56 protein-coding genes and 1 tRNA gene (1 of these 57 cut by a window edge) are annotated in these 56958 nt (G+C 72.4%); 45 read left to right on the top strand and 12 right to left on the bottom strand.

Features of this window, described 5'->3' with window-relative positions; all coding sequences use genetic code 11:
• Window positions 1-866, bottom strand: partial view of an ABC transporter ATP-binding protein gene (locus ABD899_RS04870; RefSeq protein ID WP_345202959.1) — the 5' portion only. It extends 64 nt beyond the left edge of the window; only the first 866 of its 930 coding nucleotides appear in the window; its start codon is at window positions 864-866; its stop codon lies beyond the left edge, outside the window.
• Between the two features lie 132 nt (window positions 867-998).
• Between ABD899_RS04870 and ABD899_RS04865 the strand changes: the two genes are divergently transcribed.
• The 3 genes from ABD899_RS04865 (at window position 999) to ABD899_RS04855 (ending at window position 3901) form a co-directional block, all read left to right on the top strand.
• Window positions 999-2327: a hemolysin family protein gene (locus ABD899_RS04865; protein ID WP_345202957.1), complete on the top strand. Its 1329-nt coding sequence runs from the start codon at window positions 999-1001 to the stop codon at window positions 2325-2327.
• Window positions 2324-3358 carry a hemolysin family protein gene (locus tag ABD899_RS04860; protein WP_345202954.1) on the top strand — a complete coding sequence of 345 codons (1035 nt, stop codon included), beginning with the start codon at window positions 2324-2326 and terminating at the stop codon, window positions 3356-3358. Before ABD899_RS04865 ends, ABD899_RS04860 begins: the two co-directional genes overlap by 4 nt.
• A gap of 81 nt (window positions 3359-3439) precedes the next feature.
• Window positions 3440-3901 (top strand): hypothetical protein, encoded by a 462-nt coding sequence (locus ABD899_RS04855; RefSeq protein WP_345202952.1) that lies wholly within the window; start codon window positions 3440-3442, stop codon window positions 3899-3901.
• 372 nt (window positions 3902-4273) lie between these two features.
• Here ABD899_RS04855 and ABD899_RS04850 read toward each other — a convergent pair whose 3' ends face one another.
• On the bottom strand, window positions 4274-4894 hold the full coding sequence (locus ABD899_RS04850; protein ID WP_345202949.1) for a TetR/AcrR family transcriptional regulator: 621 nt from the start codon (window positions 4892-4894) through the stop codon (window positions 4274-4276).
• A gap of 94 nt (window positions 4895-4988) precedes the next feature.
• On the opposite strand from ABD899_RS04850, the gene ABD899_RS04845 reads away from it, so the two are divergent.
• The 4 genes from ABD899_RS04845 (at window position 4989) to ABD899_RS04830 (ending at window position 8411) form a co-directional block, all read left to right on the top strand.
• Window positions 4989-5876, top strand: a complete 888-nt coding sequence (locus ABD899_RS04845) for an alpha/beta fold hydrolase (protein ID WP_345202947.1) — start codon at window positions 4989-4991, stop codon at window positions 5874-5876.
• A gap of 132 nt (window positions 5877-6008) precedes the next feature.
• Window positions 6009-6545, top strand: coding sequence for a SigE family RNA polymerase sigma factor (locus ABD899_RS04840; protein ID WP_345202944.1), 537 nt, complete (start codon window positions 6009-6011; stop codon window positions 6543-6545).
• Window positions 6542-7459: a hypothetical protein gene (locus ABD899_RS04835; protein WP_345202941.1), complete on the top strand. Its 918-nt coding sequence runs from the start codon at window positions 6542-6544 to the stop codon at window positions 7457-7459. Before ABD899_RS04840 ends, ABD899_RS04835 begins: the two co-directional genes overlap by 4 nt.
• Window positions 7460-8018: 559 nt before the next feature.
• A complete protein-coding gene (locus ABD899_RS04830) occupies window positions 8019-8411 on the top strand; it encodes an SCP2 sterol-binding domain-containing protein (RefSeq protein ID WP_345202939.1) in 393 nt (130 codons plus the stop codon).
• Between the two features lie 249 nt (window positions 8412-8660).
• Here the strand turns inward: ABD899_RS04830 and ABD899_RS04825 are convergent, their stop codons facing one another.
• From ABD899_RS04825 to ABD899_RS04815, 3 genes are all read right to left on the bottom strand, one after another.
• Window positions 8661-9392 (bottom strand): VOC family protein, encoded by a 732-nt coding sequence (locus ABD899_RS04825; RefSeq protein WP_345202937.1) that lies wholly within the window; start codon window positions 9390-9392, stop codon window positions 8661-8663.
• 101 nt (window positions 9393-9493) lie between these two features.
• Window positions 9494-10807, bottom strand: coding sequence for an MFS transporter (locus ABD899_RS04820; RefSeq protein WP_345202934.1), 1314 nt, complete (start codon window positions 10805-10807; stop codon window positions 9494-9496).
• A 90-nt stretch (window positions 10808-10897) separates the two neighbouring features.
• Window positions 10898-11851, bottom strand: a complete 954-nt coding sequence (locus ABD899_RS04815; protein WP_345202931.1) for an NAD(P)/FAD-dependent oxidoreductase — start codon at window positions 11849-11851, stop codon at window positions 10898-10900.
• A 182-nt stretch (window positions 11852-12033) separates the two neighbouring features.
• On the opposite strand from ABD899_RS04815, the gene ABD899_RS04810 reads away from it, so the two are divergent.
• The 7 genes from ABD899_RS04810 to ABD899_RS04780 all read left to right on the top strand — a co-directional run bounded on the left by ABD899_RS04810 (window position 12034) and on the right by ABD899_RS04780 (window position 17762).
• A complete protein-coding gene (locus ABD899_RS04810) occupies window positions 12034-14799 on the top strand; it encodes a winged helix-turn-helix domain-containing protein (protein ID WP_345202929.1) in 2766 nt (921 codons plus the stop codon).
• 167 nt (window positions 14800-14966) lie between these two features.
• Complete coding sequence (locus ABD899_RS04805; RefSeq protein WP_345202927.1) at window positions 14967-15200, top strand: hypothetical protein; 234 nt, start codon at window positions 14967-14969, stop codon at window positions 15198-15200.
• A gap of 44 nt (window positions 15201-15244) precedes the next feature.
• Window positions 15245-15997, top strand: a complete 753-nt coding sequence (locus ABD899_RS04800; RefSeq protein ID WP_345202925.1) for a DUF4386 domain-containing protein — start codon at window positions 15245-15247, stop codon at window positions 15995-15997.
• Window positions 15994-16284: an ATP-binding cassette domain-containing protein gene (locus ABD899_RS04795; protein WP_345202923.1), complete on the top strand. Its 291-nt coding sequence runs from the start codon at window positions 15994-15996 to the stop codon at window positions 16282-16284. Before ABD899_RS04800 ends, ABD899_RS04795 begins: the two co-directional genes overlap by 4 nt.
• Entirely contained in the window at window positions 16233-16568 is a 336-nt protein-coding gene (locus ABD899_RS04790) for a hypothetical protein (protein WP_345203014.1), read from the top strand. Before ABD899_RS04795 ends, ABD899_RS04790 begins: the two co-directional genes overlap by 52 nt.
• Window positions 16565-17389: an ABC transporter permease gene (locus ABD899_RS04785; protein ID WP_345202920.1), complete on the top strand. Its 825-nt coding sequence runs from the start codon at window positions 16565-16567 to the stop codon at window positions 17387-17389. The genes ABD899_RS04790 and ABD899_RS04785 overlap by 4 nt, the downstream gene beginning before the upstream one ends.
• Before the next feature lie 148 nt (window positions 17390-17537).
• Complete coding sequence (locus ABD899_RS04780; protein ID WP_345203011.1) at window positions 17538-17762, top strand: zinc-binding dehydrogenase; 225 nt, start codon at window positions 17538-17540, stop codon at window positions 17760-17762.
• Between the two features lie 85 nt (window positions 17763-17847).
• Here the strand turns inward: ABD899_RS04780 and ABD899_RS04775 are convergent.
• A tRNA-Arg gene (locus ABD899_RS04775) sits at window positions 17848-17922 on the bottom strand.
• Window positions 17923-17997: 75 nt separating this feature from the next.
• Here ABD899_RS04775 and ABD899_RS04770 point away from each other — a divergent pair.
• From ABD899_RS04770 to rho, 7 genes are all read left to right on the top strand, one after another.
• The gene (locus tag ABD899_RS04770) at window positions 17998-18426 is read left to right on the top strand and encodes a response regulator (protein WP_345202917.1); all 429 of its coding nucleotides are present in this window, start codon (window positions 17998-18000) and stop codon (window positions 18424-18426) included.
• Between the two features lie 10 nt (window positions 18427-18436).
• Window positions 18437-20083: an arginine--tRNA ligase gene (locus tag ABD899_RS04765; protein ID WP_345202914.1), complete on the top strand. Its 1647-nt coding sequence runs from the start codon at window positions 18437-18439 to the stop codon at window positions 20081-20083.
• An 11-nt stretch (window positions 20084-20094) separates the two neighbouring features.
• Window positions 20095-21528, top strand: a complete 1434-nt coding sequence (gene lysA / locus ABD899_RS04760) for a diaminopimelate decarboxylase (RefSeq protein ID WP_345202911.1) — start codon at window positions 20095-20097, stop codon at window positions 21526-21528.
• Window positions 21529-21557: 29 nt separating this feature from the next.
• Window positions 21558-22874 carry a homoserine dehydrogenase gene (locus ABD899_RS04755; RefSeq protein WP_345203009.1) on the top strand — a complete coding sequence of 439 codons (1317 nt, stop codon included), beginning with the start codon at window positions 21558-21560 and terminating at the stop codon, window positions 22872-22874.
• A gap of 3 nt (window positions 22875-22877) precedes the next feature.
• Window positions 22878-23981: a threonine synthase gene (thrC, locus tag ABD899_RS04750; protein ID WP_345202909.1), complete on the top strand. Its 1104-nt coding sequence runs from the start codon at window positions 22878-22880 to the stop codon at window positions 23979-23981.
• Window positions 23978-24922 (top strand): homoserine kinase, encoded by a 945-nt coding sequence (thrB, locus tag ABD899_RS04745; RefSeq protein ID WP_345202907.1) that lies wholly within the window; start codon window positions 23978-23980, stop codon window positions 24920-24922. Before thrC ends, thrB begins: the two co-directional genes overlap by 4 nt.
• A gap of 243 nt (window positions 24923-25165) precedes the next feature.
• Window positions 25166-27157: a transcription termination factor Rho gene (gene rho / locus ABD899_RS04740; protein WP_345202905.1), complete on the top strand. Its 1992-nt coding sequence runs from the start codon at window positions 25166-25168 to the stop codon at window positions 27155-27157.
• A gap of 146 nt (window positions 27158-27303) precedes the next feature.
• Here rho and ABD899_RS04735 read toward each other — a convergent pair whose 3' ends face one another.
• Both ABD899_RS04735 and ABD899_RS04730 read right to left on the bottom strand, forming a co-directional pair.
• The gene (locus tag ABD899_RS04735; protein ID WP_345202901.1) at window positions 27304-27795 is read right to left on the bottom strand and encodes a GNAT family N-acetyltransferase; all 492 of its coding nucleotides are present in this window, start codon (window positions 27793-27795) and stop codon (window positions 27304-27306) included.
• On the bottom strand, window positions 27792-28646 hold the full coding sequence (locus ABD899_RS04730; RefSeq protein WP_345202899.1) for an LLM class flavin-dependent oxidoreductase: 855 nt from the start codon (window positions 28644-28646) through the stop codon (window positions 27792-27794). The genes ABD899_RS04735 and ABD899_RS04730 overlap by 4 nt, the downstream gene beginning before the upstream one ends.
• A 405-nt stretch (window positions 28647-29051) precedes the next feature.
• On the opposite strand from ABD899_RS04730, the gene ABD899_RS04725 reads away from it, so the two are divergent.
• The 17 genes from ABD899_RS04725 to ABD899_RS04645 all read left to right on the top strand — a co-directional run bounded on the left by ABD899_RS04725 (window position 29052) and on the right by ABD899_RS04645 (window position 44464).
• Window positions 29052-29873, top strand: a complete 822-nt coding sequence (locus ABD899_RS04725) for a hypothetical protein (protein WP_345202897.1) — start codon at window positions 29052-29054, stop codon at window positions 29871-29873.
• Window positions 29874-30376: 503 nt separating this feature from the next.
• Window positions 30377-30592: a 50S ribosomal protein L31 gene (gene rpmE, locus ABD899_RS04720; RefSeq protein ID WP_345202893.1), complete on the top strand. Its 216-nt coding sequence runs from the start codon at window positions 30377-30379 to the stop codon at window positions 30590-30592.
• A 184-nt stretch (window positions 30593-30776) separates the two neighbouring features.
• A complete protein-coding gene (prfA, locus tag ABD899_RS04715) occupies window positions 30777-31853 on the top strand; it encodes a peptide chain release factor 1 (RefSeq protein ID WP_345202891.1) in 1077 nt (358 codons plus the stop codon).
• Window positions 31850-32731, top strand: a complete 882-nt coding sequence (gene prmC / locus ABD899_RS04710) for a peptide chain release factor N(5)-glutamine methyltransferase (protein WP_345202889.1) — start codon at window positions 31850-31852, stop codon at window positions 32729-32731. The genes prfA and prmC overlap by 4 nt, the downstream gene beginning before the upstream one ends.
• Window positions 32732-32795: 64 nt before the next feature.
• Entirely contained in the window at window positions 32796-33557 is a 762-nt protein-coding gene (locus tag ABD899_RS04705) for an L-threonylcarbamoyladenylate synthase (protein ID WP_345202887.1), read from the top strand.
• Window positions 33550-34842 carry a serine hydroxymethyltransferase gene (locus tag ABD899_RS04700; RefSeq protein ID WP_345202884.1) on the top strand — a complete coding sequence of 431 codons (1293 nt, stop codon included), beginning with the start codon at window positions 33550-33552 and terminating at the stop codon, window positions 34840-34842. The genes ABD899_RS04705 and ABD899_RS04700 overlap by 8 nt, the downstream gene beginning before the upstream one ends.
• An 11-nt stretch (window positions 34843-34853) precedes the next feature.
• Window positions 34854-36236: a sugar transferase gene (locus tag ABD899_RS04695; RefSeq protein WP_345202882.1), complete on the top strand. Its 1383-nt coding sequence runs from the start codon at window positions 34854-34856 to the stop codon at window positions 36234-36236.
• A gap of 140 nt (window positions 36237-36376) precedes the next feature.
• Window positions 36377-36844 (top strand): Cg1360 family ATP-synthase-associated protein, encoded by a 468-nt coding sequence (locus ABD899_RS04690; RefSeq protein WP_345202880.1) that lies wholly within the window; start codon window positions 36377-36379, stop codon window positions 36842-36844.
• Between the two features lie 115 nt (window positions 36845-36959).
• The gene (gene atpB, locus ABD899_RS04685) at window positions 36960-37793 is read left to right on the top strand and encodes a F0F1 ATP synthase subunit A (protein ID WP_345202878.1); all 834 of its coding nucleotides are present in this window, start codon (window positions 36960-36962) and stop codon (window positions 37791-37793) included.
• 80 nt (window positions 37794-37873) lie between these two features.
• A complete protein-coding gene (atpE, locus tag ABD899_RS04680; RefSeq protein ID WP_159900443.1) occupies window positions 37874-38083 on the top strand; it encodes an ATP synthase F0 subunit C in 210 nt (69 codons plus the stop codon).
• A gap of 45 nt (window positions 38084-38128) precedes the next feature.
• On the top strand, window positions 38129-38713 hold the full coding sequence (locus tag ABD899_RS04675) for a F0F1 ATP synthase subunit B (RefSeq protein WP_345202876.1): 585 nt from the start codon (window positions 38129-38131) through the stop codon (window positions 38711-38713).
• Entirely contained in the window at window positions 38713-39528 is an 816-nt protein-coding gene (locus tag ABD899_RS04670; RefSeq protein WP_345202874.1) for a F0F1 ATP synthase subunit delta, read from the top strand. Before ABD899_RS04675 ends, ABD899_RS04670 begins: the two co-directional genes overlap by 1 nt.
• 113 nt (window positions 39529-39641) lie before the next feature.
• A complete protein-coding gene (gene atpA / locus ABD899_RS04665; protein WP_345202871.1) occupies window positions 39642-41288 on the top strand; it encodes a F0F1 ATP synthase subunit alpha in 1647 nt (548 codons plus the stop codon).
• An 82-nt stretch (window positions 41289-41370) separates the two neighbouring features.
• Window positions 41371-42270 carry a F0F1 ATP synthase subunit gamma gene (locus ABD899_RS04660; RefSeq protein ID WP_345202868.1) on the top strand — a complete coding sequence of 300 codons (900 nt, stop codon included), beginning with the start codon at window positions 41371-41373 and terminating at the stop codon, window positions 42268-42270.
• Window positions 42271-42284: 14 nt separating this feature from the next.
• Entirely contained in the window at window positions 42285-43742 is a 1458-nt protein-coding gene (gene atpD, locus ABD899_RS04655) for a F0F1 ATP synthase subunit beta (protein ID WP_345202866.1), read from the top strand.
• A complete protein-coding gene (locus ABD899_RS04650; RefSeq protein WP_345203007.1) occupies window positions 43739-44008 on the top strand; it encodes a F0F1 ATP synthase subunit epsilon in 270 nt (89 codons plus the stop codon). The genes atpD and ABD899_RS04650 overlap by 4 nt, the downstream gene beginning before the upstream one ends.
• Window positions 44009-44032: 24 nt before the next feature.
• Window positions 44033-44464, top strand: coding sequence for a DUF2550 family protein (locus tag ABD899_RS04645; RefSeq protein ID WP_345202863.1), 432 nt, complete (start codon window positions 44033-44035; stop codon window positions 44462-44464).
• Here the strand turns inward: ABD899_RS04645 and ABD899_RS04640 are convergent.
• The gene (locus tag ABD899_RS04640) at window positions 44457-45077 is read right to left on the bottom strand and encodes a cob(I)yrinic acid a,c-diamide adenosyltransferase (protein ID WP_345202861.1); all 621 of its coding nucleotides are present in this window, start codon (window positions 45075-45077) and stop codon (window positions 44457-44459) included. The genes ABD899_RS04645 and ABD899_RS04640 overlap by 8 nt on opposite strands.
• A 149-nt stretch (window positions 45078-45226) precedes the next feature.
• Here ABD899_RS04640 and ABD899_RS04635 point away from each other — a divergent pair, with 149 nt between their 5' ends.
• The 3 genes from ABD899_RS04635 (at window position 45227) to ABD899_RS04625 (ending at window position 48082) form a co-directional block, all read left to right on the top strand.
• Window positions 45227-45601 carry an STAS domain-containing protein gene (locus ABD899_RS04635; protein WP_345202858.1) on the top strand — a complete coding sequence of 125 codons (375 nt, stop codon included), beginning with the start codon at window positions 45227-45229 and terminating at the stop codon, window positions 45599-45601.
• A gap of 144 nt (window positions 45602-45745) precedes the next feature.
• Complete coding sequence (locus tag ABD899_RS04630; protein WP_425474937.1) at window positions 45746-47764, top strand: protein meaA; 2019 nt, start codon at window positions 45746-45748, stop codon at window positions 47762-47764.
• Between the two features lie 15 nt (window positions 47765-47779).
• Window positions 47780-48082, top strand: a complete 303-nt coding sequence (locus tag ABD899_RS04625) for a hypothetical protein (RefSeq protein ID WP_345202854.1) — start codon at window positions 47780-47782, stop codon at window positions 48080-48082.
• Window positions 48083-48112: 30 nt separating this feature from the next.
• On the opposite strand, the gene nucS is transcribed toward ABD899_RS04625, so the two are convergent.
• Window positions 48113-48808 (bottom strand): endonuclease NucS, encoded by a 696-nt coding sequence (gene nucS / locus ABD899_RS04620; protein WP_345202851.1) that lies wholly within the window; start codon window positions 48806-48808, stop codon window positions 48113-48115.
• Between the two features lie 87 nt (window positions 48809-48895).
• Here nucS and ABD899_RS04615 point away from each other — a divergent pair, with 87 nt between their 5' ends.
• The 4 genes from ABD899_RS04615 (at window position 48896) to ABD899_RS04600 (ending at window position 54162) form a co-directional block, all read left to right on the top strand.
• Window positions 48896-49336, top strand: a complete 441-nt coding sequence (locus ABD899_RS04615) for a hypothetical protein (RefSeq protein ID WP_345202849.1) — start codon at window positions 48896-48898, stop codon at window positions 49334-49336.
• 136 nt (window positions 49337-49472) lie between these two features.
• Window positions 49473-51251: a 3-hydroxyacyl-CoA dehydrogenase family protein gene (locus ABD899_RS04610; protein WP_345202846.1), complete on the top strand. Its 1779-nt coding sequence runs from the start codon at window positions 49473-49475 to the stop codon at window positions 51249-51251.
• Between the two features lie 94 nt (window positions 51252-51345).
• Window positions 51346-53856, top strand: coding sequence for a GcvT family protein (locus tag ABD899_RS04605; RefSeq protein WP_345202843.1), 2511 nt, complete (start codon window positions 51346-51348; stop codon window positions 53854-53856).
• Window positions 53857-53883: 27 nt separating this feature from the next.
• The gene (locus tag ABD899_RS04600) at window positions 53884-54162 is read left to right on the top strand and encodes a hypothetical protein (RefSeq protein WP_345202841.1); all 279 of its coding nucleotides are present in this window, start codon (window positions 53884-53886) and stop codon (window positions 54160-54162) included.
• Between the two features lie 28 nt (window positions 54163-54190).
• Here ABD899_RS04600 and ABD899_RS04595 read toward each other — a convergent pair whose 3' ends face one another.
• Together ABD899_RS04595 and ccrA are read right to left on the bottom strand one after the other, a co-directional pair.
• Window positions 54191-55462 (bottom strand): AI-2E family transporter, encoded by a 1272-nt coding sequence (locus tag ABD899_RS04595; RefSeq protein ID WP_345202838.1) that lies wholly within the window; start codon window positions 55460-55462, stop codon window positions 54191-54193.
• Between the two features lie 68 nt (window positions 55463-55530).
• Window positions 55531-56871, bottom strand: coding sequence for a crotonyl-CoA carboxylase/reductase (ccrA, locus tag ABD899_RS04590; protein WP_345202835.1), 1341 nt, complete (start codon window positions 56869-56871; stop codon window positions 55531-55533).
• Between the last annotated feature and the right edge of the window lie 87 nt (window positions 56872-56958).

Below are 56958 nucleotides of genomic sequence, written 5' to 3'. Positions count from 1 at the left end.
AGGTCGGCGCGGCGTGGCTCGAGGCCGTGGATCGGCAGTCCGGCCCGCAGCGCGACGTCGCCGACGAGCCGCAGGTCGGTCGTGTCGGCGACGAGCGTGCCGTCGGCCTCGAGGGTGCTCGTGACGTCGGCCACGCGCAGCGCACCGGCGAGCCGGGCCGGGTCGGACGTGCGGACGACCGCTCCCGGCGCGCCGTGGAGCTCGGCCATCGCACCGGCCCGCACGAGGCGGCCGTTGGCGATGATGACGACCTCGTCGACGGTCTGCTCGACCTCCTGCAGCAGGTGGCTCGAGATGAGGATCGTCTTGCCCTGGCTGCTGAGGTGGCGCAGGAAGCCGCGCAGCCAGCGGATGCCCTCGGGGTCCAGGCCGTTCGACGGCTCGTCGAGCACGAGCACGCGCGGGTCGCCGAGGAGCGCGGCCGCGAGCCCGAGCCGCTGGCGCATGCCCATGCTGTACTCCCCGGCGCGCTTGCGGGCCGCGGCCGGGATGCCGGTCAGCTCGAGCAGCTCGTCGACCCGGCGGTGCGGGACCGACCCGGCGTCGGCGAGGACGAGCAGGTGGTCGCGCCCGCTGCGCCCGGGGTGGAAGTTCGTCGCCTCGAGGGCGGCCCCGACGGTGCCCAGGGGGTCGGGCAGGTCGACGTAGCGGTGACCGTCGATGGTCGCGGTCCCGCTGCTCTGGTGCACGAGCCCGAGGAGCATCCGCAGGGTCGTCGTCTTGCCGGCCCCGTTGGGGCCGAGGAAACCGGTGATCCGCCCGGGCTCGACGTCGAAGGAGAGGTCGTCGACGGCGACGAAGTGCCCGAAGTGCTTGGTCAGCCCCCGGATCTCGATCCGCGCTCCCTCGGCGCTCGTGGTGGTCATGCGCTCACTCGTGGTGTCATGCCCACGATCCTCGCAGGCTCGCGTGGCACGCGGGTCAGCCCCCCGGGCAGGCAGCCCCCGGGGGACCCGTGGGCCGGGGAGCCGTCGGCGCGCGCCTACGATGGGCCGACCATGACCGAATGGCTGCTCGTGCTCCTCGGGGTCGTCCTCACCGTGGGGACGGCCCTCTTCGTCGCGGCCGAGTTCTCGCTCGTCGCCCTGGACCGCCCCACGGTCCAACGGTCCGTCGACGCCGGCGAGAAGGGGGCCCGCTCCGTCCTGGCGTCCCATCGGCAGCTCTCGACCCAGCTCTCGGCCTGCCAGCTCGGCATCACCCTGACGACGCTCGTGCTCGGCTTCATCGCGAGCCCGTCGATCGGCGCCCTGCTGCGCGGCCCGCTCGAGGACCTCGGCCTGTCGGAGTCGGTCGCCCGCTCGACCTCCGCGGTGCTCGCGATGGTCATCGCCACCGGGTTCTCGATGATCGTCGGGGAGATGGTGCCCAAGACGCTCGCCGTGTCCCTGCCCCTCGCGACGGCGAAGGTGTCGGCCGCCCCCGTGCGGTGGTTCGGGATCGCCACGAAGCCGGTGGTCGCCCTGCTCAACGGGGTCGCCAACCGCACCCTTCGGGCGATGGGCATCGAGCCGCAGGAGGAGCTGTCGGCAGCCCGCAGCCCGGCCGAGCTCGCCTCCCTCGTACGCTCCTCGGCGGAGGCCGGCACCCTCGACCTCGGCACCGCCCGGCTCGTCACGGCATCCCTCGGCTTCGCCGACCAGACGGCCGCCGACGTCATGACCCCGCGCTCGCGCGCGACGGCCATCGACCGCACGGCCACGGCCGCCGACGTCGTCGCGCTCGCCCGGCGCACCGGCCACTCCCGCTTTCCCGTCATGGGGTCCGACTGGGACGACATCGACGGCGTCGTCCACGTCAAGAAGGCGATCGCGGTGCCGTTCGACCGCCGGCCGGACGTGCCGGTGTCCGCGCTCATGGCGCCCGCGGTCCTCGTGCCCGAGACGCTGCGCCTCGACCCGCTGCTCGTCCAGCTGCGCGAGGGCGGGATGCAGCTCGCGGTCGTCGTCGACGAGTACGGTGGCACGTCCGGGGTCGTCACCCTCGAGGACCTCGTCGAGGAGATCGTCGGCGAGGTGAGCGACGAGCACGACCGTTCCCAGACCACCGGTCGGGCGCTCAAGGACGGCTCGTGGACGGTGCCCGGCCTGTGGCGGCCCGACGAGGTGCGGGCCCGGGTCGGTGCGGCGGTGCCGGACGGCCCCTCCTACGAGACGATCGGCGGCTGGGTCATGGCCGAGCTCGGTCGGGTCCCGCTCGTCGGCGACGAGGTCGCCGTCGACGGGTGGACTGCGCGGGTCGTCGACATGGACGGCCACCGCGTCGACCGGCTGCGGCTGGCGCCCACCGCGGATGCCGGTCAGCCGGCGACGGAGGAGTCGGCGTGAGCGTGACGACGATCCTGCTCACCCTGCTCCTCCTCGCGGCCAACGCCTTCTTCGTCGGCGCCGAGTTCGCCGCGATGTCCGCGCGCCGCAGCCAGCTCGAGCCGCTCGCCGACCAGGGCAGCCGCGGGGCGCGGATCGCCCTCGACGCGATGCAGCGCACCGGCATCCTGCTCGCCACGTGCCAGCTCGGCATCACCGTGTGCTCGGTCCTGCTCGGCGCGATCTCCGAGGCGGCGCTGCACCACGCGCTCACCCCGCTCTTCGAGGGGGTCGGCATCTCGCCGGTCGCCGCCGACGTCGTTGCGCTCGCGCTCGCGCTCGGGGTCATCGTCTTCCTCCACGTCGTCTACGGCGAGATGATCCCGAAGAACATCTCCATCGCCCGCCCCGAACGGGCCGCGATCGCGCTCGTCCCGCCGCTCGTCATGGTGACCCGGGTCGTCGCGCCCATCATCCACGCGATGGACTGGCTGTCCAAGGCCCTCATCCGGCTCTTCGGCGTCGAGCCCAAGGACGAGCTCGCCACGGCCTTCACGGCCGAGGAGGTCGCCCACATCCTCGACGAGTCGCGGCACGAGGGCCTCGTGCAGGACGAGCACTACGAGCGGCTCGGCGCCGCCCTGGAGTTCAGCGACAAGAACGCCGCCGACGTCGGCGTGCCCGTTGGCGCGCTCGTCACCGTCGGCGGGGGCGCCACGCCCGGCGACATCGAGCGGCTCGTCGCCAAGCACGGCTACTCCCGCTTCCCTGTCGTCGACGACGACGGCGACCTCGGCGGCTACCTCCACCTCAAGGACGTCCTGTACGCCGACGAGGGCGAGCGGGTCGAGCCGGTGCCCGCCAAGCGGGTGCGCCGGATGGCGAACGTGCGCCGCGACGACGAGGTCGAGTCGGTGCTCGAGACGATGCAGGCCACCGGCTCCCACCTCGCGCGGGTCGTCGCCGACGACGGCTCGGTCGTCGGGGTCGTCTTCCTCGAGGACGTCCTCGAGGAGCTCGTCGGCGAGGTCTCCGACGGCTCGCAGCGCTGACCTCCTGTGACCCTGCGGACAGCCGGGGGGTCGGCTCGCAGACCGGGGGCACCATGGTGGGGATGACCTGAGGAGGTGCCGATGAGCGAGGCGGCTCACCGGTGGGCGGTGCCCGGGACGAAGGGCTGGGAGGGGGCGAGCCTGCTCGCCCTCCTCGTGTTCGTCGGGGTCGGCGCGGTCTACGGCGGCGTCGGGCTCGTCATGAGCGGACTGGGGATGCCGCGCGAGTGGCTCGACCCCCTCCCGGTCGACACGTGGACCTGGCCGGGGGTGGCCCTGCTCGTGACCGTCGCCCTGCCTCAGCTCGCGACGGCGTGGCTCGTCGGGTGGCGCGACCCCCGGGCCGGGGTGGTCGGGGTCGTCGCCGGTGCCGGGCTCGTGCTCTGGATCGTCGTGCAGGTCGCGCTCATCCAGCGCTTCTTCTTCCTCCAGCCGGTCATCGCAGTCATCGGGCTCGTCGAGGTGGGTCTCGCCCTCGCCTGGATCCGCCGGGGCCGCTCGCGGGGACCCTCAGCGCCCGCCGGTTCGCGCCGTCGGGGTTAGAAGTCGCAGTTGCCCGGCGCTGGCTCGTCGATCCGGGGTGAAGCTCCTTCGGGAAGCCGAAGTACACGACCGAGGTCTCCGTCGTGACGCCGCTCTCGTTGTTGGCGATGTGGGCGCGGCCGTCTCCCGAGTCCAGGAACGCCGTGCCGGCGGGGTAGGCCCGGCCGACGCACGAACCCGACCTCGTTCGATCGGCGGATGAGAGCTTGAACTTCACGTCGACGTCGTCGGTGAACGACCCCCTGATCAGCGGCGTGCCGACCACCCCGCCCGGCGGGGTCGCCCGGGTCTGCCCGGGTAGGACGACAAGGCAGGTGATGACCGCTGCGAACCCTGCCATCGTCCGCTTCGTGTTCTTCCATCCTCTCTCGTTCACGAGTCCTGGGATGGGTCGCCGCCGCCGTGGTGCCAGCCGGCGATGAGCTGGTCGATGGCGCCGTGGATGAGCTCGTCGGCCGTGGCGGGCACGGAGGCGGGGATCTGACCGAAGGCGGACAGACGGGAGATGCCGTACACCGTCGACCAGGTCACCGCCGCGCGTCGCAGGATCTCGGCCTCCGCGGTTCGGTGCGGCTGGCAGGCCGCGACGGTGTCGTGGAGCAGGCCCCAGTACTCGATCGCTGCCTGCTGCAGCAGCGGATGGTCGGCCTTGGCCACGGTGGGCCCGTTCGCGAGGTCGTGGAGGTGCGGCTGCTCGCGGATGAAGGCCAGGTACGCCTCGGCCAGGGCGTGCAGCCGATCCGGCGGGCGGTCCGTGGCTGCCGCGAGCACCGCTCGGGCCTGCTCTGTTGCCTGGGCCATGCCGGTCCCGGCCACGGCTGCCAGGAATCGTCTGCGGCTTCCGAAGTGGACGTACGGGGCCTGGTGGCTGACCCCCACGTCGTGGGCGACCCGGCGCAGGCTGAGCTGCTCGGCCGGGATGTTCGCCAGCCGCTGCAGGGCGGCCCGCAGCAGCTTCGACTCGAGCCGGTCCTCGTCATCGGACGCCGTCACCGCCGTGCCCACCCTCTCCCTCTTGACACTGTCAACCCACAGCGGATACTACGGGTAGACACTGTCAACTGGAGGAGTCATGACGGATCGACAGATGATCGACACCACGCTCGGAGCGTTGGCGGTCCGGGTCGTCGGTAGCGGGCCGACGGCGGTGCTGTGGCCGAGCCTGTTCATGGATGGCCGGTCCTGGGACCGGGTCGCACCGACCCTGGCGCAACACCGGCGCCTGGTGGTCATCGACGGCCCCGGGCACGGTTCGAGCGGGGACCCCGGACGCCGGTACAGCCTGCGCGAGTGCGTCACCGCGACCGAGCAGGTCCTGGACCGGCTGTCGGTCACCGACCCGGTGGACTGGGTCGGCAACGCCTGGGGCGGCCACGTGGGGCTGCGGTTCGCCGCCGACCTGGCGTGGCGGTGCCGGTCTCTCGTCACGCTCGGAACACCGGTGGCGGCCCTGTCCCGCACGGAACGACTGCGGACCTACCCCCTGCTGGCCGTCCACGGGGTACTCGGCCCCAACGAGCTGGTGCTCTCCGGGGTCACCGAGGTCCTGCTATCCGCTCACACCCGGGCCAACGACCCCGACGCCGTGCACCTCGTGCGCGCAAGCCTGCTGCATGCCAACCGGCGGATGCTGCGCAACGCGGTCAGGTCCATCTCGCTGGGCCGCGAGGACCTGACCGACCTGTTGCCCCGGATCACCTCACCGACCCTGCTCGTCACCGGCAGCGAGCACTCCGGATTCACCCCAGCTCAGGGGCAGGCCGCCGCCAGGACGATCCCGAACGGACGCGCCGCCGTGGTGACCGACGCCGCCTACCTCGTGCCGCTCGAAGCGCCCACGGCAACGACAACGCTCATCCGCGGGTTCTGGGCCCAATGCGCTGGTGACGTGCACGACCCCACCTCACGGCAGCGTCTGGCCGTGGGCGAGTCGACGGGGGCGCCGGGTCCACCCGACCCAGAAACCCTCCGGTGACGAACGACGCCCGGCTTGCCCGCGTCCGACGGCCCTGCGGCAGCGCCGGGCCCTGGCGTCCCACCTGCCGGGCGCTGGTGGGTTCACCTGTGGGACCCAACCAAATCGTCGGTGGCGTGCGTTCAATAGTGCATGGACGCGATCCACGACCCGGTGGTGGAGAGGACCGACGACGAGGACTTCGTCGCCTTCGTCACCGCGCGGTGGGCGCCGCTCTACCGGTTCGCGTGGCTGGTCACCGGAGGTCATGACAGTGCCGAGGACCTGCTGCAGCTTGCGTTGGAGAAGAGCTACGTGAGCTGGGGGCGGATCCGGAGGATGGACGCTCCGGAGGCCTACGTCAGGCGGGTCGTGTCGAACACGGCGATCTCGCAGTCGCGTCGCTCGTTCCTGCACCACGAGGTGAACCGACCCGAGCTTCCCGAGCACGTCAGGGCCTCGTTCGAGGACGCCAGCGACTCGCACGCCCTGCTGTGGCCGTTGGTCTGCTCGCTGCCGCCACGACAACGCGCCGTGGTCGTCCTGAGGTTCTATGAGGATCTCACCGAGGCGCAGGTCGCGCAGGAGCTGGGGTGCTCGATCGGCACGGTGAAGTCGCAGGGGCACGACGCGATGCAGTCCTTGCGCCGCGGGGTCGACGCCTGGGCAACCGGAGAGGTGACGGCATGAACCTTGACGAGGAGCTGCGCACGACATTGGCGTGCGAGTCCGAGCGCTTGGAGCCGCCGGCCGTGGACGCGCACGACATCTTGGCTCGTGGCAAGCTCAGGCGGCTGCGGCGCACGACGCTGCAGGCTGGAGCGGCAGCGGCGGTGCTCACCGTGCTCGGCATGGGGGTGTTCGGGTTCGCTCGGGCTGACCGGGCGTCGACCTGGCCTGCGATCCCTCCCACCCCCACGACCACGGCCTCGGCACCCACGTGGGGGGTGCTCGGGGACTGGGACTGTGGTGCGAGCCAGTGCCTCACAGCTGGTACGCACCGAGTCAGGCTGGGCATCGGCGACGAAGGCGAGCCGCTCAGCGCTCAGCTGCTCCTGCCGTGGAGCGACTGGGCGTCCGACGGTTTCCGGCATCGCGTCTGGAAGGAGTCCGGCGGCGGCTCGGTGGGGCTCAGCGTGTACGAGATCAGGGCGGTGCCCGGCCCGCAGCAGTGCGACGCCGAAAGGGTCCTCGCCCTGGAACAAGGTGTCACGGTCAATGGTGTGGTCGGTCGCCTCAGCGACCTCCCGCAGTTCACGGTCGCTGAAGGACCGACCGTGGTGCCGGCCTTCGGTCGCGAGGCGATCCACCTCCGGATCCAGGCGGACAGCCTCCGGTGCGAGGGCGCGGCATCCGGGGACCAGTACGTCCTGGCAGGAATCCTGGGCGGTGACGGCTTGGGGACGTACGGCAACCTGATCCCTACGGTCACGGAGGGCGAGTCCACCCTCGAGCCCGGCCGTCGGGTCGTCGTCGACTTCTGGGTGCTCGAGGTGGACGGTCAGAACATCGTGGTGGAAGCACGCCAGGAGGGCAGCCCCACGGCCACGACGGTGACGCAGCTCGACCAGGTCCGCCAGTCCGTCAGGTTCGTCCCCGAGTAGACCGCCCGTCGACCAACTGACCCCTCGCCCGCAGCACCACGCGGCGCGTTCCACCCTGCCCTCGCAGCGAGCTCCAGCCTGCTCTCGCAGCGAGCTCCAGCCTGCTCTCGCAGCCGGCGCCGTGAGTGCTCACGACACAGACCCGCGGGAACCATCAGATGATTCGAAAGGACAACGACCATGACTCACCGAACAGCATTTCCCGCCACCCTTGCGGTGGCGTGTGCAGTACTCACTGCCGTCACCTCGGGGGCCCACGCCAGCGAAGCGCGGGTTGGCCACGACCCCTCACCGGCATTCGTGGCCTTCCGCCAGATGGAGCGAGACCTCGTCAATGGGGTCGGACCACACGCTCAGTACCGGTCCAACGGTTCTCCCGGATTCGGCCTGCGGGACCACGAGACGAACTAGCGCAACGTCGCCGCCCACCATGCCGAAGGGCCACGTGCCCTCCCCGACATCCGGGAAGGGCACGGGGTCCGGGGAGTACCGGTGACGTCCGTTGGCTACCCGTCGCCTCCGCACCCTGCGTGAACAGTCAGGCCCTAGGGTTCCGGATGTGGGCCGTACCTACTCCGACGCCGAGCAGCTGCGAGCGGTCTTCTCCGAGATGTTCGACGACGTCGCCGACGACGACGCGATGGACGGACTGGTCGCACAGCAGATGGTGATCAACTTCCGCTTGCACGACCCCTCGACCGACATCTGGGTCGACGGCAGGACCCGGCCGGTCGCCACGACCTTCGAGCCCATCGGGGTCGATGCGACGCTCACCGCCGAACTGAGCGCCGACTCGATGCACACACTGCTGCTGGGCACGCTGCCGCTCGGCAAAGCCGTGCTCTTCCGCAAGCTCAGGGTGTCGGGCTCGAGGTCACGAGCACTCAAGTTCGAGCCACTCCTGCACGCCTGCCAGGCCGTCTACCCCGGGATCGTCGACAGGCGCCTGTGAAGGGGTGCCCATGGCGTCGGTGAGCGACTCATCGGTTGGGCTGGCCCGGTGAGTCCTTCCGCCGCCTGTCCACCCCGTGTCGTCAAGGGCAGATGAGTTGGGTCGCGGCAAACAACCTGACCGCCTGACACACCGCTCGCCTCTGACCGACCCATCCCGTCGGATGAGGATGCCCTGCCCGGGTGCAGATCGCGAGGCTGCCAGCCCCGCGGTGTCTCGCCGAGCCGTTGGCCGTCAGGCCGGCGAGCCTCAGGCTGTGATGATGCGGAACTCGTTGCCGTCCGGATCGGCGAACTCGACGCCCTCGATGACGTCGGCGAGTCGGGTTGCCCCGAGCGACGTCAGCCTCGCGGTCTCGGTCTCGAGGTCATTGACGGCCACGTCGAACCGTTGGCGGTTCCGCCCCTGTTTGGGAGCCACGGGCGGCCCACCCCACGCCAGCTTGGTGCCGCCGTCCGGCGACTGGATCGCGGTCTCCTGCCCTTGGTCCCACACCAGTGGCCATTCGAGGACCTGGTGCCAGAAGACCCCGACCGCTCGAGAACCGTCGCAGGCGACCTCGCCGAGTGGCCCGCAGCCGGCGAGGAAGCCGTTGCCAGCCTCGATCACGCAGAACTCGTTGCCATCGGGATCGCTCAGCACGACGTGCTCCTCATCGGGCAGCTGGCCGACCTCGAGGTGGTGTCCGCCGATGCTGAGAGCCTTCTCGACCGTGGCCCGCTGCCCTTCGGGACTGGCGCTGGCGAGGTGCAGGTGCAGCCGGTTGGGCCCGACCTTCTGGGTGCACGCCGCCACGAAACGCAGCCCGACCTGCATGTCGTCCCCCGGAAGCAGCACGCCGTCGTGCTCGTCCACAGCATCCCGTTCGAGCAGCTCAGCCCAGAACCGGGCCACCGCTCTCGGCTCGCGAGCGTCGAAGGCAACGGCAACGAGACGTGTGGGCACCTTTTCCACGCTAGACCGCACCTGGCGCGCGAGCACCTGGTTTCCTGTGGCAGCGGACGGCTACCTGGCGCTTCCGCACCGATGAGCCGACGACTCGGGCAAGGTGTCGGAGCTGCAACGGTTCTCGACCCGAGCGTCTACCGGACACGCCTGATCGGGACAACGGCGAAGGCTCCGAGGAGGGCGCAGGTGCCGGCCACGAGGTAGAGGACGGAGTAGCTGTCGGCGCTGATGGCGAGAACGGCCGGCGCCAGTGCTGGCGCCAGGGCGAAGGGCAGGGCACCGGCGATGTTGATCACGCCGAGATCCTTTGCGGCCGAGCCGGTGTCAGGCAGGACGTCGACGACGAGGGCGAGGTCGACCGCCATGTACATGCCGAAGCCCAGGCCTCCGACGGCCATGCCGAACAGGTAGCCAGTGATCCCGCTGGCGCCGGCGATGACGAACAGCGCAGCTGCGTAGATCACCGCGGCGGCGATGACGAAGATCTTTCGTCGCTGCAGTCGATCGGACAGTCGGCCGGTGAGCGGTGAGGCGATGACCAGGGCCACGGACTGCACCAGCGTGCCGAGGTAGATCTGGTGGGCGACGTCTCCCTCGAGCACACCGACTTCGTCGATCAGGTAGTAGGCCTGGTACGTGACCAGGAAGGCGTACGCCATGACCAGCATGAACCGACTGGTGAAGGCCCACGCGAAGTCGGGGTTGGCGCGGGGGCTGACGTAGAACGTCCCGACCAGCTGCTTCAGCGACCACGGCGGCTTGTCGACCGCGTCGAGCCGGCGGTCGTGGAGGGAGGTGGTGAAGATGCCGACGAGCACGCCGCCGACCAGCAGCGGCGCGAGGAACATCATCAGCTGGCGTCCCTCGAAGGCCTGGACCAGGTAGGTGGCGGCCACCGAGGCCGCTGGGAGGCAGACGCCCAGGATTCCGGAGACCAGGCCGCGCTGCACCGTGGGCACCTGGTCGGGCAGGATGGCCATCTGGGCGGCGAGCAGGGCGTTGAGGAACACCTGTGCGATGCACCAGCCGACGAGCACGGTCCCGATGCTGGGAGCGAGCGCGACCGTGAGGGTTCCCACCGCCCCGCCGACCAGCCCGACGATCATCCACGGGCGCCGCATGCCCAGCCGCGAGGTGGTGCGGTCGCTCAGGCGGCCGAACAGCGGGTTGCTCACGATGGCGAGCAACGAGCCGGCACCGGTGACCAGAGCAAGGTTCTCGGGTGCGTCTTGGATGCCGACCAGGTCGTTGACCTTGAGTGCCAGCGACACCAACAGCGGGCCGAGGAAGAGCAGGGACCCGCCCGCGGAGGACAGGGCGTAAAGCGTGACGAAGCGCCGCCCCACCCGCGGTGGCTCGAGCGGCGTCAGGCCGACGCCTCGACGTGGCGAGTCAGGATCAGGTGCTTGCATGCCGCCCGCCTCGTCCTCGGTTGGAACTGGCTGCATACCAGCATCCAGCTGGCGGCGCGTGGTGCCAATGGACGAGAGCGGCGCCGGACGCCGCCAGTTCCCGGTTGGCTGTGGGCGGGATGAGGCTCAGAGGGGGAGTCCGAGCCTGAAGCTCGTGACGGCGAGCGGGAGGTCTTCGTCGACGAGGTCGTTGTTGATGGCGATGGCGGCGGCCGAGCCTTCGCCTGCTGCCGTGATGACCTGGGCGCGTGGGTTGACCGCGTTGCCGGCTGCCCAGATCCCGGGGATGCTGGTGCGCCCGGTGGCGTCGACGGCCACCCAGCCGTTGTCGTGGGTCGCGCAGCCGAGGTCGGTGAGCAGTGTGTCGTTGGGGACGAAGCGGGGCCGGACGAACACGGCGGTTCGGGGAACCACCTGACCGGTTGCCAGCTCGACCCCGGTGAGGCGGTCCTCCTCGACGACGAGGCGGGCGACGGGGCCGTCCACGACGCCGATGGCACGGGCGGCGAGCTGTTCTCGCTGCGTGGTCGTCAGGGGCTGCCCGGTGGTGAAGTAGACGACGTCGTGGGACCACTGCCGGATGAGGTGGGCATGGGCGAGCGCTTCCGGCGGACCGCCGAGGACGCCGAGGGGCTGATCTCGGACCTCGTGGCCGTGGCAGTACGGGCAGTGGAGCAGGTCTCGACCCCATCGTTCGCGCACGCCCGGCAGGTCCGGCACGTCGTCGCGCAGCCCAGTGGTGACCAGCACGCGACGGCTCCTCATCGCGGACCCGTCGTCGAGCCGGATGTCGAAACTCATCAGCCCGGCATCCGGATGGGCAGGGTGCGGCGTGATGGCGTCGACGCGACCGGACACCAGGTGGCCGCCGTAGCCGGCGACCTCGGTGCGACCCCTGGCCAACAGCTCCCGAGGAGCCATCCCGTCGCTGCCCAGGAAGCCCTGCATGTGAGCGGCGGGCGCGTTTCGAGGCTGCCCGGCGTCGACAACGCCAACCTGTCGCAGGGCGCGGGTCAGGACCAGGGCAGCGGACAGGCCTGCGGCGCCTCCGCCGATCACCACCACGTCGTAGTCGTTCATGGGACGAGAGTCGCGGTGCATGGGGGCCGCCGGCAAGGTTGTTGCCGATACCGGGAACCGCACGGTGGATCGGGCGGCCTGACGACGAGGAGCTGTCGACCAGCCCAGGCCGGGGCAGGCAGACGCACGAGGCGTCACTCCTCTACGCTCCAACTGAACGGTCTGACCGAAGGGAGCCGCCGATGGGTGACCCCGTGGTGGAGACCAAGTTTCTCGTTCCGCAGCGTCACCAGGAGCTGGTCCCGCGCCGTCGCCTCACCGTCATCGTCGAGCGTGCCTCCACCTCTGCCCTGACCGTGGTGTCGGCTCCAGCGGGTTTCGGGAAGACGACGCTCCTGGCGCAGCTCGCGTCGCCGCCCGAGCAGGAGCGCAGTGGGCGTGCGACGGCCTGGGTGTCGCTCGACGAAGGTGACCGCGACCCGCGCCGGTTCTGGTCCCACGTGCTGCACGCTGTGGAGCGCACGAGCCCTGGCGCCGCCGCATCAGCACTGGATCTCCTGGACTCGGCGACCGGGTCGCTCGAGGGCGTCATCGTCGCGCTGGTCAACGAGCTGAGCGTGCATCCGGGAGAAGTCACCCTCGTGCTGGACGACTACCACCTCGTCGACGACCCGGCCCTTCGCGACGACATGGCCTTCCTGCTCGACCACCGGCCGCCGCAGCTTCATCTGGTCATCGGCACCCGTGCCGACCCCGCCCTGCCGTTGGCCCGACTCCGCGCCCGGGGCGAGCTGGTCGAGGTGCGCGCCAAGGACCTGCGCTTCACTGCTGACGAGGCGGCCGCGTACCTCAACGACGTCCACGGTCTCGACCTGAGTGCCAGCGAGGTTTCTTCCCTCGAGTCCCGGACCGAGGGGTGGATCGCCGCCCTGCAGCTCGCGGCAGCCTCGCTTCACGGCCGCGACGACAAGAGGGCCTTCATCGCGGGGTTCGCCGGAGACGACCGGTTCGTCGTCGACTACCTCGCCGACGAGGTGCTCGACCGGCAACCTGCCCCACTGCGCCGCTTCCTGCTCGAGACCTCGGTGCTCGAGCGCCTGAGCGGGCCACTCTGCGATGCCGTGACCGACCAGGACGACGGCGCGTCGACGTTGGTCGCGCTGGAGCGGAGGAACCTGCTCATCGTGCCGCTGGATGACCGTCGCCAGTGGTACCGGTACCACCGCCTGTTCGTGGATGTCCTTCGTTCGAGGCTGCTCACCGAGACGTCCATCGACGTGAGCGCGTTGCACGGGCGTGCCAGCGCGTGGTTCGAGCAGGCCGGCGAGATGGATGCGGCGGTTCGGCACTCGGTGGCGGCAGGTGACCTGGTCCGGGCGGCCGACCTCGTCGAGCTCGCCGCGCCGGCCCTGCGCCGGCAACGAGGCGAGGGCGTGATCAGGGGCTGGATGGACGTCATCCCCGACGAGGTCGTGCGAAGGCGGCCGGTGCTGGCCAGCGTCTTCATCGCGGCGTTGATGGCGGGCAACGCGTTCGCTGGGGTGGGGAAGCGGCTCGACGACCTGGAGGCGGTGCTGGCAGCGCCGGCTGATGCCGTGGTCGTGCGCGACCGGGCACAGGCGGAACGGCTGCCTGCCCTGATCGCGACGCACAGGGCGGGACTGGCCCTGGTCGCCGGTGACCTCGACCTCACCATCTCCAACGCCGAGAGCGCCCTGGCCCTGGCAGGCACCGATGACCGCCTCACCCTGGCGGCTCCTCGTGCGCTGCAGGGACTGGCGTCGTGGACGGTTGGCGACGTGCGGTCCGCCTACCAGGCGTACACGGCAGCAGCCAAGGACCTGGAGGCAGCCGGGCACGTCGCCGACGTCCTCGGGTGCACCGTGACCCTCGTGGACCTGGCCCTCACCCTCGGCCGGCTCGGCGACGCACAGCGCCTGGCACGCCAGGCGCTGGACCTCGCCCGATCCGCGACCACGACCGACGTCGTGCGCGGGACGGCCGACGTGTGGGTCGCGCTGGGGCGCGTCGCCTGGCAGTACGGTGACGCCGTCGCCTCGGTTCGCCATCTCGACCGGGCGGCCGACCTGGGGGAGGGCGCCGGCCTGCCACAGCAGCCCTACCGGTGGCGGGTGGCCATGGCGGACGTGCGGGCAGCAGCAGGTGACTGGCGCGCTGCGGACGCCCTGCTCGAGGAGGCGGACCGCCTCTACAACGGGGACTTCTCCCCGAACGTGCGGCCGGTGGCCGCGACCCGCGCGCGCGTCCGGGTCCGTGCCGGCGACCTCGCCGCAGCGCGACGGTGGGCAGGGCACCGAGGGCTGAGACCCCACGTGGACGTCACGTACGTCCACGAGTACGAGCTGCTCACCCTCGCGCGGATCCTGCTCGCCGAGCACGCCCTGTCGGGGGACCCCGCGACGGTCACCGACACGATCGATCTCCTGGAACGGCTCCGAGAGGCCGCTGAGGCCGGTGGGCGGGTCGGTACCGCCGTCGAGGTGGCCGTCCTGGCGGCGTTGGCCCGCGACGCCGCCGGGGACCGCGAACAGGCTCTGGAGTCACTGCGCGTGGCCCTTGCCGTGGCTCAGCCCGAGGGGTGGGTTCGGGTCATCGCCGAGGATGCCGAGGGGCTATGCAGCCTCCTCGACGAGGTGGAACGCCTCGACGGCAGCTCGCACTTTCTGGCTGATGTGCGCGCGGCCGCCGGTGCGCCACCGTCACCGACCGGCGCACCTCCGCGCGGCGGACGGAGCGGCTCGCCGCGGAGCCGGGACGAGGGACTGGCGGGCACACAGGATCCGCGCCCCGCGCACATCGAGCCACTCAGCGAGCGGGAGCTCGAGGTGATGCGGCTGCTCGGGTCGGACCTCGACGGGCCGGACATCGCGCGCCGGCTCAGCGTCTCGCTGAGCACGGTGCGCACCCACACCCAGCACATCTACGCCAAGCTCGGGGTCAACAACCGACGCGCCGCGGTGCGTCGCGCCCACCAGCTCGGCCTCTGAGGCGTCGCCGCCGCGCGGAGCCGCCGCACGCCGGTTCCTGACGGCATCCGCGAATCATCACCGTGCTCATCACCTGTGATGACGCGCCCTCATCACCCCGACTCCTACGTTTCCGGACATCAACCGGAGCCCGCCACCACCGGTGGGCAGAGACAAGGGAGCGGTCAGTGGACGGGACCACCAGGGACGAGCCGGGCGGCTGCTACGAGATTCGTCTCGACGCACGCCTGGACCCTCGCTGGGCGTCCTGGTTCGACGGCTTCGACCTCGACCCGGGCGAGGACGGAAGCACCGTGCTGCGCGGTCAGGTCGCCGACCAGGCGGCGCTGCACGGGGTCCTGCACCAGGTGCGGGACATCGGTGTGCCGATCATCTCGGTCGCGCAGGTCGACCTCTCCTGACGTCCCACCACCAGTACGCCCCACCGCATGACAAGGAGAAACCCATGAGCACCCTCCAGACCACCACCACACTCCGACGTGGGCCCGTGCCCAGGAACTCGCTACGGACCACCGCGTCCATCGTCGGCTGGCTGTTCATCGTCACCTACGTCACGGCGATCGCCGCAAAGGTCGCGTTCTACCCGCCACTCTTCGACGGCGACTACGTCACCGGTCCGGGTCAGGACACCCGAGTGCTCTGGGGCGCGGTCTTCGAGGCCGTGCTGATCATCGCCAACATCGGCACCGCCACCTTCTTGTGGCCTGTCCTCAAACGACAGCACGAGAGCCTCGCGATGAGCTACGTCGCAGCCCGGATCATGGAGTCGGTCTTCATCGCCGTCGGCGTGCTCAGCGTGCTCACGGTCGTGACCCTGCGGCAGACCTACGCCGCGGCTGACCCGGGCGCGACAGCCGGGCTGACCGTCGCCGGCGACGCCTTCGTCACTGTCCAGGAGTGGACGTTCGGGCTCGGGCCCAACTTCGTGGTCGGTGTGGGCAACGGAGTGATCCTGGGCTACCTGATGTACCGCTCCCGTCTGGTGCCGCGCAAGCTGGCCGTCCTGGGGCTGGTCGGTGGGCCGCTGCTCATCCTGTCCGCTGCCGCCGCGATGGTCGGCGTCATCGAGCTCGACGGGACCTGGCAGGTCCTGTCGGCCGTCCCGGAGTTCTTCTGGGAGCTCGGTTTGGGGATCTACCTCGTGGTCAAGGGCTTCAAGCCGTCACCGGTCACCGCCGGAACGGACGACGAGCGATGATCACGGTCGAGGCGGTCACCAAGCGGTACGGCTTCCACACGGCCGTCGACGACATCACCTTCACCGCCGCCCCCGGCCGCGTCACCGGCTTCCTCGGCCCCAACGGGGCGGGCAAGTCCACCACGATGCGCGTCATCGTCGGCCTCATCCCACCGACCCACGGCTCGGCGCACGTCGTCGGCCGCCGGTTCACGGACCTGTCCAACCCGGGCCTGGAGGTCGGGGGATCCGTTCGATGCGCGACCTGTTGCGCGGCCACGCCGACCGCGGTGCCATGGTGCTGCTGACCTCCACCGGAACGCAGGTCCGGACCCGGCATCCGCATCGGCTGGCGCAGGCCCTGACGAGCGCTGGTGTCGTGGTCCACCACGGCGACCGGGCCCTGCGCGTGGATGCCGGACCCGAACGAGTCGGTCACGTCGCCCACGAGGCGGGCATCCCACTCATCCTGCTGCGGACCGCTGACGGTGCCGGGCTGGAGGAGCTCTTCCTCGAGCTCACCGCGGACACCCAGCGAGAAGGCTTCGGTCACAGCCCGATCCACACTCACCAGCAAGGAGCAGCGGCATGACCACCAGCACGGATGACGTCGCCCCGCGTGCCACGGCCCGCCCCCACGCCACCACGACCAACGGAGCCAGCCCACGCATCCCCCTGACCCGCATCGTCGCGGTCGAGCTGCGCAAGTCCTTCGACACACGCTCCGGCCTGTGGCTGCTCGCCAGCATCGGCCTGGCCGCAATCGCCACCACCGGTGCCGTCATCGCCTGGGCGCCCACTGAGGAGTTCCGCTACAGCCAGTTCACCCTCGCGATCGGCATGCCGATGTCGATCATCCTGGCCATCATCACGGTCCTGTCGGTCACGGCCGAGTGGAGCCAGCGCAGTGGACTGACGACCTTCACCCTCGTGCCGCACTGTGGCCGGGTCATGGTCGCCAAGGCCGCCTCAGCCTGCCTCGTCGCGGTGGCCGCCACCCTGGTGGCCTTCACCGTCGGTGCGCTCGGCAACCTTGTCGGCGCCGCCCTGGCCGGCCTCACCCCGGTCTGGGACCAGGACCTCGCCGACGTCGGCTACTTCGTGCTGGGCAGCATCTCGCTCATGCTGGTCGGGTTCACCCTCGGCGCACTCATCCGCAGCAGCGCCGGCGCCGTCGTCGCCTACATGGTCTACGCCTTCGTCGCCCCCGGCCTGCTCGCGTTCCTCGCGTTCAACCAGGAGTGGTTCCGTGACCTGCGTCCGTGGATGGACCCCAAGTTCAACCAGGACGCACTCCTGAACGGTGGGCTCTCCGGGGAGCAGTGGTCCCAGCTCGCGGTGACGACCGCCGTGTGGCTCGTCCTGCCGCTCGTCGTCGCCGTGGTCACGCTCCGGCGCTCGGAGGTGAAGTAGGCATGACCCCAGCAGACGCCCACCACCGCTCACTCCACGATGAGGGTCTCGCCCGCCACACGACCCGCGCGCTCCTTCAGCGCCGCTACGGCTCACCCGACATCCTCACGGTCAGCACCATCCCTACTCCCTCTCAGGCCCGCTCAGGCTGCTCATCTGGGCGCAGCTCTACGCAGGCCTGCGCGGGGTCCGCGTGGTCGTCCCCCAGGCCGTGCCCGACGCGGAGGCGCTCGAGCGGGTTGCCGAGCTCGTCGCGGCTCAGCGGGTCAGGCCGGTGATCGACCGGAGGTTCCGCCTCGAGGATGCCGCCCACGCCATCCGCTACATGGAGACCGAGCACACGAGCGGCAAGGTCGTGGTTACGACGGCATGACTCGAAGACGCTGTGTCCCCATCGCACGCTTGGCGCACGCGCAACGCCCGCAGACTGCATCCTGGCAGGTCAGCGGGCGTTTGGGTGGTGCCCCCGGTAGGATTCGAACCTACGCTCCCGCCTCCGGAGGGCGGTGCTCTATCCCCTGAGCTACGGGGGCCGGTCGGGCCCGCGCCGGGAGCCTCTGGAAGAGATTCCGAGCGCCCCGCGAGGGTAGCAGCCTACTGTTGGTCGCATGCAATCCGGGACCGGGACCGAGGGTCTCGCCCCGCTCGTCCTCGTGTGCGACGACACCGAGCCGATCCGGCGCCTCCTGCGGATCAACCTCGAGCTGGCGGGCTTCCGGGTCGAGGAGGCGGCCGACGGCCACGAGGCCATGGCCCGCCTCATCGACCCCGTGGCGCAGCGCCCGGCCGTCATCGTCCTCGACTCCGAGATGGCCCCCTACGACGGCTGGTGGGCGATCGCCGCGATCCGCGCGCACCCGCGCCTCGACCCCGTCCCCGTCGTGCTCGTCACGGCATCCGTCATGCACCACGACGCACCCGGCGCCACGGACGCCGGGTTCGACGCGTTCGTGTCCAAGCCCTTCGACCCGGACGAGCTCGTTGAGGCCGTCTCACGGCTGGCGGAGGACGGCAGGGGCACCCAGCCGCGTCGATAGGATCGGGCGGGTGACCCCCGAACAGCTCGCGGCCGCGATCCGTGGTGCCCTCCAGGCGGCCGTCGCCGCCGGCGACGTCACCGTCGCCGTCCCCGACGAGGTCCGGGTCGAGCGCCCACGCAACCGCGACCACGGGGACTGGTCCACGAACGTCGCCCTCCAGCTCGCGAAGGGGGCCGGCGTCCCGCCGCGCGAGCTGGCCACGGCCCTGGCCACCCACCTCGCCGCCGTCGAGGGCGTGGGCAGCGTCGACGTGGCCGGTCCCGGCTTCCTCAACATCACCCTGGATGCCGCGAGCGCGGGCGAGCTCGCACGCACCCTCGTGGAGGCCGGGCCGTCGTACGGGCACGGGAGCTCCGAGGCCGGACGGGTCGTCAACCTCGAGTTCATCTCGGCGAACCCGACCGGCCCGATCCACATCGGCCACACCCGGTGGGCGGCGCTCGGCGACGCGATGCGTCGGCTCCTCGCGGCGGCCGGCGCCACCGTCGCGGCCGAGTACTACATCAACGACGCCGGTGCGCAGATGGACAAGTTCGGCGCGTCGGTGCTCGCCCGGGCCGCCGGCCGGGAGCCGGCGGACGACGGCTACCCGGGCGCCTACGTCGCCGACCGGGCGGCGGAGGTGCTGGCGCAGCGCCCGGACCTCCTCGACCTCGACCCCGACGAGGCGCTCGTGGTGGCGCGTGACCTCGGCTACGTCGCGCAGCTGGGCGCCATCCGGCGCACGCTCGACCGGTTCGGCGTGCACTTCGACGTGTGGTTCTCCGAGCGCGGGCTGCACGAGGGCGGCGCCGTCGAGCGAGCGGTCGAGCGGCTTCGGGCGCAGGGTCACGTCTTCGACGCCGAGGGTGCGGTGTGGCTGCGCACGACCGACTTCGGCGACGACAAGGACCGCGTCCTCGTCCGGGCCAACGGCGAGCCGACGTACTTCGCGGCCGACGCGGCCTACTACCTCAGCAAGAAGGACCGCGGCTTCGACGAGAAGGTCTACCTCCTCGGCGCCGACCACCACGGCTACATCAACCGCCTCAAGGCGATCGCGGCCTGCGCGGGCGACGACCCCGAGCACAACATCGAGGTCAAGATCGGCCAGCTCATCTCGATCGCCGGCCAGCGCATGGGCAAGCGGCTCGGCAACGCCATCTACCTCGACGAGCTCATCGAGTGGATCGGCTCGGATGCCGTGCGGTACTCCCTCGCGCGCTACCCGGCCGACAGCCCGCTCTCGCTCGACGGGGACGAGCTGCGGCGGCAGACCAACGACAACCCGGTCTTCTACGTCCAGTACGCGCATGCGCGCACCGCGAACGTCGCGCGGCTCGCCGGGGAGGACGGCGTGCGCCGGGAGGACGGGTTCGACGCCGGGCTGCTCGGCGACCCGACCGAGGCGGCCCTGCTCGCGGTGCTCGGCGACTTCCCCCGCGTCGTCGCGCAGGCGGCGCACCTGCTCGAGCCGCACCGCGTCGCCCGCTACCTCGAGGAGCTCGCCGGTCGGTACCACAAGTGGTACGACACCTGCCGGGTGCGCCCGACGAGCGTCGACGAGGAGGTCACCGACGTGCACCGCACCCGGCTGTGGCTCAACGACGCGACCCGCCAGGTCCTGGCCAATGGCCTCGACCTGCTCGGCGTGGGCGCCCCCGACCGGATGTGAGCGGCTGACCCATGCGTGCACACGAGGCCGGGGCCCTCCACGCCGAGGGCTATGGCGGGCCCCCGATCTACCTGCCGCAGCCGACCGACGTCATGGAGCTGCTGCCGCAGCTGTGGCCGCGGACCGTCGACCGCGACGAGGAGGGCCGGCTCACGGTCGGCGGCGTCGACGTCGTGACGCTGGCTGCGGAGCACGGCACGGCCGCGTACGTCCTCGACGAGGACGACTTTCGCTCTCGCGCAGCCGACTTCCGCGACAGCTTCGCGGCCGCCTTCGGGCCACTGGCGGGCGCCGACGTCTACTACGCCGCGAAGGCCTTCCTGTGCACGGCCGTCGCGCGCTGGGTGGCGGAGGAGGGCCTCCACCTCGACGTGTGCACGGGGGGTGAGCTCGCCGTCGCCCAGCGCGTGCACTTCCCCGCCGAGCGGATCGGGTTCCACGGCAACAACAAGACCGTCGCGGAGATCCGCCAGGCACTCGCCTACGGCGTCGGCCGCATCGTCGTCGACTCCCTGCAGGAGATCGACCGGATCGCCGCCGTCGCCGCCGAGCTCGGGGTCGTGGCCCCCGTCATGGTGCGGGTCACGGTCGGCGTCGAGGCGCACACGCACGAGTTCATCGCCACCGGCCACGAGGACCAGAAGTTCGGCTTCTCCCTCGCCGGGGGCCACGCGCTCGAGGCGGCCCGGCGCATCCTCGAGCGGCCCGACGTGCTCGCCCTGCGCGGGCTGCACAGCCACATCGGCAGCCAGATCTTCGACACGGGCGGCTTCGAGACGGCGGCGCACCGGCTCGTCGGGCTCCACGCGCGGCTCGCCGACGAGCACGGCCACCACTGCCCGGAGATCGACCTCGGCGGCGGCTACGGCATCGCCTACACCTCGCAGCACACCCCGTTGCCCACGGCCACCCTGGCGCAGGAGATGGCCGCCATCGTCGGCCGCGAGCTCGCGGCCGTCGGAGACGCGACACGGATGCCCCGGGTGTCGATCGAACCCGGCCGGGCGATCGTCGGGCCGAGCACCTTCACCCTCTACGAGGTGGGCACGGTCAAGGACGTCGAGCTCGGGGGCGGGCACGCCCGCACCTACGTCTCGGTCGACGGGGGCATGAGCGACAACGCCCGCCCGGCCCTCTACGAGGCCGACTACTCGTGCACCCTCGCGAGCCGCCGCTCGCAGGCCGGTCCGCGGCTGTCGCGCGTCGTCGGCCGGCACTGCGAGAGCGGCGACATCGTCGTCCTCGACGAGTACCTCCCGGCCGACCTCGAGCCCGGCGACCTCATCGCCGTCCCGGGCACCGGCGCCTACTGCCGGAGCCTGTCCAGCCAGTACAACCACACGCCCCGCCCCCCGGTCGTCGCCGTCCGTGGGGGGCGGTCCCGCGTGCTCGTGCGTCGTGAGACCATCGATGACCTGCTCGCCCTCGACGTGGCGGACGCGTGAGGACCGACAGCGAGGAGATGGACCCCACCATGGCGCACGAACCCGGTGCCCCCCTGCGCGTCGCCCTGCTCGGCTGCGGCGTCGTGGGCTCGGCCGTCGCGCGGCAGCTCGTCGACCACGCCGACGACCTCGCCGCCCGCGTCGGCGCACCCCTGCAGCTCGTCGGCATCGCGGTGCGGCGCCCCCAGCGCCCCCGCCCCGACGTCCCCGTCGACCCGACGCTGTTCACGGCGGATGCCGACGGGCTCGTCGAGCGCGCCGACATCGTCATCGAGGTCATCGGCGGCATCGACCCCGCGCGCGAGCTCATCCTGCGCGCGATGGCGCACGGCGCCTCCGTCGTGTCGGCGAACAAGGCCCTGCTCGCCGAGGACGGCCCGACGCTGTACGCCGCCGCCGACGCCGCCGACGTCGACCTCTACTACGAGGCCGCGGTCGCAGGGGCGATCCCGATCCTGCGACCGATCCGGGAGTCCCTCGCCGGCGACGACGTGCGCCGGGTGCTGGGGATCGTCAACGGCACGACGAACTTCGTCCTCGACCGGATGGACACGAGCGGCGCCGGCTTCGCCGAGACCGTCGAGCAGGCGCAGGCGCTCGGCTACGCCGAGGCCGACCCGACCGCCGACGTCGAGGGCTTCGACGCGGCGGCCAAGGCCGCGATCCTCGCCAGCCTCGCCTTCCACACCCGGGTGTCCTCGGGCGACGTCTACCGCGAGGGCATCACCGAGGTCACGGCGGGCGACATCCAGGCCGCCCGCGACATGGACTGCGTCGTCAAGCTGCTCGCGATCTGCGAGCGCGTCACGGGGCCGGACGGCGGGGATGCCGTGAGCGTGCGCGTGCACCCGGCGATGATCCCGCGCAGCCACCCGCTCGCGAGCGTGCGCGACGCCTTCAACGCGGTCTTCGTCGAGGCGAGCGCCGCCGGCCCGCTCATGTTCTACGGCCGAGGAGCGGGGGGCGACCCGACGGCATCCGCCGTGCTCGGCGACGTCGTCGCCGTGGCCCGGCACCGCGTGGCCGGTGGTCGCGGGCCGGGGGAGTCGGCCTACGCCGACCTGCCCGTCGTCGAGATGGGTCGGTCCCGCACGAGGTACCACATCAGCCTCGACGTCGCCGACCGGCCGGGTGTCCTCGCCCAGGTCGCCACGGCCTTCGCGGCCCACGACGTCTCGATCGAGACGGTGCGGCAGCAGGCGGCTCCCGGGGAGGGGGAGCGGGCCAAGCTCATCGTCGTCACCCACGCCGCGTCGGATGCCGCGCTCGCCGCGACCGTCGACGCGCTCGCCGAGCTCGAGTCCGTCGACGACGTCGCGTCCGTCCTGCGCGTGGAAGGGGCCTGAGCCGTGGCTCACCTGTGGCGTGGAGTCATCCGCGAGTACGCCGAGCGCCTGCCGATGCTGCAGGGCGCCCCGGTCGTGACGCTCCAGGAGGGCGGCACCCCGCTCATCCCGTGCGAGAACCTGTCGGAGCTGACCGGGGCCAACATCCTCGTCAAGTTCGAGGGCCTGAACCCCACCGCCTCGTTCAAGGACCGCGGCATGACCACCGCGATCTCGATGGCGAAGCTGCACGGGGCGAAGGCCGTCATCTGCGCGAGCACGGGCAACACGAGCGCGAGCGCGGCCGCCTACGCGACCAAGGCCGGGATGACCTGCGCCGTCCTCGTCCCCGAGGGCAAGATCTCGATGGGCAAGCTGAGCCAGGCCGTCGCGCACGGCGCCACACTCATCCAGGTCGAGGGCAACTTCGACGACTGCCTCACGGTGGCCCGCAAGCTCGCCGAGGCCTACCCCGTCGAGCTCGTCAACTCGGTCAACCCGGCCCGGATCGAGGGCCAGAAGACGGCCGCGTTCGAGGTCGTCGACGCCCTCGGCGACGCCCCCGACATCCACATCCTCCCGGTCGGAAACGCCGGCAACATCACGGCCTACTGGCGGGGCTACGGCGAGTACGCCACACCCACGCCCGGTGTCAACGGTGCGGTGCTCGACCCCGTCGCCACCCGGCGACCCCGGATGTGGGGCTTCCAGGCCGCCGGCGCCGCCCCCATCGTGCTCGGCCACCCGGTGGACGACCCGGAGACCATCGCCACCGCCATCCGGATCGGGAACCCCGCGTCCTGGGCGCAGGCCGAGGCTGCACGCGACGAGTCCGGCGGCCGGATCGAGGCCGTCACCGACGAGGAGATCCTCGAGGGCCACCGGGTCCTGTCCGCGACCGAGGGGGTCTTCGTCGAGCCCGGCTCGGCGGCGAGCATCGCCGGCCTGCTCAAGGCCCACCGGGCCGGCATCCTGCCGCGCGACGCCACCGTCGTCTGCACGGTGACCGGGCACGGGCTCAAGGACCCCCAGTGGGCGCTGCGCACGCCCGACGGCGAGGAGGTCCGGCCGGTGCGCGTCCCGGTCGACGCGTTCAGCGTCGCGGCGGCCCTGGGCCTCGACGGGTGAGCACCGAGCGGCTGCGGCCCGGGGTCGCCGTCGAGGTGCGCGTCCCCGCGAGCAGCGCCAACCTCGGGCCGGGCTTCGACTCGGTCGGCTGCGCTCTCGGCGTCTGGGACACCTGCCGGGCGAGCGTCACGACGGCCCCCGGGCTCGTCGTGACCGTGGACGGTGAGGGGGCCGGCACCGTGCCGCTCGACGGCACCCACCTCGTGCACCGCGCCATGCAGGTCGCCTGGGCCGAGCTCGGGGTCGAGCCGCCCGCGGGGCTGCGGCTCGAGTGCACCAACTCCGTGCCGCACGGGAGGGGGATGGGCTCCTCCGCGACGGCCATCGTCACCGGCATCGTCGCCGCCCAGGCGCTGCACGACGTCTCGCGCGGCGCCTCGGGCGAGGCCGTCGACCTCGGCTTCGCGAACGACCTCGCCTCGCGCCTCGAGGGCCACCCGGACAACGCCTCCGCGAGCGTGCACGGCGGCTGCACCCTGTCGTGGTCCGACGACGACCAGACGACGACGACGGTGCACCTGCCCGTCCACCCCGACCTCGAGCCGGTCGTCTTCGCGCCCGACGTCCAGCTGTCGACGGCCAAGGCCCGCTCCGTGCTGCCCCAGCAGGTGCGCCTCGCGGATGCCGCGGCGAACTCCGCGCGGGCGGCGCTGCTCGCGCACGCCGTCGGGGCGGCCCCGCAGCACCTGCTCGCCGCGACCCGCGACTGGCTCCACCAGGAGGCCCGCCGGTCCTCGTACCCCGCGTCGATGGGTCTCGTCGACCGGCTGCGCCACGAGGGGCACGCCGCGGTCATCTCCGGGGCCGGGCCGTCCGTGCTCGTCCTCGCCCTGCGCGAGCACGTCCCCGCGGTGCGCACCCACGGCGGCGACGGCTGGCGGGTGCTGACGCCCGGCATCCCCGAGCGCGGGGCGTGCGTCGCGGTGCTCTCGCGCGGCTGAGCCGCGACCCGGCCGGTCCCGGTCGGCCCGTCCTCCCGCGGCGCGGCGGTCGACGGCCCGCTCAGCGCGCGGTGCTACTCTGGGTCCGCGACCGCAGTCGATGCCGGGGTAGTCGTCCCGTTGCCTGCCGCGAGTCGCCCTCCACGACCTGGGCCCCCGCCCAGCCATGCGCTGCGGGCCCGGCGTGGGCTCCCGATGATCGGCCGTATCGAGGCCATCCACGAGCGAGGGGAAGGATCCTTCGTGACAGACACCACCACTCTCGAGGCCGCGGCGACCTCGGGCACCAGCCCGCGCCGCTCCGGAGCGCTCACGGCCATGCGGTTGGCCGAGCTCCAGGGCCTGGCCTCGAGCATGGGCATCAGCGGCACGGCCAAGATGCGCAAGGGCGACCTCGTCGCCGCCATCAAGGCGCGCCAGAACGGCGAGAGCGGGCCGGCGAGCACCGCGGCCCCGCGCCGGCGGCCGAACCGGGCCGCCGGGGAGGGGCGCAGCGAGCACGGCGAGCAGCGCGAACAGCCCACGCAGGAGCGCGAGCAGACCACGCCGGAGCGCGAACAGCCGACGCAGGAGCGCGAGCAGTCCGCTCAGGAGCGCGACCAGCGGGAGCAGGCCAGCGATGCGCCGGAGCAGCGGTCCGGGCGCGCCGGGACGGGTGCCCACCGTGCTGAGCCCCGCGAGCGCGGTGAGGGGCAGGCGGGCGAGGACCGACAGGAGCGTCCGGACCGACAGGAGCGTCCGGACCGGCAGGAGCGTCCGGACCGGCAGGGCCGCCAGGACCGCGGTGAGCGCGGTGGCCAGAACCGCGACCGCCAGGACAGCGGCGAGCGCCGTGACACCGCGTCGCAGGGCGGCCAGGTCGAGGGTGCTCAGGGTGCCCCGCCCCAGGGTGGGCCGCAGGGTCAGGGCACGCAGGGCCAGAACCGGTTCGACGACGAGGAGGGCCGCGGCGGGCGCCGCCGCCGCAACCGCGGGCGCAACCGCGACAAGCGCCGCGCGCAGGGCGCGGAGGGTGTCCCGATCGACACGGTGGTCGACCAGGCGGTCACCGAGGACGACGTCCTCGTGCCCGTCGCCGGCATCCTCGACATCCTCGACACCTACGCCTTCGTGCGCACGACCGGTTACCTGCCGGGTGGCAGTGACGTCTACGTCCCGCTCCAGATGGTCAAGCGGCACGGCCTGCGCAAGGGCGACGCCGTCACCGGCTCGATCAAGGCCACCCGCGAGGGCGAGGAAGCGCAGCAGCAGAGCGTCGGTGGGCGCAGCAGCCGCCAGAAGTACACCCCCCTGGCGCAGCTCGACACCGTCAACGGCATGACGCCCGACGAGGCCCGCCGTCGCCCGGAGTTCGCGAAGCTGACCCCCCTCTACCCCCAGGACCGGCTGCGGCTCGAGACCGAGCAGAACCTGCTCACGACGCGGATCATCGACCTCGTCGCCCCGATCGGCAAGGGGCAGCGCGGCCTCATCGTCGCCCCGGCCAAGGCCGGCAAGACGATGGTCATGCAGGCCATCGCGAACGCCATCACGACGAACAACCCGGAGTGCCACCTCATGGTCGTGCTCGTCGACGAGCGTCCGGAGGAGGTCACGGACATGCAGCGGGCCGTCAAGGGCGAGGTCATCTCCTCGACCTTCGACCGCCCCGCCGACGACCACACGACCGTCGCCGAGCTGGCCATCGAGCGCGCCAAGCGCCTCGTCGAGATGGGCCACGACGTCGTCGTGCTCCTCGACTCGATCACGAAGCTCGGCCGGGCCTACAACCTCTCGGCGCCCGCGAGCGGACGCATCCTCTCCGGGGGCGTCGACTCGGCCGCGCTCTACCCACCGAAGAAGTTCTTCGGCGCCGCGCGCAACATCGAGGACGGCGGCTCGCTGACCATCCTCGCGACGGCCCTCGTCGAGACCGGTTCGCGGATGGACGAGGTCATCTTCGAGGAGTTCAAGGGCACCGGCAACATGGAGCTCAAGCTCGACCGCCAGCTCGCGAACCGGCGGATCTTCCCGGCCGTCGACGTCAACAACTCGGGCACCCGCAAGGAGGAGATCCTGCTCGCTCCCGAGGAGCTGCGGATCATGTGGAAGCTGCGCCGCGTCCTCGCGGCCCTGGACTCCCAGCAGGGCATCGAGCTGCTCCTCGACCGGCTGCGCAAGACGAAGAACAACTACGAGTTCCTCACCCAGGTGCAGCAGACCGCGACGATCCGGCTCGACGACGAGGACGCCTGACCCGCACGGCCCGAGTGGAGGCGCCGGCACGGCATCCGTTTGACGTGCCGGCCCTCGGGCGGCTCATACCGCGACACCTCGAGCGGGAGGGGTCGATCGTGGGCCTCGCGGCCTCGCGGCCTCCTGGGTCGACGAGCAGGCCGGCCTCAGCGCCCGACGGGTAGGGACATCGCCGGGAACGCGCGCACCGCGAAGCCGCTCGGCGCGTAGATGCGTGCGCCGGCATCCGTGGCGAAGAGGTCGACCCGGGTGACGTCGGTGCGCTCGGCGAACCACGCGAGCAGGTCGTCGGTCACCGCGCTCGCGAGGCCCCGGCCGCGGTGGCCGGGGAAGGTCGCCACGCTGGACACGAGCCCCACGGAGCCGTTGGGCGTGCTCGGCCCGGGGATGAGCGCGGTGACCTCGCCGACGCCCCCCGCCGCGACCTCGCCGGCCACCTCCGCGACGACGACGCGCACCCCGGGCGTGCCGGTGCGTGCGAGGAACCACTCGCGGGCGGCCGCCCGCCACACCGGGTCGGCCAGCTCGTGGGGCGCGGTGCCCATGGCCTCGAACATGACGGCGCGCAGCTGCACCATCACCTCGGCATCCGCGGCCGTCGCCGCACGGACGACGGTGCCGGATGCCGTGCCGCTCACCACCGCGGGCCGAGCGCGAGGCGCTGGCGGGTCTCGGCCCGGCCCTCGGGGGAGTCGGGGAGGTCCCACCACGACTCCACCCACCACGTGGCGCCCGCATCCGCCCACTGCTGCACCGGTGGGCGGACCACCCCGAAGCCGCCGTGGCTGTCGCCCTCGACGACGACGTCGTAGCCGGCCATCGTCAGGCCCGCGTCGGAGCGCAGGGCCGCGATGCGGTCGACGACCTCGCGCAGGGCCGGGGGAGTGAGGTGCGAGCCGGGGTCGTCGAGGGTCCCGCCGGCCACGGCGGGGAAGACGCCCTGCCAGCGGGCCGCGCGCTCGAGCGAACGCTGCCTCGAGCGCCCCGGGACGAGGGCACCGACGCACCACACAGGCGGGTGCGGGCGCTGGACCGGCGGGGGAGGGACGAGCTCGGTGACGGGCGCGGCCGAGAAGTGCTCGCCGGTGTAGGAGAAGGGCTGGCCGCCCATGAGGCCGGCGTAGATGTCGAGCACCTCGTCGAGCTTGCGGGCGCGGACCGCCCGCCCCTCGTCGGGTTCGAAGGCGAGCCAGTTGCCGTGGAGGGCGCCGAGTCCGACCCCGAGGGTGACCCGCCCGTTCGAGAGCCGGTCGACCGAGGCGACCCGCGAGGCGAGGTCCCACGGGCGGTGGCGGGCGGCCGGGGTGAGGAGCGTGCCGAGGCGGATCCGCTCGGTCGCCATCGCGGCGGCCCCGAGGGTGACCCAGGCGTCCTGCCCCCAGACCGACTCCCACGAGAAGACCTGGTGCCACCCCGCCTCCTCGGCGACGGCGGCGAGCTGCGCGAACTCGCGCTCGGTGGCATAGGGGATGACGGCTCCGAACCTCATGCTCGGCCACGCTACGCGGAGCCACCGACGACGCTTGGCCCTCGGGGCAGGCTGGGGTGCCAAGGGCGCGGGGTGGTGCGCGTCTGGCATGCCTGCCGAGGAGCCCGGTGGTGCTGGGGTGTCAGGGGCGCGGGGTGCCGCGCGCTCGGCATCCCTGCCGAGGAGCCCGGTGGCGCTGGGGGTGTCGGGGGCGCGGGGTGCCGCGCGCTCGGCATCCGTCGGGATGGGGGCCTGTGGACGACCGCTGCGCGTAGCGCTCCGGAGGGGACACAGTGGGGTATGCCACCTTCCCGACGCCGACTACCCCGCGCCGAGCGGGCCCGCCGTGCCGAGCGAGTCGCCCGGCAGCACGACGGAGTGGCCCACCGCAAGGACCTTCGCGGCGTCGGTGTGACGAGGGCCGACGTGCGCACCGAGGTCGCCGCGGGGCGGTGGCTCGTCCGGGGCAGGCACACGGTCGTCATCGGCAACCTCGAGCCCCGAGGCGCCGGGCGGCTGTGGCAGGCCGTGTGGGAGACCGGCGGCGGCTCGGCCCTCGACGGTGCCGCGGCCCTCGTCGCGTCGGGCCTCACCGGCTTCGAGCCGACGGTGACCGACGTGTCCGTGCCGAAGCGCAACCGCAGCCACCGGGTCACCGGGGTCCGGCGGCACCGGCGCACGAGAATGCCGCCGACGGGGTCGGCGGGCCTGCCGAGGGTCGACGTCGCGCCGGCAGCCGTGTCAGCGGCGGCCTGGGCCGCGAGCGACCGCCAGGCCGTGCTCGTGCTGTGCCTCGTGCTCCAGCAACGGATGACGACGCCCGACCGGCTGCTCGCGGCGTGGCACCGCTGCCCCACCCGAATGGAACGCCCCCGGCGTCAGCTCCTGCGGGCGGCCGTCGGAGACCTCTGCGACGGTGTGCGGTCGCTCGGGGAGCTCGACTTCGCGGGGCTGTGCCGGGAGAACGGCCTCCCCGAGCCGAGCCGCCAGGTGGTGCGCACCCTGCCCGGCGGGCGGGCCTACCTGGACGTCGAGTGGGAGGGGATCGACCTCGTCGTCGAGGTCGACGGCGGCCACCATGCGCTGGCGCTGGCCGTCGTCGACGACGCGCTGCGACAGAACGAGGTGGTGCTGAGCGACGACCGCGTGCTCCGGATCCCGGTCCTCGGTCTGCGGCTGGAGGCGGAGCGCTTCATGCTGCAGGTCGTCCGGGCCCACCGGCGGTGGTCGAGGGGCGGCGCGGCCTGACCTGGCCGAGGGGTGTCAGGGGCGCGGGGTGGTGCGCGGTCGGCATCCCTGTCGAGGGGCCCGGTGGTGCTGGGTGTCGGGGGCGCGGGGTGGTGCGCGTCCGGCATCCCCGCTGGGCGTCCTGCGTGTCGCTGGGGGTGTCGGGGGCGCGGGGTGGTGCGCGGTCGGCATCCCTGTCGAGGGGCCCGGTGGTGCTGGGTGTCGGGGGCGCGGGGTGGTGCGCGTCCGGCATCCCCGCTGGACGTCCTGCGTGTCGCTGGGGGTGTCGGGGGCGCGGGGTGGTGCGCGGTCGGCATCCCCGACGAGTGGGCGCCGGGAATGCCCGGCGGCGCCACGGCTGTTTAGGTCACCGTGCGCCACCTCTGGCACACTTGACCGCTGGACCGGTTCACGGCACGCGACGCGTTTCCTGAGCGCCTCCCTCACGAGGGGCGCAGTCGGGGCGCCAGGGTCTTGCAGCACGGTGCTGAGCCCGCCGACCCGGACACATCCTAGGAGAGATCGTGAAGAAGGACATCCACCCGGACTACGTCGAGACCACGGTGACCTGCACCTGTGGCGCGTCGTTCACCACGCGCAGCACCGCGAAGAACGGCATCATCCACGCCGACGTCTGCTCGCAGTGCCACCCGTTCTACACGGGCAAGCAGAAGATCCTCGACACCGGTGGCCGCGTGGCCCGCTTCGAGGCCCGCTACGGCAAGAAGGCCGCCAAGTAGCTGCTCCGGTGCGCCGGTCCGTTCCTTCGTGGAGCGGGCCGGCGCACTCGTCTTCCCCGACCCATCGCACCCGAACCGACCGCACCCACCGCACCCGCACCCGCACGCACCGCACCCGTACCCACCGAACCCGCACCCACCGAACCCGCACCCACCGAACCCCCACCTCACCCAGGAGGCCACCGTGCTCGAGTCCGCCCGGGCCGTCGTCGCCGAGCACGCGGCGCTCGAGCGCGAGATGGCCGAACCGGCCGTCGCGTCCGACCCCGACCGCAGCCGCGAGGTCAACAAGCGGTATGCCGCGCTCGGCCCGACCGTCGCGGCGTACCACGCGTGGGTGCGTGCCCGGGGCGACCTCGGGGCCGCTCGTGAGCTCGCGGGTGAGGACGCCTCGTTCGCCGAGGAGGTCCCCGCGCTCGAGGCCGAGGTCGCCGTCGCGGAGGACCGGCTGCGCCGCCTGCTCGTCCCCCGCGACCCCGACGACGACCGCGACGTCATCCTCGAGGTCAAGGCGGGGGAGGGGGGCGAGGAGTCGGCCCTGTTCGCGGGCGACCTGCTGCGGATGTACCTGCGGCACGCGGAGCGCCGTGGCTGGCGCACCGAGGTGCTCGACGCCACCGAGTCCGACCTCGGCGGCTACAAGGACGTCCGGGTGTCGGTGCGTTCGCGGGGGACCGCCCAGCCCGGCGAGGCCCCCTGGGCGCGGCTGAAGTTCGAGGGCGGGGTGCACCGCGTGCAGCGGGTGCCGGTCACCGAGAGCCAGGGTCGCATCCACACGAGCGCCGCGGGTGTGTGGGTCATGCCCGAGGCCGAGGACGTCGAGGTCTCGATCGACCCGAACGACGTCCGGGTCGACGTCTTCCGCTCGAGCGGCCCCGGTGGACAGAGCGTCAACACGACCGACTCGGCCGTGCGGCTCACGCACGTGCCGACCGGTGTCGTCGTGTCGTGCCAGAACGAGAAGTCCCAGCTGCAGAACCGCGAGGCCGCGATGCGGGTCCTGCGGGCCCGGCTCCACCAGATCGCGATGGACGAGCGCCACGCCGCCGACGCCAGCGCCCGCGCGAGCCAGGTGCGCACCGTCGACCGGTCCGAGCGCATCCGCACCTACAACTTCCCGGAGAACCGGGTGAGCGACCACCGCACCGGCTTCAAGGCGTACAACCTCGACGCGGTGCTCGGCGGCGACCTCGACCCGGTCATCCAGTCCTGCGTCGACGCCGACGAGGCGGCCCGCCTCGCCGCCGTCGCGGACCGATGACGGGAGGACAGCCGACGGTCCGGTCCGCGGTCGAGCGGGCGCGCGCCGCCCTCGCGGACGTCGGGATCGCCTCACCAGAGACGGATGCCGTCGAGCTCGCCGCCTTCGCGCTCGGCACCGACCCGGCTGACGTGCGACGGCGCATGGTGCTGCGCGAGGGCGCCGACGTGGGCTTCCTCGACGCCTATGACGGGCTCGTGGCCGAGCGGCTCGAGCGCGTCCCCCTGCAGCACCTCACCGGCCGCGCACACTTCCGCCGGCTCACCCTCGCGGTGGGTCCGGGCGTCTTCGTGCCCCGGCCCGAGACCGAGGTGACGGCCGGCCTCGCGATCGACGCGGCATCCGGCCGGCCGCCCGGCGCCGTCGTCGTGGACCTGTGCACCGGTTCGGGCGCCATCGCCCTCGCCGTCAAGGACGAGCTGCCGACGGCCCGGGTGCACGCCGTCGAGCTGTCCGACCTCGCCCACGGGTGGGCCGTGGCGAACCGGGACCGGCTCGGGCTCGACGTCGACGTCCGCCTCGGCGACGCGACGAGCGCGTTCGAGGACCTGTGCGGGTGCGTCGACGTCGTCGTGAGCAACCCGCCGTACATCCCCGACGGCGCCGTCCCGCTCGACCCCGAGGTGCGCGACCACGACCCCCACGTCGCGCTGTTCGGGGGGTCGGCCGACGGCCTCGCCGTGCCGCTGGCCGTGGCGGCGCGCGCGGCGGTCCTGCTGCGCCCGGGCGGGGTGCTCGTCATGGAGCACGCCGACAGCCAGGGGCGCTCCCTGCCCGAGGCGCTGCGCCGCACGGGGGCGTGGACCGAGGTCGCCGACCACGACGACCTCGCAGGGCGGCCGCGGACGACCGTCGCGCTCCGGCGGCCGTCGGCCTGAACGGTCCCGACCCCCGGTGAGCCGCGGCGGTGCCCGGCATTCCGGAAACCCTAGGCTGTCGCCCATGAGCCCCGTCTTCGACTGCACGACCGAGGCCGGGCGGGCCGACGCCATCCCCAAGGCCGCCGCCGGCGTGCGCGAGGGCCGCCTCGTCGTCCTGCCGACCGACACGCTCTACGGCATCGGGGCCGACGCCTTCTCGGTGGATGCCGTGCGCGCCCTGCTGTCCGCGAAGGGCCGCGGCACCGACATGCCCCCGCCCGTGCTCGTGCCCGACGCCCGCACCCTCGACGGCCTCGCGACCGACGTGCCCGACTACGCCCGGGCGCTCGTCGCCGCCTTCTGGCCCGGCCCGCTCACCGTCGTCCTGCGGGCCCAGCCCTCCCTCGCCTGGGACCTCGGCGACACCCGCGGCACGGTGGCGCTGCGGATGCCGGACGACCCCGTCGCGCTCGAGCTGCTGCGCGAGGTGGGGCCGATGGCCGTGAGCAGCGCCAACCGCACCGGCCACCCCGCGTCGCGCACCGTCGTCGAGTCGGCGAGCCAGCTCGGTGCCGCCGTCGAGTTCTACCTCGACGGCGGTCCGGTCACCGGCGGCCTCGCCTCGACGATCGTCGACTGCACCCGCGACGAGCCGGTCGTCCTCCGGGTGGGCGCGCTGTCCGAGGCCGAGGTCATGGACGTCGTGGAGCGCTCGAGAGCCGACGCCCTAGAGTTGACGAGCCCCGCGCCCGACGAGCCCGAGCCGGGTGCCGGCACCGAAGAGCCAGGGGCGCCCGAGGCGTCCACCGCCAGCGAGCAGCGAGGGACCACCGACGATGACTGACACGTTCTACGGATCCGACTTCGGCGCCCTCGAGGCGTTCGACCCCGAGATCTCCGGCGTCCTGCTCTCCGAGCTCGACCGCCTCCGCGCCGGCCTGCAGCTCATCGCGAGCGAGAACTTCTCGAGCCCGGAGGTCCTCACGGCCCTCGGCTCGACGCTGTCGAACAAGTACGCCGAGGGCTACCCCGGGCGGCGCTACTACGGCGGCTGCTCCGAGGTCGACAAGGCGGAGACGCTCGCGATCGAGCGGTGCAAGGCCCTCTTCGAGGCCGACCACGCCAACGTCCAGGCGCACTCCGGGGCGAGCGCCAACCAGGCCGTGTACGGCGCCTTCCTCAAGCCCGGCGAGAAGATCCTCGCGATGAGCCTGCCGCACGGCGGCCACCTCACCCACGGCACGAAGGTCTCGTTCTCGGGCAAGTGGTTCGACGCGGTGCACTACGGCGTCGACCGCACGACCGAGGACATCGACTACGACGAGGTCGAGCGCCTCGCGAAGGAGCACCGCCCGAAGGTGCTGCTCGCGGGCGGCTCCGCGATCCCGCGCACCATCGACTTCGCTCGCTTCCGGGCCATCGCCGACGAGGTCGGCGCGATCTTCTGGGTCGACGCGGCCCACTTCATCGGCCTCGTCGCCGGGCGGGCGATCCCGAGCCCCGTGCCGTTCGCCGACGTCGTCTCGTTCACGACCCACAAGGTGCTGCGCGGCCCCCGGTCCGGCGCGATCGTCTGCCGCGCGGAGCACGCCGCGGCGATCGACAAGGCGGTCTTCCCGATGATGCAGGGCGGCCCGCAGATGCACTCGGTCGCCGCGAAGGCGGTCAACTTCAAGGAGTGCGCGACCCCCGAGTACGCCGCGTACACCCGCCAGGTCATCGCGAACGCCCGGGTGCTCGCGACCGAGCTGGGGGAGCGCGGCATCCGCCCGACGACCGGCGGCACCGACACCCACCTGTCCCTCCACGACCTGCAGGGGGTCGGCGTCACCGGTGTCGACGCCGAGGCCCGCTGCGGCGCCGCCGGCATCACGCTCAACAAGAACGCCATCCCGTTCGACCCCCAGAAGCCCAACATCGCCTCGGGCATCCGGGTCGGCACGCCGTGCGTCACGACCCAGGGGATGGGCGAGGACGAGATGCGCACGATCGCCGAGCTCATCGCCCGCGCCGTCGTCGACGGCGACGCCGACCCCGAGCACGCCGTCTCGCGCGAGGTCCGAGGCCGGGTCACCGAGCTCGTCGAGCGCTTCCCGGCGTACCCGCGCGCGGGTGCGGCGCGGGGCTGAACCGACCGCCGGTGACCGACGCGAGGCGTGAGCTCCCGCTCCTCGGGCGGCTCAACCGCCGGGGGTTCCGGCTCGTCATGGTGCTCGACGGCCTCGCCGTCGTCGGGCTCATGGTCGGCTCGATGCTGTGGCGCTACGGCGTCCCGCCCTGGCCGACGTACCCGATCGGGGCGTACGCCCTGTCGTTCACCGTCTCGACGGTCATCTTCCTCACGGCCTTCTACTTCGGGGGGCTCTACGAGCGCGAGCCGCGACTCGGCGGGGCGGCCGTGCTCCCGCGCGTCGCCGGGCTCTCGCTCGCGGCCGGCAGCTTCGTGGCGCTGCTCAACCTCGCCCTCACCGGCCTCGTGCGACAGCGCGGCTCGCTCACCCAGCGGGTGCTGCCGTTCCCCATCACCAACCTCGTCGTCGTCATCGTCCTCGTCGCGATCGCCGTCGCGGTGAACCGGGCGGTCGTCCACGCGATCCGGACCCGGCGGGAGGGACCGCCCCGGGTCGTGCTCGCCGGCGACGAGGCCGACCTCGACCTGGCCCGGCGCCACCTGACCGTCGTCGAGGCCGGCCAGCTCGTCGTCGTCGCCGAGGTGGTCGACCCGCGCGCGGTCGTCGAGGTGGCCCGGGAGTCGCGGGCCACCGACGTGCTCCTCGTGACGGCGGGCTGGCTCGACGAGTGGTACCCCCGCACCATCGGCCGCCTCGACCGGATGGGCCTGACGACGCTGTTGCGGGTGACCGGCCGCGAGACGCTCTTCGGGCTCGACCGGCTCCGTGAGGTCGGGGGGCTGCCGTTCGTGCTCCTGCTCCCGCAGACGATGCCGCCCTCGCAGCGCCACTTCAAGCGACTGCTCGACCTCTTCCTCCTCCTCGTCACCGCACCCGTGTGGCTCCTGCTCCTCGGCGCGGTCGCGCTCTACCAGCTCGCCGTGGCCGGCCGCCCGCTGCTGTTCACCCAGACCCGGGTCGGCGCCGGCGGCGAGACCTTCGACATGGTCAAGTTCCGCACGATGCGCACCGACGCCGAGGCCGACGGGGTCGCCCAGCTCTCGACCGAGGGCGACCCGCGGGTCATCCCGGCCTGTCGCTGGGTGCGCGCGACCCGGGCCGACGAGCTGCCGCAGATCCTGCACATCCTCAGCGGGAAGATGTCGGTCGTCGGCCCCCGGCCGGAGCGGCCCGAGCTGACGAAGGGGTTCGAGAAGGAGATCGCCGGCTACACCCGGCGGCACGAGGTGCCACCCGGCCTCACCGGGCTCGCCCAGATCCACGGGCGCTACCACACCGACGCCGAGTACAAGCTCGGCTACGACCTGCAGTACCTCGTCAACTGGTCGCCCGTGCTCGACCTCGAGATCATCGCCCGCACGATCTGGGTCATCCTCACCCGCCGCGTCTGACGCCGGACCGGCCGCCGTGGATGCCGTGCCGCGGATGCCGTGCCGCGGACCCGGCTTGGGACCCACCAGCGCTTGTGATAACTTTCACAAGCCGTCCCGGACCCCCTATCCGTCACGACTCCTGACGAGGCCGATCGCCGATGACCGACCGCTCCACCACCAGCGAACCGCATGCCGGCGCGCCCTTCGGGGCGATGCTGCGCGGGGCCCTGCTGCCCTCGGTCGTCGCGGGGCTCGTGGCCGTCGTGGCCGTCGTGCTCGTGCGCGGCGGGGATGCGCTCGCGGGGGCGGTCATCGGGCTCGTCGTGGCCGTCGGCTTCTTCGCCTCCGGCATGTTCCTGCTCAGCCGCCTCGTGCGCGACGCCAGCCCCCACGCCTTCTTCGCCGTCGCGATGGCCGTCTACCTCGGCCAGGTCCTCGGCCTGCTCTTCGTCATCATCGCGTTCAAGGACGCGGGCTGGGTCGACGGGCCCGCCCTCGGCATCGTGGCGCTCGTCGTCACCCTCGTCTGGCAGGTCTTCGCGATGCGGGCCCTGCGCCGGGCCCGGGTGCCCGTCTACGACCGGCCCGCCGACGACCCCGCGAGCCGGGGGAGCGAGGGCCCGTGACCGGCGTGACGACGCCGTTCCCCGGCGTCGCGACCACCGGCGGGGGTCCGGTAGCGTACGTCCCGTTCCCCCGGGTGCCCGTCGATGGCGCCTGTGCTATCCCCGAGGAGAGGCTGTGAGCCCGAGCGTGGTTCCCGCACACTGGCTGCAGGGCGGCATCGCCGCCGCCGAGGACGGCGAGGGGTTCCAGGCCCCGGGCATCGAGTCGTTCTGGTGGCCGCTCTGGGGCAGCGACACGAGCAACTGGGCCTTCACCCGACCCGCCTTCGTCGTCATGGCCTCGGTCGTCATCATCGGCCTGTTCTTCCTCACCGTCGCGGGCCGGCTCAGCATCGTCCCGACGAAGCGGCAGTGGGTGGCCGAGCAGGGCTACAACTTCGTGCGCAACACCATCGCCCGGGACGTCATCGGCGCCAAGGACTTCCGGCCCTTCCTCCCGCTGCTGCTCACGCTCTTCACGTTGATCCTGTTCAACAACGTCATGGGCGTCATGCCGTTCATCCAGTTCCCGTCGATGAGCCGCATCGCGTTCCCCATCGTGCTGACGCTCATCGTCTACGTCGTCTACCACACCGTCGCGATCCGCCGGAAGCACGGCGTGCTCAACTACCTCAAGTCGCTCGTCCCGCCGGGGCTGCCGGGCTGGCTCAGGCCGATCATGTTCATCCTCGAGTTCCTGACCTACTTCTTCATCCGGCCGCTCACCCTCGCCCTGCGACTCTTCGGCAACATGCTCGCGGGCCACCTCATGCTGCTCGTGTTCATCCTCGGCGGTGAGTACCTGCTGCTCCACGGCAGCAACCTGTTCATCCAGCTCTCGGGCATCCTCGGCCTGGCCTTCGGTGTCGTCATGACCTTCTTCGAGCTGCTGGTGCAGTTCCTCCAGGCCTTCATCTTCACCCTCCTCGCCGCGCTCTACATCTCCGACGCGGTGAGCGAGCACCACTGACCCCCGGCCCCGCCGGTTGCACGACCACCTGAAGAACACTCCGACGCCGGGAACCCCCGGCGCCACCGAAAGGAAACGCAATGACTGGTGACATCACCTTCCTCGGCTACGGCCTCGCCGCCATCGGCCCCGGTATCGGTGTGGGTCTCATCTTCGCCGCCTACATCAACGGCGTCGCCCGCCAGCCCGAGGCCCGAGGCATGCTCCAGACCATCGCCTTCACCGGTATGGCGCTCACCGAGGCGCTCGCGATCCTCGGTCTCGTGTTCGTCTTCGTCTTCGCAGGCTGACGAGCCGGCCGACCCCCCCGTCCGATCGACAGATAAGGAAGCGACGTGGTTCTCGCATCCGTCAAGGCCGCCGAAGGTGTCGGCTGGCCGGAGGCCCTGCCCCTCCTGCCGCACCCCGCCGAGCTCATCGTCGGGCTCATCGCCTTCGCCATCCTCTACCGCATCTTCGCCACGAAGGTCGTCCCCAAGATGGAGGCGATGTACGAGGAGCGGGCCGCGGCGATCGAGGGTGGCATGCAGCAGGCCGAGGAGGCCCAGGCCGAGGCCCGGGCCGCGCTGGAGAAGTACAACGCCCAGCTCGCCGAGGCCCGCACCGAGGCCAACGAGATCCGGGAGTCCGCGCGTGAGCAGGGCGCCTCGATCGTCGCCGAGATGCGCAGCCAGGCCCAGGCCGAGGCGGCCCGCATCACCGAGTCGGCCAAGCGGCAGGTCGAGGCCGAGCGCCAGCAGGCCGTCGTCCAGCTGCGCCAGGAGGTCGGCACCCTGTCGACGAGCCTCGCGAGCAAGATCGTCGGGGAGTCCCTCGAGGACGAGGTGCGCCAGAAGGGCATCGTCGACCGTTTCCTCGCCGACCTCGAGGCCGGCGACGTCACGCCCGAGAAGGTCGCCCCCGCGGGCCGGGACGCCTGATGCGCGGCTCGTCACGGGGTTCGGCCAAGGAGGTGCAGGCGGCGTTCGACGCCGTCCTCGCCGGCGGATCGTCGGGGGAGACGCTCGCCGAGGAGCTCTTCGCGGTGACGGCCGTCGTCGACGGCAACGCCTCGCTGCGGCGCGCGCTCGCCGACCCCTCGCGGGGGGCCGCCGACAAGCAGGGCCTGGCCCGGTCGCTCTTCGGCGGCAGGGTCGGTGCGACCACCACCGACCTCGTCGGCGAGGTCGCCGGCCGGCGCTGGTCGGCCGAGCGCGACCTCGGCGACACCCTCGAGGCGCTCGCCGTGCAGGCGCTGCTCGCCACCGCCGAGCGCGCCGGTCGCATCGACCGCGTCGAGGACGAGCTGTTCCGCTTCGAGCGGATCGTCGCCGGCGACCCCGCGCTGCGCGACACGCTCTCGAGCCGCAACACCGACGCGAGCGGCAAGGCCGCGCTCGTGCGCCGGCTGCTCGAGGCCAAGGCCGCCCCCGAGACCGTCCGGCTCGCCGAGCAGGCCGTCCGCGCCCCGCGCGGGCGCCGGCTCGACCGGGTCATGGAGGCCTACCTCGAGCTCGCGTCGACCCGTCGCGACGAGCTGACGGCCCTCGTCACCGTCGCCGCCCCGCTCACCCCGCAGCAGGCCGCCCGGCTGCGCAGCGCGCTCGAGGCGCACTACGGCAAGGCGGTCTCGCTCCAGGTCGTCCAGGACCCCACGGTCATGGGCGGCATCCGGGTCCAGGTCGGCGACGAGGTCGTCGACGGCACCGTCCTGCGGCGCCTCGACGAGGCCCGCCGGCACGTCACCGGCGCCTGACGCCGCGCACGGCATCCCGCCGCCGCGCACGGCATCCCAGAACTGAAGACGCACCACCCACACAGCAGACTTCGGCCCCATGAGGGGCCGGTGACCGAGGAGAAGATCAGAACATGACGGAGCTCTCGATCCGTCCGGACGAGATCCGGGACGCCCTGGACAGCTACGTCCGGTCCTACGAGCCCGGCGCGGCCTCGCGCGAGGAGGTCGGTCGCGTCACCGATGCCGGTGACGGCATCGCGCACGTCGAAGGGCTGCCCTCGTGCATGACGAACGAGCTCCTCGAGTTCGAGGACGGCACGCTCGGCCTCGCCCTCAACCTCGACGTCCACGAGATCGGTGTCGTCATCCTCGGTGAGTTCTCGAACATCGAGGAGGGCCAGGAGGTCAAGCGCACGGGCGAGGTGCTCTCGGTCCCCGTGGGCGACGCCTTCCTCGGCCGCGTCGTCAACCCCCTCGGCACCCCGATCGACGGCCTCGGCGAGATCGCGAGCGAGGAGCGGCGGGCGCTCGAGCTGCAGGCCCCGACGGTCGTGCAGCGCAAGTCGGTCCACGAGCCGCTCCAGACCGGCCTCAAGGCCGTGGACGCCATGACCCCCATCGGCCGGGGCCAGCGCCAGCTCATCATCGGCGACCGCCAGACCGGCAAGACGACGGTCGCGGTCGACACGATCATCAACCAGAAGGAGTTCTGGGAGAGCGGCGACCCGGACAAGCAGGTGCGCTGCATCTACGTCGCCATCGGCCAGAAGGGTTCGACGATCGCGGCCGTGCGCGGCACCCTCGAGGAGGCCGGCGCGATGGAGTACACGACCATCGTCGCCGCCCCGGCCTCGGACTCCGCGGGCTTCAAGTACCTCGCCCCGTACACCGGCTCGGCCATCGGCCAGCACTGGATGTACCAGGGCAAGCACGTCCTCATCGTCTTCGACGACCTGTCCAAGCAGGCCGAGGCCTACCGCTCGGTGTCGCTCCTCCTGCGCCGCCCGCCGGGCCGCGAGGCCTACCCCGGTGACGTCTTCTACCTCCACAGCCGGCTGCTCGAGCGCTGCGCGAAGCTCTCCGACGAGCTCGGGCACGGCTCGATGACCGGTCTGCCGATCATCGAGACCAAGGCGGGCGACGTCTCGGCGTACATCCCGACGAACGTCATCTCGATCACCGACGGCCAGATCTACCTGCAGGCCGACCTGTTCAACGCCAACGTCCGCCCGGCGATCGACGTCGGCGTCTCGGTGTCGCGCGTCGGCGGCGCCGCCCAGATCAAGGCGATGAAGTCGGTCGCGGGCCGCCTCAAGCTCGACCTCGCGCAGTACCGCGCGCTCGAGGCGTTCGCGATGTTCGCCTCCGACCTCGACCCCGCATCCCGGGCCCAGCTCGCGAAGGGCGCCCGCCTCGTCGAGCTGCTCAAGCAGCGGCAGGCCGCGCCGTTCCCGGTCGAGGAGCAGGTCGTCTCGATCTGGATGGGCACGACGGGCAAGCTCGACGACGTCGCCGTCGAGGACATCCGTCGCTTCGAGGCCGACTTCCTCGACCACCTGCGCCGCACCAAGGGCGAGCTGCTCGGGGCGATCCGCGAGACCGGCACGTTCGCCGAGGAGACCGAGCAGGCCCTCGAGTCCGAGATCGCGACCTTCAAGGCCAAGCTCTTCGAGGGCAGGGGTGCCGACGGCGTCCAGGCCGGCGACGAGGCCGAGGAGGACGCCGCCGCCCGGGCCCAGGAGTCCGAGCAGGAGAAGATCGTCAAGCAGCGGCGCTGAGCCGGTCGGGTGCGCGCGGCGCACCCGGCGACCGGCCCGGCCCACAGGGCACCGAGCAGAAGAACCAGGAAGGCGGAAACGTATGGGAGCGCAGATCCGGGAGTACCGGCAGCGCATCCGAGCCGTCAGCTCGACGAAGAAGATCACCCGGGCGATGGAGCTCATGGCCGCCTCGCGCGTCGTCAAGGCGCAGCAGGCGGTCCGCGAGTCCAGCCCGTACGCCCGCGCGCTGACCCGGGCGGTCTCCGCGGTCGCGACCTTCTCCAACGAGGACCACCCGCTGACGTCCGAGAAGGAGGACGTCAAGCGGGCCGCGGTCGTCATCATGACCTCCGACCGCGGGCTCGCGGGCGCCTACAGCTCGTCGGCCATCAAGGAGAGCGAGCGACTCGTCGCCGCGCTGCGTGAAGAGGGCAAGGAGGTCGTCCCCTACCTCCTGGGGCGCAAGGCCATCGCCTTCTACCGGTTCCGCCACCGCGAGTTCGCCGCGGAGTGGAGCGGCGCCTCCGAGAAGCCCAGCTTCGAGACGGCCCGCGAGGTCGGCGAGCGGCTCGTCGCCGACTTCACGACCCCGACCGAGGAGGGCGGCATCGACGAGGTGCACGTCGTCTTCACCCGGTTCGTCTCGATGGTCACCCAGGAGCCCGAGGTCATCCGCCTCCTGCCGCTCGAGGTCGTCGAGGGCGAGGAGGCCCCGGATGCCGAGGACCTCCTGCCGCTGTACTCCTTCGAGCCCGGTGCCGAGTCGGTGCTCGACGCGCTGCTGCCGAAGTACGTCAACGCGCGCCTGTTCAACTGCATGCTCCAGGCCGCCGCGTCCGAGCTGGCCGCCCGCCAGCGGGCGATGAAGTCCGCCACGGACAACGCCGAGGAGCTCATCAAGAAGTACACCCGGCTGGCCAACCAGGCCCGCCAGGCCGAGATCACCCAAGAGATCAGCGAAATCGTGGGCGGCGCCAGCGCGCTGGCCGAGAGCAAGTGAGCGAGAGAGAGACCATGACTGCATCTGTCAGCGAGCGGAGCGAGACCCACGCCGTCGGCGGCGTCGGCCGCATCTCGCGCATCATCGGGCCGGTCGTCGACGTGGAGTTCCCCGTCGACGCCATGCCGGAGCAGTACAACCTGCTCACGACCGAGGTCGAGGTCGGTGGCGACACGCGGCACCTCAACCTCGAGGTCGCCCAGCACATCGGCGACAACATGGTGCGCGCGATCTCCCTCCAGCCGACCGACGGCCTCGTGCGCGGCACCCCGGTCCAGGACACCGGTGGGCCGATCACGGTGCCCGTCGGCGACGTCACCCTCGGGAAGGTGTTCAACACCACCGGCGAGGTCATGAACCTCGGCCCGGGCGAGACCTTCGAGGCCACCGAGCGCTGGGGCATCCACCGCAGCGCGCCGGCCTTCGACCAGCTCGAGTCCAAGACCCAGATGTTCGAGACCGGCATCAAGGTCATCGACCTGCTCACCCCCTACGTCCAGGGCGGCAAGATCGGCCTGTTCGGTGGCGCCGGCGTCGGCAAGACGGTGCTCATCCAGGAGATGATCGCCCGCGTCGCCCGCGACCACGGCGGTGTCTCGGTGTTCGCCGGGGTCGGCGAGCGCACCCGCGAGGGCAACGACCTCATGGTCGAGATGGAGGAGGCCGGCGTCCTCGGGCAGACGGCGCTCGTCTTCGGCCAGATGGACGAGCCGCCGGGCACCCGCCTGCGCGTCGCCCTGTCCGCCCTGACGATGGCCGAGTACTTCCGCGACGTCCAGGGCCAGGACGTGCTCCTGTTCATCGACAACATCTTCCGCTTCACCCAGGCCGGGTCCGAGGTGTCGACGCTGCTCGGCCGGATGCCGTCCGCCGTCGGCTACCAGCCGACCCTCGCCGACGAGATGGGCACCCTCCAGGAGCGGATCACGTCGACGCGTGGCCACTCGATCACCTCGATGCAGGCGATCTACGTGCCTGCCGACGACTACACCGACCCGGCCCCGGCGACGACGTTCGCGCACCTCGACGCGACGACGGAGCTCTCGCGGGAGATCGCCTCGCTCGGCATCTACCCGGCCGTGGACCCGCTCACCTCGACGAGCCGGATCCTCGACCGCCGGTACATCAGCGAGGAGCACTACACGACCGCGCTGCGCGTCAAGGGCATCCTCCAGCGCAACAAGGAGCTGCAGGACATCATCGCGATCCTCGGCATCGACGAGCTGTCCGAGGAGGACAAGATCCTCGTCAACCGGGCTCGCCGCCTCCAGCGCTTCCTGTCGCAGAACACCTACGTCGCGAAGCAGTTCACCGGCATCGAGGGGTCGACGGTGCCGCTGGCGGACACCATCGAGGCGTTCACGAAGATCTGCGACGGCGACTACGACCACGTCGGTGAGCAGGCGTTCTTCATGTGCGGTGGCCTCGACGACGTCGAGCGCCAGTGGCACGAGATCCAGAAGACGCTCTGATGCCGCTCACGGTCGAGCTCGTCGCCGCCGACCGCCGGGTCTGGCAGGGCGAGGCGAGCCAGGTCAGCGCCCGGTCGATCGACGGCGAGCTCGGGATCCTGCCGGGACACCAGCCACTGCTGTGCGTCCTCGCCGAGGGTGAGGTGCGGGTCAACGCCGAGGGCGGCTGGCGCTCGGCGACGATCGACGGGGGCTTCCTGTCGGTCGACCACGACCGGGTCACGATCATCGCCGAGTCGGTCGACGCCGGCAGCCTGGGTTCCTGACGCGTTGGGCCGGGGACCGCTCGCATGACGCCTCTCGTCGTCGCCGAGCTGGTCCTCGCCCTCCTCGTCCTCGTCGTCGTCGGCGCGCTCACCTTCGTGTGGGCGCGCCGACGCCTCATCTCGGGCGACGGGCGCCCCGTCATGCTGTGCGCCCGGCGCGAGGGCGCGGGCGGGCGCTGGCGGCTCGGCCTGGCCCGGCTCGGCTCGGACCGGTTCGAGTGGTTCAGCATCGTCGGGCCCTCGCTGCGGCCCGAGGTGTCGTGGTCGCGCGGTGAGCTCGACCTCGGCACCGCCCGGCCGCTCGCCGAGCCGATCCCCGGGCTCGCCGACCCGGTGGCCGTCCTCGGCCGCGCCGGCGCGCGAAGCTGCGAGTTCGCGTTCGTGCCCGCCGCCTACACGGCGGTGCGGGCCTGGCTCGAGTCCAGCCCACCCGGCTACAACGTCAACGTCACCTGACCTCGGGAGGCTGCTCCCGCCCGCCGCCGGGCTGCCAGAGCACGTCCCCGCCGGGCAGGTTGGCGCACCGGGCGAGGACGAAGAGCAGGTCCGAGAGGCGGTTGAGGTACGTGGCCGCGACCGGGTTGACCCCGCCCTCCCCCCGAGCGTCGCCGGGCTCGGTGCCGTACGCCTCGATCGCCGCCCACACCGAGCGCTCGGCCCGCCGCACGACGGTGAGCGCGACGTGGAGGTGGGCCGAGCCGGGGGTGCCGCCGGGCAGGATGAAGGAGCGCAGCTTCTCGAGCCGGGCGAGGTAGCGGTCGCAGTCCGCCTCGAGCTCGCCGACCCACGCCGCCTTGACCCGCAGCGGCGGGAACTCGTAGGTGCGTTGGAGCGGTGTCGCCAGGTCCGCCCCGACGTCGAAGAGGTCGTTCTGGACGCGGGTCAGCACCCCCCGGACGTCGTCGTCGAGCCCTCCGCAGGCGAGGGCGACCCCGAGGGCGGCGTTCGCCTCGTTGACATCGGCATACGCACCGAGCCGGACGTCGGTCTTGCGGGTGCGGCTGAGGTCGCCGAGGGCCGTCGTGCCGTCGTCGCCGGTGCGGGTGTAGATCCGGGTGAGGTTGACCATGGCGCAAGCCTCGCAGACGCCGGCCGCCGACCCGGATGTGGCATGAACCGGACAATGTCCGTTCTCTGCCGCCTCATCGTCCGAATGGGGGAGGCGCCGAGCGCTCCGGGTCGGTCTAATGGACGCACGACGATGAGGAGGGGGGCACCGTGGCGAACCTGGGGGAGGCCATCGTGACCATCGCAGAACACGAGGACGAGCACGGCCGGCACGTGGCGCTGCGCGGACGGCTCGACGTGCGCACGGCCGCCGACCTGCGGCTGACGCTGCACCGCGTCATCGCCGGCGGCACGAACCCGCTGCTGCTCGACCTCGGCGAAGCCCACGTCGGCGACGCCACCGGCCTCGGACTCATCGTCGAGTGCGTGCGACGCTCCCGGCGTGCCGGGCGCGGCCTGCACATCGTCGCGGCCGACGAGCGCACCCGGCGCCTGCTCCGGCGGGCCCGGCTGGGGACGCTCATCGGGACCGCTCCCTCGTGCTCCGGGGTGGGGGAGCCGGCCATGGCCGGGGCCGCGGGCTGAGCCGCCCGCGGGGCGGCCCGCTCGGGAGGGTGTGGGGACTCTCACCGTGCGGGCCGCTACCCCGGCCACGGTGCCGGGGCTAGCGTTCGACGCATGCCCGAGAGCACCGATGCCAGCAGGCCGCCGCGCGACCGCCCGTGGGTGATGCGCACCTACGCCGGGCACTCCAGTGCCGCGGCGAGCAACGCCCTGTACCGGCGCAACCTCGACAAGGGACAGACCGGGCTGTCGGTCGCGTTCGACCTGCCGACCCAGACCGGCTACGACCCCGACCACGTCCTCGCCCGCGGCGAGGTCGGCAAGGTCGGGGTGCCGATCTCGCATCTCGGTGACATGCGCGCCCTGTTCGCCGACATCCCGCTGTCGCGGATGAACACCTCGATGACGATCAACGCCACCGCGATGTGGCTGCTCGCGCTCTACCAGGTGGCGGCCGAGGAGCAGGCCGAGGCGGCCGGCGAGGACCCGGCATCCGCGGTGTGGGCGCTCGCCGGCACGACCCAGAACGACATCATCAAGGAGTACCTGTCGCGGGGCACCTACGTCTTTGCGCCGGGACCCTCGCTGCGGCTCATCACCGACATGGTCGCCTACACGGTGGCGCAGATCCCGAAGTGGAACCCCATCAACATCTGCAGCTACCACCTCCAGGAGGCGGGGGCGACCCCGGTGCAGGAGATCGCCTACGCGATGTGCACCGCGATCGCCGTGCTGGATGCCGTCCGCGACTCCGGGCAGGTGCCCCCCGAGCGCTTCGGCGAGGTCGTCGCCCGGATCTCGTTCTTCGTCAACGCCGGCGTGCGCTTCGTCGAGGAGATGTGCAAGATGCGGGCCTTCGTCCAGATCTGGGACGAGCTGACCCGCGAGCGCTACGGCGTCACCGACCCCGCCCAGCGGCGGTTCCGCTACGGCGTGCAGGTCAACTCGCTCGGCCTCACCGAGGCCCAGCCCGAGAACAACGTCCAGCGGATCGTCCTCGAGATGCTCGCGGTGACCCTGTCCAAGGACGCCCGTGCCCGGGCCGTGCAGCTCCCCGCGTGGAACGAGGCCCTCGGCCTGCCCCGGCCGTGGGACCAGCAGTGGTCGCTGCGCATCCAGCAGGTGCTCGCCTACGAGTCCGACCTCCTCGAGTACGACGACCTGTTCGAGGGCTCGGCCGTCGTCGCCGCGAAGGTCGCCGAGCTCGTCGAGGGCGCTCGCGCCGAGATCGACCGGGTCGAGGCGATGGGCGGGGCGGTCCCGGCCGTCGAGGGCGGCTACATGAAGTCCGAGCTCGTCGCGTCGCACGCGCGCCGCCGCCAGCGCATCGAGCTGGGCGAGGACGTCGTCGTCGGGGTCAACCGGTTCGAGACGACCGAGCCGAACCCCCTCACGGCCGACCTCGAGACCGCGATCCAGACGGTCGACCCGGGGGTCGAGGCCGCGGCCGCGGCCGCGGTGCGGCGCTGGCGCGAGGAGCGCGACGCACGCCCCACGCCCCGCGAGCGCGCGGCATCCGCGTTGGCCCGGCTGCGCGACGACGCGACGGGTGAGACGAACCTCATGGCCGCGACGCTCGAGTGCGCGCGGGCGGGGGTCACGACGGGTGAGTGGGCCGGTGCGCTGCGCGAGGTGTTCGGCGAGTTCCGGGCCCCGACCGGCGTCAGCGGGTCGGTCGGCGTCGGGGCCGGGTCGCAGGCCCTCGCGCAGGTGCGCGCCCGGGTCGCGCAGACGAGCGAGGAGCTCGGCGAGCGGCTGCGCGTGCTCGTCGGCAAGCCGGGCCTCGACGGGCACTCCAACGGTGCCGAGCAGGTCGCCGTGCGGGCCCGCGACGCCGGCTTCGAGGTCGTCTACCAGGGCATCCGGCTCACCCCGGAGCAGATCGTCGCCGCGGCAGTCGCCGAGGACGTGCACCTCGTCGGCATCTCGATCCTGTCGGGCTCGCACATGGAGCTCGTCCCCGAGGTGCTCGACCTGCTGCGGGCGGCCGGTGCGGGCGACGTGCCGGTCATCGTCGGCGGGATCATCCCGGAGGCCGACGCCGCCCGGCTCAAGCAGCTCGGGGTGGCGGAGGTCTTCACCCCCAAGGACTTCGGCCTCAACGACATCATGGACCGCTTCGTCGACGTCATCCGTGCCTCCCGGGGCCTGCCGGTGGCGTCCCCGGCGCCGGCGCCGGCCTGACCGGGCGGGAGCGCGATGGGCCTGCACTGTGCCGCGACCCTGCTGCTCGTCGGGGACGACGTCTCGGTGGATGCCGACGGGGCCGGGCTCGCCGCGGCCTACGGGCCGTGGGTCGAGGGTGTCGACGTCGTCGGCGAGCTGCAGCACCTGGCCGACCTGCACCGCGGCGAGCGGGTGCTCGTGACGCTGACCGCTCGGGACCTCGCCGGCGTCCTGACCCACCTCGGGCGCGCCGACGACGAGCGCGACGGCACGGACCGGGTGCGCGTCGAGGTGGGGGACGACGGCTGGGCGGTCGTGCCCTGGGACCTCGGTTGACGCGAGCGGCGCCCTGGTCGCCGAGCCGGCTCAGAAGAGCCGGTGCTCGCTCGAGTCGATGCCCCGGAGCGCGTCGTAGTCGAGCACGACGCACCGGATGCCGCGGTCCTCGGCGAGGGTGCGTGCCTGGGGCCTGATCGCCTGCGCGGCGAACACCCCGGTCACCGGGGCGAGGTGCGGGTCGCGGTTCATCAGCTCGAGGTAGCGGGTCAGCTGCTCGACGCCGTCGATGTCGCCGCGCCGCTTGATCTCGATGGCGACCGTCGCGCCGCGCGCGTCCTTGCACAGGATGTCGACCGGCCCGATGGGCGTCATGTACTCGCGCCGGGTGAGCGTCCAGCCGTCGCCGAGGGTCGTGATGTGCTCGGCGAGCAGCCGCTGGAGGTGCGCCTCGACGCCGTCCTTGACGAGCCCGGGGTCGACCCCGAGCTCGTGGTCGCTGTCGTGGTGGACCTCGTGGATGCGCACCCGCAGCCGGTCCTCGGACTTCGCGTGCTGCACGACCCACACGGCCGCGACGCCCTCGGCGGCCTCGAGGTCGTCGGGCTCCACCTCGGCCATCGCGCACGGCGGGGACATCCAGTTCAGCGGCTTGTACGAGCCCCCGTCGGAGTGCACGAGCACCGACCCGTCGGCCTTGACGAGGAGGAGGCGCTTCGCCAGCGGCAGGTGGGCGGTGAGCCGCCCGTCGTAGTCGACGCTGCACGTCGCGATCACGAGTCGCACGGTCGACCACCCTACCCACCGGTCCCGCCGCCCCACCCGTTGCCCGGACCCGGGCCCGTGGCGCACACTGGCGATGAGGTGAGGCCGATGCGGGCAGCCCTGTGGACGGGTGTGCTCGTCGTGCTGCCCGGCATCTGGTTCGTCCTCCAGGGGGAGGCGCTGCGCTGGTTCTCCGAGGGAGAGCCCCCCCGACTCCTGCGCCCCCTCGTCGCCCGCCTGCGCCCGCACGCGGAGCGCCTCGAGCAGGCCCGTCGCAGGCTGCTGCGCCGGCCCGAACCCCAGCCGCTGCCCCCGGTACTCATCACCCTCGAGCTGCGCCGCCTCGCCGAGGAGGTCCGCCGGGTCGAGGCGAGCGACGCACCGCACCGCGCGGCCCGGATGCGCGCGGTGCTCGCCGCCTACGACCAGGTGCTCCTCGAGCTGTGCGAGCGGCTCGAGCTGCCGACGGACGTCGGGATGCCGCCCCTGCACTCGGGCGAGCGGCTCACCCTCGAGGCGGAGGTCGTCGCGGCCGGTCACGACTTGTGAGGTCTCGCCCCGGCGGGTGGCACGGCATCCGTCGGGGTGACCTGCGTCGCACCCGTGCGGCCGGCTGGGCGCGGGTAAGGAGCATCACGCCGCCGGGGGGTCGTGGCTCCGGCAGGGCTCTGGGAGGATCGCCGGCATGACGCGTGACTTCTCCACCGTGGGTGTGATCGGGCTCGGGACGATGGGTGCGGGCATCGTGGAGGTGTTCGCCCGCACCGGGATCGACGTCGTGGCCGTCGAGGTCGACGACGCCGGTGTCGAGCACGGCAAGGCTGTCCTCGCGGGGAGCACCGGCCGGGCCCTGGCCCGCGGCAAGATGACCCAGGAGGAGCACGACGCCCTCCACGCGCGGGTGTCGTACACGACCGACCTCGCGGACCTCGCGGGGTGCCAGCTCGTCGTCGAGGCGGTGCCCGAGCACCTCGACCTCAAGAAGGAGCTGCTCGGCAAGGTCGACGCCGTCGTGTCACCTGACGCGATCCTCGCGACGAACACCTCGTCGCTGCCGGTCACCGAGATCGCCGTCGCGACGTCGAACCCCAAGCGGGTCGTGGGGATGCACTTCTTCAACCCGGCCCCGGTGCTGCAGTTCGTCGAGGTCATCCGCACCGTCATCACCGCCGACGACGTCTTCGAGGACGTCAAGGCGCTCGCGGACCGGCTCGGCAAGAAGCCGGTCGTCGTCGGCGACAAGGCAGGCTTCATCGCGAACGCCCTGCTCTTCGGCTACCTCAACCACGCGGTGTCGATGTACGAGAGCCGCTACGCCACCCGCGAGGACCTCGACGCGGCCATGCGCTTCGGCTGCGGCTACCCGATGGGCCCGCTCGCCCTGCTCGACCTCATCGGCCTCGACACGGCCTACGAGATCCTCGACACGATGTACCGGCAGGGCCGCGACCGGCTCCACGCACCGAGCCCGGTCATCAAGCAGATGGTGAGCGCCGGCATGCTCGGCCGCAAGAGCGGCCGGGGGTTCTACACCTACGCCGAGCCCGGGTCGCCGCAGGTCGTGCCCGACGCGCAGACGCCGGCCGGCGGACCACCGGCCGGGGTCGACCTGCGACCCGTGGCGACCGTCGGTGTCGTCGGGTCGGGGACGATGGCGACCGGCATCATCGAGGTCTTCGCCAAGGCGGGCTACCCGGTGACCTTCGTCGCCCGCTCGGAGCAGAAGGTCGCCGACGTGCTGACCTCGCTCGGCCGCAGCTGCGCCCGTGCCGTCGAGAAGGGCCGGATGGACCAGGAGGCCGCCGACGCCCTGCTCGGCCGGGTCGCCGGGGCCACCGGGCGCGACGCCCTCGCCGACGTCGACCTCGTCGTCGAGGCGATCGCCGAGGACCTCGCCGTCAAGCAGGAGCTCTTCCGCGACCTCGACCGGATCTGCAAGCCCGGCGCCATCCTCGCGACGACGACCTCGTCGCTGCCGATCATCGACTGCGCCAAGGTCACCGCGCGGCCGCAGGACGTCATCGGGATGCACTTCTTCAACCCGGCCCAGGTCATGAAGCTCGTCGAGGTCGTGCACACCGTGTCGACGGCACCCGACGTGACGGCGACCGTGCAGGACCTGTGCGCCAGGGTCGGCAAGGTCGCCGTGACGTGCGGCGACCGCTCGGGGTTCATCGTCAACGCGCTCCTCTTCCCCTACCTCAACGACGCCGTGCGGATGCTCGAGGCCAACTACGCGAGCGCCGACGACATCGACACGGCGATGAAGACCGGGTGCGGCCTGCCGATGGGCCCCTTCGAGCTGCTCGACGTCGTCGGGCTCGACGTGTCGCTGGCCATCGAGCGCGAGCTGTACACCGAGTTCCGCGAGCCCGGGTACGCCCCGGCGCCGCTGCTCGAGCACCTCGTCACCGCGGGGTACCTCGGTCGCAAGACCGGGCGGGGCTTCCGCACGTACGGCTGACCCGGCACCGCCCGGACGAGAGTGGAGAACACGCCGCCCGGCACGACGCCGGGCGGCGTGTTCTCCACTCTCGACGGGTCGGTAGGGTCGATGGGTGAGCACCGCCGCCGCACCGGACCCGCCCCACCCGTCGCCCTCCGGCCCACGCGCCCTGCCGCAGCGGGCCCGGGTCGTCGTCATCGGCGGCGGGGTCATCGGGGCCGCGATCGCCTACCACCTCGCACACCTGGGCGTCACCGACGTGCTCGTGCTCGAGCGCGACCGGCTCACCTCGGGCACGACGTGGCACGCCGCGGGGCTCATGACCTGCTTCGGCTCGACGAACGAGACGAACACGAGGCTGCGGCTGTCCTCGCGCGACCTCTACGCCCGGCTCGAGGCCGAGACGGGGGTGGCGACCGGCTTCAAGCCGGTCGGGCTCATCGAGGCCGCGGCCGACGCCGACCGGCTCGAGGAGTACCGCCGGGTCGCGGCCTTCCAGCGGGTCCACGGGCTCGAGGTCGAGGAGATCGGCCCCCGGGAGATGGCCGAGATGTTCCCGCTCGCGCGCACCGACGACCTGCTCGCCGGCTTCCACGTGCCGGGCGACGGCCGGGTCAACCCCGTCGACCTCACGATGAGCCTGGCCCGTGGCGCCCGCACCCTCGGGGTGCGGGTCGTCGAGGGGGTCTCGGTCGAGCAGGTGCTGACCCGACCCCGCGGCCTCGTCGAGGAGGTCGTCGGCGTGCACACGGATGCCGGCGACGTCGAGTGCGAGGTCGTCGTCAACTGCGCGGGGATGTGGGCCCGCGAGCTCGCCGGGCGCAACGGCGTCGTCGTGCCGAACCAGGCCGCCGAGCACTACTACCTCGTCACCGAGCCGATCGACGGGATGAGCCCCGACGCCCCCGTGTTCGAGGACCCAGCGGCGCACGGCTACTACCGCGAGGAGGGCGGCGGCATGATGGTCGGCCTGTTCGAGCCGGTCGCCGCGGCGTGGAAGGTCGACGGCATCCCCCACGACTTCTCCTTCGGCGAGATCACCCCCGACTGGGACCGGATGGGCCCGTTCGTCGAGCGCGCGCTCTCCCGCGTGCCGGTCGTCGAGACGGTCGGCATCCGCACCTTCTTCTGCGGTCCCGAGTCCTTCACGCCCGACCTCGCGCCGGCGGTCGGCGAGGCGCCCGGCATCCACAACTACTTCGTCTGCGCCGGCCTGAACTCGGTCGGCATCCTGTCGGCCGGCGGACTGGGCCGGATCGTCGCCCACTGGGTGGCCGAGGGGCGCCCCGACGTCGACGTCACCGGGTTCGACGTCGCGCGCTTCCGCGACTGGCAGCTGCACCCGCGCCACCGGGCCGAGCGCACCGCCGAGATCCTCGGCACGGTGTATGCCGCGCACACCCCGGGCGTCGAGCTGGCCTCCGCGCGGGGGGAGTTCCGCTCGCCGGTGCACGACCGCCTCGTCGCCGAGGGTGCCCGGCTGCGGGACGTCAGCGGCTGGGAGTCGGCCGCGTGGTACGCCGGCCGGGGTCGCACGCCCCGTGCCGAGCCGGGCTGGGGCCCCCAGCCGTGGTTCGAGCACTGGGCCGCCGAGCACCGTGCGGTGCGCGAGGCCGTGGGGCTCATGGACATGTCGTTCATGGCGAAGTTCGCCGTACGTGGCCCCGACGCCGGGGCGGTGCTCGACCGGCTGAGCGCCGGTGCGGTCGACGAGCGCGACGGGGTCATCACCTACACCCAGTGGCTCGACGACCACGGCGGCATCCGTGCCGACCTCACCGTGACCCGGCTCGCCCCCGACGACTTCCTCGTCGTCGCCTCGGACACCGCCCACGGCTCGGCGCTCGGGCAGCTGCGGCGAGCGGTCGGCGACGCCGACGCCACCGTCGAGGACGTGACGACCGACCTCGCGCTGCTCACCGTGCAGGGCCCGGCCTCTCGGGCCACCCTCGCCGCCGCCGCGCCGGGCACCGACTGGTCGACCGGGGCGTTCCCGTTCCGGGCGGTGCGGCGGGTCGAGGTGGGCGGGGTCGACGTGCTCGCCATCCGGATCACCTACCTCGGCGAGCTCGGCTGGGAGCTCTACGTCCCGGCCGGCCGGGCCCCGCAGGTGTGGGACGCCGTGCTCGAAGCGGGGGAGGCGCACGGCATCCGGCCCGCCGGCCTGCGCGCGCTGTCGAGCCTGCGGCTCGAGAAGGGCTACCGGGACTTCGGGCACGACATCGACAACACCGACGACGTGTGGGGTGTGGGCCTCGGCTTCGCCGTCGCGCTCGACAAGCCCGGTGGGTTCACCGGCCGCGAGGCCACCCTCGCCGCCAGGGAGCGTGGCACGCCGCACCACCGGCTCGTCCAGGTGCTGCTCACCGACCCCGAGCCACTGCTGTTCCATGCCGAGCCGGTGCTGCGCGACGGCGTCGTCGTCGGTGAGGTGCGCTCGGCGTCGTACGGCTGGACCCTCGGCGGAGCGGTCGGCCTGGCGTTCGTCGGCGGCCACGGGCCGGTGACGCCCCAGTGGCTCGCCGAGGGGACCTGGGAGGTCGACGTCGCCGGCACCCGGCACCCGGCCCGGGTCTCGCTGCGACCGATGTACGACCCGACGAGCGCGCGGGTCACCGCCTGAGCCCCTCGAGGTGCGACGATGGGGCGCGTGCCCCGCGCCAACCGCCGCCGCCGCGACCTCGAGTCCCGGCCCCTCGCCGGCTCGGGCGAGGTGGGCACGGAGGTGCACGCCGGCCGGCCGTGGCACGTGCGCCGGCTCACCGGCGCCTCGTCGTCGAGGGAGTACCGGTGCCCCGGCTGCCACCAGGGGATCGTCGCCGGCACGCCGCACGTCGTCGTGTGGCCGGCGCAGGGCGTCGGTGGCATCGACGAGCGCCGGCACTGGCACACCCGGTGCTGGGCGGCGCGGCACGCGGCCCGTCCGTGACCCGGGCAGGGCCGCGCACGGATGCCGTTCAGGCGCGGCGCTGCCTCGGGACGAGGACCTCCTCGTAGAGCAGGAGGAGCCCAGCGGCGACCGGGATGGCGAGCAGGGCACCGAGCACCCCGAGGAGCGCGGCCCCGGCGAGCGCCGCGACGATCGTCACCGGGCCGGGCACCGACACCGTGCGCTGCATGACCCGCGGCTGGACGACGTAGTTCTCGAGCTGCTGGTAGACGAGGTAGTAGACGAGGGCGATGAGTGCCTTCTTCGGCTCGTCGAAGAAGGCGACGACGCACACGACGGCGGCCCCGAGGGTCGCACCGATCATCGGGATGAGCCCGAGCAGGCCGACGGTCACGGCGAGGACCGCGGCGTACGGGATGCCGACGACGAGCATCATGACCCACGACAGCACCGCGTTGAGCGTGGCGATGACGACCTGCCCGACCGCGTAGGACCCGGTGCGGCGCATGATCTCCTCGGACAGCGAGACGACCCGCGGCCGCCGGCTCGACGGGACGACGGCGTAGGCCCCCTGCTTGACCCGGGGGAGCGAGGAGAGGAAGTACAAGGTGAGCACGAGCACCGTGAACACCTGGAAGACCCCGTTGAGCACCGCACGACCGGCGCCGAGGATGCCGCCGAGCAGGCCCTCGAGGAACTGCTGGTCGGTCATCCGGGCCTGGACCTCGTCGCGGACCTTGTCGATGACGTCGTAGCTCTTGTCGAGCTCGCGCACCCAGCTGCTGCCGAGCAGGTCCTCGACGTACGCCGGAGTCTGCTGCGCGAGCTCAGCGCCCTGGACGACGACCGGCGGGACGACGACGAGGCCGATGAGGACGAACGCGACGAGCAGCCCGCCGAACACGACCGAGACGGCCGCCGCGCGGCGCATCCCGCGGCGGACGAGGCCGTCGACGAGGGGGCTGAGGGCCAGGGCGAGGAAGATCGACACGATGAGCAGGGTGAGGGTGGTGCTCAGCCGCCCCACGAGGTCCCAGAGCCCGATGGCGAGCAGCGCCCCCGTCGCTCCGAAGAAGCCGAGGTAGAACGGCGAGTGCCGGTTGAGCGGGCGCCCCACGACGCCGTACGGGGTCGTCGGGACGCTGCCGGCGCCCTCGCCCGTCGGCGGCGAGCGGTGGGCGTCGACGACGGGCGCCGGCTCCGTGCCGGGTTCGTCGGCGTCGCCGTCACCGTCGTGGACGGCCGCGGCGATGCGGTTGCTCTCCTCGAGCGCCGCCAGCTGGCGACGCCGGAACTCGCCCCACCGGGTGACCGGGCTCCACAGCCTCGACACGTCCACGTCGCACCTCCCGGGCTCACCCTAGTGGCGGGCCGCAGCGGTGCGGCCGGGGACGCCGCCCACGGGCGTCAGGCGTCGCGGAACCGGTTGATGGCGCCGACGAAGCGGGCCCGCTTCGCCGTGTCGGTGACCCCGAGGCCGGCCTCGGGGGCGAGCGTCAGCACGCCGACCTTGCCCTGGTGGGCGTTGCGGTGCACGTCGAGCGCCGCCTGGCCGACCTCCTCGAGGGGGTAGGTCTTGCTCAGGGTCGGGTGGATGAGCCCGCGGTCGATGAGCTCGTTGGCCTCCCACGCCTCGCGGTAGTTCGCGAAGTGCGAGCTGACGATGCGCTTGAGGTTCATCCACAGGTAGCGGTTGTCGTACTCGTGCATGTAGCCCGAGGTCGAGGCGCAGGTGACGATCGTCCCGCCCTTGCGGGCGACGTACACGCTCGCGCCGAAGGTCTCGCGGCCCGGGTGCTCGAAGACGATGTCGACGTCGTGGCCGCCGGTGAGCTCGCGGATCCGCTTGCCGAGGCGCTGCCACTCCTTCGGGTTCTGCGCGGTGCCGTCCTCGTTCCAGAAGGCGTACCCCTCCGCGGAGCGGTCGATGATGAGCTCGGCGCCCATCGCGCGGCAGATCGCCGCCTTCTCGGGGGAGGACACGACGCAGATCGGGGTCGCGCCGCCGGCGAGCGCCATCTGCGTCGCGTAGGACCCCAGGCCACCCGAGGCCCCCCAGATGAGCACGCGGTCGCCGAGCTTCATGTGCGCACCGTTGCGCGAGATGAGCTGGCGGTAGGCGGTGCTGTTGACCAGGCCCGGGGAGGCGGCCTCCTCCCACGTGAGGTGGGCGGGCTTGGGCATGAGCTGGTTCGCCTTGACGACGGCGATCTCGGCGAGCCCGCCGAAGTTGGTCTCGAACCCCCAGATCCGCTGCTGCGGGTCCATCATCGTGTCGTCGTGGCCGGCGGCGTCCTCGAGCTCGACGGACAGGCAGTGGGCGACGACCTCGGTGCCCGGGGTCCACTTCGTCACCCCGGGGCCGACGCGCAGGATGACGCCCGCGAGGTCGGAGCCGACGACGTGGTAGGGCAGGTCGTGGCGCTTCGCGTACTCGGAAGTGCGGCCGTAGCGCTCGAGGAAGCCGAAGGTCGGCACCGGCTCGAAGATCGAGGTCCACACCGTGTTGTAGTTGATCGCGCTCGCCATGACGGCGACGAGGGCCTCGCCCGGGGCGAGCTCGGGGACCGGCACCTGCTCGACGTGGAGCGAGCGGCGCGGGTCCTTCTCGCGCGTCGGGAGGCCGGCGAACATCTCGACCTCGTCCTTGTGCACCGTTGCGGCCCGGTAGGACTCGGGGACCTCGATCCCCGCGTACGTCTCGACGGTGCGGTCCCCGGAGAGGATGGCCTCGCGGATCTGGTCCATGCGGTCGTGCTCCTTCGGCGTGCGGCGGTGCGGTGGTCGGTGCAGGGGCCGGCGCGGGTCGGGCACGCGTCGGCAGACACCTGTCGG

This window comes from Fodinibacter luteus, from assembly GCF_039541575.1.
Lineage (GTDB): Bacteria > Actinomycetota > Actinomycetes > Actinomycetales > Dermatophilaceae > Fodinibacter > Fodinibacter luteus.
This window is presented reverse-complemented; position numbering and strand designations above follow the sequence as displayed.

Bases quoted from the DNA above. Each gene is read 5' to 3' on its own strand.
- ABD899_RS04730 (WP_345202899.1), bottom strand. From the start codon at position 28,646: ATGAGGTTCGGAGCCGTCATCCCCTATGCCACCGAGCGCGAGTTCGCG.
- ABD899_RS04670 (WP_345202874.1), top strand. From the start codon at position 38,713: ATGCGCGGCTCGTCACGGGGTTCGGCCAAGGAGGTGCAGGCGGCGTTC.
- ABD899_RS04865 (WP_345202957.1), top strand. From the start codon at position 999: ATGACCGAATGGCTGCTCGTGCTCCTCGGGGTCGTCCTCACCGTGGGG.
- ccrA (WP_345202835.1), bottom strand. From the start codon at position 56,871: ATGGACCAGATCCGCGAGGCCATCCTCTCCGGGGACCGCACCGTCGAG.
- ABD899_RS04795 (WP_345202923.1), top strand. From the start codon at position 15,994: ATGATCACGGTCGAGGCGGTCACCAAGCGGTACGGCTTCCACACGGCC.
- atpA (WP_345202871.1), top strand. From the start codon at position 39,642: ATGACGGAGCTCTCGATCCGTCCGGACGAGATCCGGGACGCCCTGGAC.
- ABD899_RS04690 (WP_345202880.1), top strand. From the start codon at position 36,377: ATGACCGACCGCTCCACCACCAGCGAACCGCATGCCGGCGCGCCCTTC.
- lysA (WP_345202911.1), top strand. From the start codon at position 20,095: ATGCGTGCACACGAGGCCGGGGCCCTCCACGCCGAGGGCTATGGCGGG.
- ABD899_RS04625 (WP_345202854.1), top strand. From the start codon at position 47,780: ATGGGCCTGCACTGTGCCGCGACCCTGCTGCTCGTCGGGGACGACGTC.
- ABD899_RS04660 (WP_345202868.1), top strand. From the start codon at position 41,371: ATGGGAGCGCAGATCCGGGAGTACCGGCAGCGCATCCGAGCCGTCAGC.
- ABD899_RS04815 (WP_345202931.1), bottom strand. From the start codon at position 11,851: ATGAACGACTACGACGTGGTGGTGATCGGCGGAGGCGCCGCAGGCCTG.
- ABD899_RS04785 (WP_345202920.1), top strand. From the start codon at position 16,565: ATGACCACCAGCACGGATGACGTCGCCCCGCGTGCCACGGCCCGCCCC.
- ABD899_RS04630 (WP_425474937.1), top strand. From the start codon at position 45,746: ATGCGCACCTACGCCGGGCACTCCAGTGCCGCGGCGAGCAACGCCCTG.
- ABD899_RS04615 (WP_345202849.1), top strand. From the start codon at position 48,896: ATGCGGGCAGCCCTGTGGACGGGTGTGCTCGTCGTGCTGCCCGGCATC.
- ABD899_RS04700 (WP_345202884.1), top strand. From the start codon at position 33,550: ATGACTGACACGTTCTACGGATCCGACTTCGGCGCCCTCGAGGCGTTC.
- ABD899_RS04755 (WP_345203009.1), top strand. From the start codon at position 21,558: ATGGCGCACGAACCCGGTGCCCCCCTGCGCGTCGCCCTGCTCGGCTGC.
- ABD899_RS04810 (WP_345202929.1), top strand. From the start codon at position 12,034: ATGGGTGACCCCGTGGTGGAGACCAAGTTTCTCGTTCCGCAGCGTCAC.
- prmC (WP_345202889.1), top strand. From the start codon at position 31,850: ATGACGGGAGGACAGCCGACGGTCCGGTCCGCGGTCGAGCGGGCGCGC.
- ABD899_RS04835 (WP_345202941.1), top strand. From the start codon at position 6,542: ATGAACCTTGACGAGGAGCTGCGCACGACATTGGCGTGCGAGTCCGAG.
- atpD (WP_345202866.1), top strand. From the start codon at position 42,285: ATGACTGCATCTGTCAGCGAGCGGAGCGAGACCCACGCCGTCGGCGGC.
- ABD899_RS04845 (WP_345202947.1), top strand. From the start codon at position 4,989: ATGATCGACACCACGCTCGGAGCGTTGGCGGTCCGGGTCGTCGGTAGC.
- ABD899_RS04770 (WP_345202917.1), top strand. From the start codon at position 17,998: ATGCAATCCGGGACCGGGACCGAGGGTCTCGCCCCGCTCGTCCTCGTG.
- ABD899_RS04820 (WP_345202934.1), bottom strand. From the start codon at position 10,807: ATGCAGCCAGTTCCAACCGAGGACGAGGCGGGCGGCATGCAAGCACCT.
- ABD899_RS04800 (WP_345202925.1), top strand. From the start codon at position 15,245: ATGAGCACCCTCCAGACCACCACCACACTCCGACGTGGGCCCGTGCCC.
- ABD899_RS04840 (WP_345202944.1), top strand. From the start codon at position 6,009: ATGGACGCGATCCACGACCCGGTGGTGGAGAGGACCGACGACGAGGAC.
- atpE (WP_159900443.1), top strand. From the start codon at position 37,874: ATGACTGGTGACATCACCTTCCTCGGCTACGGCCTCGCCGCCATCGGC.
- ABD899_RS04790 (WP_345203014.1), top strand. From the start codon at position 16,233: ATGCGCGACCTGTTGCGCGGCCACGCCGACCGCGGTGCCATGGTGCTG.
- ABD899_RS04645 (WP_345202863.1), top strand. From the start codon at position 44,033: ATGACGCCTCTCGTCGTCGCCGAGCTGGTCCTCGCCCTCCTCGTCCTC.
- ABD899_RS04705 (WP_345202887.1), top strand. From the start codon at position 32,796: ATGAGCCCCGTCTTCGACTGCACGACCGAGGCCGGGCGGGCCGACGCC.
- ABD899_RS04855 (WP_345202952.1), top strand. From the start codon at position 3,440: ATGAGCGAGGCGGCTCACCGGTGGGCGGTGCCCGGGACGAAGGGCTGG.
- ABD899_RS04610 (WP_345202846.1), top strand. From the start codon at position 49,473: ATGACGCGTGACTTCTCCACCGTGGGTGTGATCGGGCTCGGGACGATG.
- ABD899_RS04640 (WP_345202861.1), bottom strand. From the start codon at position 45,077: ATGGTCAACCTCACCCGGATCTACACCCGCACCGGCGACGACGGCACG.